The organism is Enterobacter genomosp. S (assembly GCF_001631805.1).
Classification (GTDB): domain Bacteria; phylum Pseudomonadota; class Gammaproteobacteria; order Enterobacterales; family Enterobacteriaceae; genus Enterobacter; species Enterobacter quasihormaechei.
This window is the reverse complement of record NZ_LVVA01000005.1, coordinates 57,672-107,190: the sequence shown is the minus strand read 5'-3', so window position 1 is coordinate 107,190 and position 49,519 is coordinate 57,672. Positions and strand designations below refer to the sequence as shown.

The following is a 49,519-nucleotide window of genomic DNA, read 5'->3' as shown; positions in this document are numbered from 1 at the left end:
CTGGTCAAAACGGCGTCAACGCCCAGGACGGGCATAATTTCCCCACTCGTCATTGCGATTCAGTACAGCACGCCAGTAAGTAAAAGCGTACAGCGACAGCCTCTGTTTAAATACCTTATATCAGGCGTCAATACCAATACCGTTTCGTGTCTGGTACAGGATAGCAATTTAAATATTGATATGGGGTTTGCCGTTGCCTCTAAATTCAATGGCGTTGGGAGGACACGAAACTTTGAAAATTTCAATTCGTGCTAAAAAGAGGAGGGAGGGTGAGTGTTTATTGCATTTGCTCTCTATGGAGATAGAGTTTTACGTAATTAAAAAACGGCTTTTCCTATGATTGCGTTGGTAATATAAGGTGTGACTTATATTTCTGAGGATTGAAATGACAGCTAGAATACTTGCGTTTTTTATACTTTCATTGATTTGTACTTTCCAGTCGAAAGCTAAATGTACCATTCAAAATGGTGCGCTAATTGATTCTTTTATTACTCTAAATTTCCCTGATTTAGTGATACAAAAGGATATTCCTGTCGGTACTGTGCTTGCAAAGGTCGATGCCAACATAGCAATGCATGCTAGCACAATTGGGGTGCCAGCCACCTCTGACTTTATATCTTGTTCTCCTGGAACTTTAAGATTTGCGGAGTCATCTTATAATAAATCTACTTATAACGGCTCGCAGGTGCTAGAGTCAGGAATTCCGGGAATAGCAATTAAAGTGTCAAGTTATGGAGGTACTGGAAAATTGCCTTGGTCTTTTCCTCCTGGTGTGACATTAAATTTTACAGGTAGCCTAAGCCCTCATGATTACGGAGGCGTTACTTTTGAGTTAATAAAAATAAGTTCGACGACAGGCTCAGGAACTATTCCATCAGGGAATTTGCTGCGTTTTTCATCTTTTAATCAATATTATCTCTTTAACTACAGACTTACATCTTCCAGGATAACGACTGTCTCTTGCTCTGTGTTAACACCAACAATTGAAGTCGGGTTTGGTGACGTTGAGAAACGAGCATTTAGCGGAATTGGCACTACCGTTTCTGAACGTACTTTTGAGATAATAACAAACTGTGATAGCGGTGCTATTGTGAATATTTCGATGAACGGTACAGTTAATCCAGATTTAAACGATGATGCAATATTATCGCTGCAAAATTACGGTGACTCTTCAGTTGCTGATGGTGTGGGAATTCAGATTTTACAGGGAGCCAATCCAGTGAAGTTAAATAGCTCAATTTTATTAAAGCAGTCAACAGGGGGGGTGGAAAAATTCCCATTCAAAGCTAGATATTATCAAACTAAGGATAACATAGGGCCAGGAAAAGCGAATGCTGTGCTGACATTTAGCGTAACATACAATTAGTTCGGCGAGTATCAGGAATTGCACCATGCAAAGATGGCTAATGAATGTTTGTTAGAACGTTGTGACTGCTCCCCGACCTTTGGGATGTACGTGCCGGGGACATGGTAAACAGTTTTTCGGGAACATTGTGAACACCTTTTAGCCTTTTTTACTCATGGTGTTCGACATTTTCTTTAGGTTAATTATCCCACCTTAAGACTAAAGGGTGCTCCCACCGAAGAAGGTGGGAGGGGAATTTCGATGACGCGCCAGCGTCAGAGACTCGTCAGCCTCGCTAGTGCTGAATGTACTTTTTCACGATTTCAGGAGGCGATCCAGCGCACGAGCCGACAGAATAGCTGCGTGACCATAACACGGGTTTAGTGTACACCGCCCGCAAGTTCAGAAACTCATCCCTAGCCGACGACTGGTGACGGCTTTCAGGCTGTTGACAAGCTTAGATAACTGCACAGTTGGGGGGACTCGATCAGCATATGAACATGATCCGCTTCACCGTCGCATTCTTTAAGTTCCGCCCCGAAATCACCGCATACATCTGATACATACTGATTCACATTTTCGAGATGAAATTCCTCTAAAACCTTTCTGCGATACTTTGTCACAAAAACGATGTGCACATGCAACAAATAGGCGCTATGCCTGCTTCTTTTAATTTCCTGCATCGCTTGATTACAGGCAATTTTCGTAGTTAATTTACATACCTTACTTCAATATATGCTGAAATCAGATGCTTATCTTGAAGGCCTATAAATATAGACTGGAATCGACGAACGTACAGGCACAACGGCTGCGACAGATGTGCGGCTGCGCTCGTTTCGTCTGGAATTATGGCCTGGCAGAAACGCAACGCATTCTTGATACTGGTCAGAAACTGCCGTAATACGCTGAGTTATGCAAAATGCTTACAGCGCTGAAGGGGTTGCCGAAAACAGCCTTTCTTTCAGAAGGCTACACCGACAACCTGCAGCAGAAACTGAAAGATCTGCACGGGGCGTGTAAACGTTGCTTTGATAAGTGGCTGGCGGCTGAAAAGCCGATATTCAAGCGTAAGAGCAAAGGCAATGATTCGATCAGATTCGTCAACTTTGACAAATACTGACAGCCCGACCGCAAGCGCGTTAAATTGCCGTCGGGGCTGGGATGGGTAAAGCCCCGCGAGTCCCGCGCTGTTATTGGAAAAATCAAAAACGCAACGGTCAGCCAGCACGCCGGCAGCTGGTATATCTCATTTCAGGTAGAAATTGATGTCGCCCAGCCAGTACACCCGTCAACATCTGCTATCGGGCTGGACGCGGGTATCAGTAAGCTGGCAATGCTGTCAGACGATACTATCTTTGAGCCGGTAAACAGCTTTAAAAAGAATCAGGTGAAGCTGGCGCGGCTACAGCGCCAGCCATCCCGCATGGTGAAATTCAGCGCGAACTGGAAGAAACAGTAAGCGAAAATTTCCCGCTTACACTCGCATATCGCCAACATCAGTCGCGATTATCTTCACAAAATCATAACAACATTGAGCAAAAAACACGCGATGATCGTTATTGAGGACTTGAAGGTTTCCAGGATGTCAAAATCGGCAGCGGGTACGGTAGACGAGCCGGGGCGCAACGTCGCGGCAAAATCTGATCTTAACCGAGCGATACTTGGTCAGGGTTGGTACGAAATGCGCCGCCAGCTCTAATATATGCAGCTCTGGCGCGGCGTAGAAGTGCAGGTCGTAACCCCTGCATATACAAAAGTGCGCGTGTTGCGGCCATACAGCGGAGGAAAATCATCAATCGCAGGCAGTATTTGTCTGCGTGGCGTGTGGTTACGAAGTGAATGCCGACATAAACGGCGCTCATAATATTTTCGCGGCAGGACATGCCGTATTGTCCGGGATGATTCCTGGATGCGCCCGTAGGTGGCATAAGCCGTTAAGCGTGTAACCGGGCAATGCGGCAACGTGTTGTTACCTGAAAAGGAATCCCCCCTCCTGATTCGCGAAGTGAGAAGGTGGGGGAGGATGTCAATGGGATGAACATCCAGCACCCAGCAGAGCAGGCGAACAGGCCAGCAACGGGCGTTGTCACGGATAAAGGCGTACCTCTGTCGCACAGTTTTGCGAAGTACGCCGCGGCTTTTTTAATGTTTCCCGTTCGTCAGTAACCCGCTTTAGTTATTTCTGGAGCAGGCGGATCTCGCCCTAAGCATCTGACAGTTCTTTATTAGAGGAAGAATCCGGACCATACTTTTTTATCCATGCATAAAGGCTGTGGGTGGTGATATCCAGACGTGTTGCAACGCAGGAAACAGAATGGCCACGATCAACAACCTGTTGACTGCTTCGATTATAAACTCTTCTTGATGACACTTACCGCTCATGGGCACCTCTCTTTAAGTCATCTTAAATGACTCCGAGGGGTCTGTTAAACCCGTAGCGATTCAATTCTTTTTAGAGGCTCAATATATCCTAAAAGAGCTGAGCATAACTCAATGAACTAAGATGAATAGATTAATAAAAAAAACAATGTAATAAACGCCCTGCATAGTTTCTTGGTGTGATTAAATTATATATTTTTGAGATAAAATTTTAATTGTTAAAGAACACCTCACTGGAAAATGAAACAAATATTTTACAAAAGTGTTTGATACTTAATCGTGTGTTCATTGATTGATCGGTATGTTGTTTTTTTTGAACAGTCGAGGGGAAGGTCTATATTCGTTATTTGAATTTGATATCGCATTTAATATGTTTTTTTGTTATGAAAAAAGGAATTTTAATACACTCTTGAAGTGTTTTTTTTGCAATTTAGTAGCGTATGTTACTGGTGCGTTAAGTTACTTGTGATTCTTATATGATTAAAATTCTTTTTAATCAGGAGTTTACATGCTTTTGTGGAGGGGTGGGGTGGGTGTTTATGTTGTATTTTTGTGATTGGTGTTTTTTATTTGTTACAAGTTATTGTGTGGCTTTTTAGTTGAATCGTTTTTTATAACGTTGAATAATTCAACCGCTCAAATGCAAGGGGCTGAATATTTATATCTAAATATATGGAAGCTGCAAAAAATGCAGCACTAAACTTCAATGCCTAATTTGAGCATGTTAAATATTAGATAGTTTTGAAAACTAATAAGGAAATCGGAAATGAATTTTAAAAAAGCAGCAATCTCCATTGCAATGTTGGCTGGTCTTGGTATCTCTGCTTCAAGTTTTGCAGCAGACGGAACCATTACTTTTAAAGGAACTATTACTAGCGCTGCTTGTACTGTTACTGACCCGTCTTCCACTGGCACGGGTGGTGTAGTAGATTTCGGTACTGTTTCAAGCGACGCTCTTAAAGGTGCAGGTACTAAAGCAATGCCTGTTGGGTTTAATATCTCGCTAACCAATTGCCCTTCAACTGTAAGCAAAGCTTCAGTAGTTTTTGACGGTGTAGCTGATTCTGTCAATTCTAAACTATTGGCTCTGGACAAATCCTCAACAGCGAAAGGTTTTGGTATTGCTCTTTATGATCAGAATGACGCACAAATTGGTGTTAAAGAGAAATCAAACGCATACACCATTAAAACCGGTAGTAACAACCTTGCATTCAATGCTCGTCTGATGTCTACCAGTACTGCTGTAACAGCGGGTAACTTTACCTCCAGTGCTGATTTTACTGTTAACTATCAGTAATAAATAGATATTGATTAATTAGGGGTAGAGTTAGATCTATCCCTATTATTGATAATATTAAAAGGGATTAGGTATGAAAACTCTTGCTACATTTATGCTCTTTATGATTGCCTGCGCAGCGCAGGCAGAAGGTGGCATTACTTTAGGCGCCACACGTGTTATTTACAATGAAGGCAGAAAGCAAGAAACAATTAAAATAACTAATAAAAACGAACAAGCTCAATACCTTGTCCAAAGTTGGGTTAGCGATACTAATAATAGCAACGAAGCTAACAAGGTTTTTATTACTACTCCTCCAGTATTTGCATTAAAAAGCAACAGTTCAGGAACGATAAGAATGGTTGCATTGAGAACTGATGGGTTACCAAATGACAGGGAATCGGTTTTTTTTCTCAATGTGAAAACTATCCCGGCAGTAAAGAAAAACAGCAAAAATGATGAAGATGTAAGTGGTCGTCTAATCATTACAACTAAAAGTGTATTGAAGCTATTTTACAGACCTAAATCGATCGCAAATCCAGATCAAAAAAGCATGTATGATAAAGTCAGTGGTGTTATAAAAGATAATAAATCGATTTTGAAAAACGACACTCCTTACTTTATTACAGCGACAAAGTTTGTTGTGGATGGTAAAGAGCAAGAAAAAAGCTTTTTTATAAAACCGTTCTCTGAAGAAAAAATATCAGATGGCATTGTCAAAAACGCTAAGTTTAGTATTGTAAATGATTTTGGTGGCATAACAAATAAAACCATTGAGTTCTGAAGGTAAATGTTGTGTTTAAATTAAAAAATTTATCTTTGCTGATAAGTGCGACACTGTCTGTATCAGCGTATGCCGTTTCATCTTCAGAAGACAGCGGCTTCTACTTTCCAGTGTCGGCACTAACAAACTATGGTGATGCTTCATCTGATTTATCAGTTTTCTTTAATGAAACAGGTCTAGCTCCAGGAACTCATGATGTAAGTGTTGTTTTAAATAGCCGAACAGTTAGTTCTGGGATAAAACTAAAGTTTATTCTTTGTGGTAAAGAATTGTGCCCGCAAATGTCATTTCGACAGCTTGAAGAATGGGGGGTAAAGGTTGATGATATATATAAAAATGACAATACAACTTTTGCCCCTATACAAGACTTTATCCCATTCGCGTCGACTAAACTTGATGCGGAAACAATGCGCCTGTATATTACGGTGCCAATGACTTATTTGGGTGAGCAGAAAAATGACTCATCCACATGGGATGATGGGATCAATATGGCATTTACTAACTATAATGCCAGTTATAGTAATTCACAATATAAAAACTCTAAGGATTATCAAACGCAATATCTGAGTCTTTACTCAGGGGCAAATTTAGGTCCATGGAGGTTTAGGAATTCTAATTATTACAATAAGTATGGTAGTAATAAATCAAAATGGACTACTAATGAGACATATCTTGAAAGAAATATTCGAAGTCTGGGCGCAAATCTCACCATGGGTGAGTTTGCATCACCGGGATTAATTTTAGATGGTTACGTATTTAAGGGAATCAGTCTCAGTTCTGATGATGAAATGTTGACTGACAATCAACAAGGTTTTGCACCCGTAGTAAGAGGACAGGCGCTAACAAATGCCAGAGTAGTAATCAAGCAAAATAACAACATAATATATGATAAAACGATTACTCCCGGCCCTTTTGAAATAACTGATTTGTATCCAACGAGTAACAGTGGTGATCTGGATGTGGAAGTTATAGAAGAAAATGGTACTGTACAAAAATTTACACAACCATTCTCAGCTGCGCCGATTATGGTCCGTGAAGGTAGTCTAAAATTTAATATTGCTGCAGGTAAATACGATGAGTCAAGCTCAGACGCGAAAAAGGAAAATTTTAGCTCCGCTGAGTTGATGTATGGTTTACTTTCAGAAACTACAATTTATGGTGGGTTGATTCATTCGGAAAGCTATGATGGTGGCAAAATAGGGATTGGTCAAGGGCTTGGTATGTTGGGTGCTGTCTCACTGGATTATTCGTTATCCAGAAGTCAGCAACTGGAAAGAAAGAAAAGCGGACGAGCTTTGGAGGCCAAATATAGTAAAAGCATGATAAAAACAGGAACAACTTTTACTTTGGCCGGTTATAAATACTCATCTTCGGGATATCAAACTTTTTCTGAAGCGATGAGTCAATATTATGATTCCTATAAATCATCATATGTCCCTAAGCAGGTGTTTCAGTTATCAATTAACCAAAGCCTAAATGAATACGGTAGTTTTAACATCAGTGCTTACGAGCAAACATACTGGAACAGAAGTTCGAAAACCAGAACCGTTACCGGAGGATATAGCACATCAATTGATAGCATTTCTTTAAATGCAAATGTAACAAACAATAAGTACCAAGGGAAAACAGACAGGGTATATAGTCTTTCTGTGAGCATGCCTCTTGATACACTTTTTGGTGGTAAATTATCTAACCACCGCATTTTATATAGTTACTCTAATGGCGGTAAAAATAATACATATAGCAGAGCTTCTGTAACAGGCTCTTTGCTAAAAGAAAATAATCTTTACTATAATTTATCACAAACAATGTCTGACACTAAAAGTGGGGATTCCTCATCTGTAAGTGCTACATATACTGGTACGCGTGGAACTATTAATGCAGGATATTCTCAAAGTGGTAATGAAAATAAAAGAACAAATTTAGGCGTAACTGGTAGTGTTGGTTTCTTCAGGGATGGTGTATTTATGGGCCAAACTCTTTCGCAGAATGGTGCAAATGCCATTGTCGTTGCACCAGGCGCTAGTAATGTGAAAATTTTGAATAAAACGTCTGTTTATACAGATAATTCAGGGATTGCTGTTGTCTCGAACCTGGGGAATTACAGGGGGAACAGTATTTCTATTGATACTACAAATCTCCCCAACAATATTGACATTAGTGAAAGTGTAAGAAGAGTTGTTCCGACAAGGGGTGCCCTTGTCAGAGTTGATTACCCTGTCAAAATGGGAAGCAAAATTTATGCTAACTTTGTTAAAAATGGTACTCCTTTGCCTCTAGGTACTGTTATTGACGAAGGTATGGATACAGAATCAATTGTTGGCCAGAATGGCGAAGCGTTCATCTCCGCCTATAAGAAAGGCCATGTATTTAAGGTGAACTCAGGACAGGAATCACTGGTATGCTCGATTTCTGATAAAGACTTATCGCCTTTGGAAAGTGGGATAATAATGGCTAAGGCGAATTGCAGGTGATTTCATGAAGCGTTTAATTTATATATTGGTTATGTATTTGTCATTTTCGCATTTTGTTTACGCAAAATGTCAGTTTCTTAATGGCTATACAACTCAGACCATGACGTTCGATTTTACAAGCCTGGCCGACAGAGAAGAGTTTTTTAATAGTTCTAATATTTCTGCCGGAACATTGATGATTAGAGGAAACGGAAATTTCGTTGGGAAGCCTTCTGTTCCTTTTTTTAAATGTACGGCAAATGAAACCATATCATGGCAATTACTGTGGCCTGTTAAGGCTGGAGGTAACTATGGTTATACTGTAGATACGGGAGATACAACCGGAGCCATCAGTGTGGTCTTAAGAGCAGGTCTAAACTCAGCGCTTATAAAAAATTATTTTACACAATCAAATTACTTTCCTCTTTATAATGGAACTAAAAGATTAACTTATAAAACATCTCCAAAAACCAGTTATACTATGAGTGACGTAGTTGATCAGTTTCCGTGGGTCGGGGTTTTAAAAAATGGTAATATTAAAGATAATCTGAAAATTCCTTCAGGTCTGTTTTACCAGATAGTAACAAGCGATGGCCTTGAACTGGTCAGGCTTATTAGCCAAGGTGTTACTATAAAAAGTGGCACGTGTGAAATAATGAATCCTTTGAATCAGGTTTATGAGTTTAGTCAAGTTCATAGATGGAATAACACTACTGCCCCTGAAATTTTAGGCTATCAAAATGGTGAAGGTTCAAGCAATATATCAATTCCAATTGAGGTTAACTGTAGGAATAGTACGCTTAAACCAGCGATAAAGCTTAGTTCCGAAACAGGATTTATCACCAGTTCTCTTGGAGGTAAGGATTTTGTTAAACCGGCAGGTAGTGCCTCAGGAATTGGAATGATAGTTGCTATACAGACAGGGGCTAATGAAAGTTGCAATTCCAGTATGTCGATGAGCCAATGCTATCAGAAAAACTTTACTTTTAATGGCAATAAAAGCTCATCAGGGAACTATCTCATGACTGTTTCTGGTAACTTATATAGCATTGAGAAGTGGCGTGATGAATACGTCGGGGATTATGAGTTCGTGGTTGGTTATACGCTTATTTACCCATAGCTTCTTAATATTTATAATTATTCCTAGTTAGATAATTTTAAAAAGGTAATGAAATGATTTCTTGCAAAGGTATATTGCTTTTCAGTTTGATTTTGTCAGTGGCAGTACCAAATGTTCATGCTGCTAATGGTACTTTTAATTTCAAGGGGGAAGTAACTAATGCTGGATGTACTATTGAGGAACCGAATCTAGTTTATGAAGGATTCAAAAATATAGCGCGCTGGACAGTAGCTGAGTCTAGCGCATTTTTTCAAGGACCCAATATTAGTCGTATTGATGTAGATTGTGGTCAAATTACTAATGTGCCGAAGCTTAGATTTAGCGCTGAAACTGGTAAGGTTGTTGGTAAAAAACGCACATATTTAAAAACTACAGGCACAGCATCTAATATAGGGTTTTTTATAGGTTATGCTAATACGACGTTGTCTTATGATGATGAACTTTTCAATCTAAAAACCACAGATGCCACAAGCGGAAAATATTATTATTATTTAAATCAATATCTGGTTGGTTTGTCGCCTTATGATGAATCCAATAACGGTGATTTTGAAGCGGTTTTAGGGTATGAATTAGTATATAATTAAAATTCTAACTTTAAGGTCAGGTGCTTTAAATTTACTTGACCTTAAAAGTTAATCCAGTCATAAGAAACCCCAACTAATAAATATAACAAAGTTGTGGTTATTGTTTGCCTTGGTTGTAATTTCGAGAGTATTTATGCGCTTAATTAAAACACATATAAAACAATTTCGTTATAAAATTTCTCCATCTGAAATTCTTCCTTTTTTTAGGTTAATAATAGGCGCTGGCTTATTTAATTTGGGTGGGTTGATTATCTCTCAGCAGGTAATGGCGGGGACAACTGGCAGTTTAAGTGGAGCAAACATTCAGGTCAGCGATGGCGATACCATTGTGGCAGACAGAGGCGCTAGCACTGGCATGCTACATGGGATATTGAACCCTACTGACCAGCCCGGCACTATCGATCTTGGAAGTAATGTTACCGTCAGCGCAGATGATCCCACCGCCTCAGTAAAGGGCATTGGTATCGAAGGCAACGGCAGTATTTTTACAGCTGATGCTCTCACCGTAAAGGTGAGCGGGAATAGCGCCACTGGTATCAATTTATCTGGTAAAAATGTCAGCGCCGATCTTGGTACGGATAGTCACGTCTTCGTTCAGGGCGAACCTAACGAACGTGCCAGCGGCATTCTGATAAGTAACGCTTCCTCCCTGACTGCAGACCGCCTTTCCGTTTTTACTACCGGTGACTACGGCACCGGTATCAGCGTCAGCAACTATGGCAGTAGCGCCAACCTTGGCACAGGCACATCGGTCAGTACAAACGGACGTCTCAGCTATGGTCTTTATATTGACGGACTGAACGGAACGGCGGCAAACGGTCCGGCAAGACTCACCGCAGATGGTCTTCACATCAGCACCCAGGGGTACGGTGCTGACGGGCTTAATATCCAGAATAACGCCGCCGTCGACTTGGGTACCGGCAGCTCCATCAGCACGACAGGCGACAACGCTCACGGTATCTGGAACTTTGGCGAATTCTATGCATCTGGCCTGAGCGTAAATACCGCAGGGAGTGGAGCTAATGCAGTCGAGGTTCGAGGCGGAAGAGCCGTCATCGGTAATGATAGCCACGTCAGTTCGGCCTCTGGCGGCGGGCTGGTTACAAACGGCACCGGCACATCTATTAATTTTACCGGTTATGATAATGCGCGTAATACAGTCAGCGCGGGCGGCTCATACGCGGCCTCTGCCCAGACACCCGGCGCACAGATTAACCTCAGCTATACCGACCTTAGTATCGACCGCGGTGGTGCGCTTGCGCTTGGGCTCTGGGCCCTGAACGGGGGCACAATATCTGGGGACAACCTCAGCATCAGTGGTGCAGAGGGAACACGCGGTTTGTATGCAATGACCGACAGTCAGATTAACCTGACCGGCGACCTCGATATTAACATGGCATCCCCGGCCCAGATGGCCATCGCCACCCAGCACAATGACGGCTATTCGGCCAGCCGGATTAGCGCGGCAGGCCGGATGCGCATAAACGGCAGTGTTTATGCCCGTGGTGGCGTAATTGACCTTGCTATGGACTCCGGATCGGACTGGACGGGCTCTGCCTTCACAGACAATGTTAACGGTGGTCATCTGGACGTCAGTCTGAACGATGGCACCTGGCGCGTCACCGGCGATTCCGGAGTGGATAGGCTGAGTCTCAACAACGCCACAGTTGACCTTGCCAGTATGGCCCCAGCCTCCGGTGCTTACAGCACAATGAATATGGCGGACCTTGACGGAAGCGGAACGTTCATCATGCGGACTGACGTTCAGGGGCGCGCGGGCGACCTCATTCGGGTTACCGGTACCAGCGCCGGAAGTCATATATTGACCGTCAGAAACCAGGGAAGCATGGCGACCGATGGCAGCGAGGTATTAACGGTTGTAGAGACTGCCGATGGCGGCGCGTCATTCTCCTCCTCATCTCAGGTTGAGCTGGGCGGCTACCTCTATGACGTCCGCCGGAACGGTACAAACTGGGAGCTTTATGCCGCAGGAAACGTGCCTGCTCCGGCACCAGTGCCAGACCCGACGCCAGACCCGACGCCAGACCCGACGCCTGAGCCGACGCCTGAGCCGACGCCTGAGCCGACGCCAGACCCGACGCCTGAGCCGACGCCTGAGCCGACGCCAGACCCGACGCCTGAGCCGACGCCTGAGCCGACACCTGAGCCGACACCTGAGCCGGATCAGAAACCGCAGCCGACCACCACGGCCGATGCGGGTGGAAACTATCTGAATGTGGGATATCTGATGAGCTACGCAGAAAACCAGACGCTGATGCAGCGCATGGGGGACATGCGTCGTAACGGGAACCACGGAAACATGTGGCTTAACGGCTACGGTGGGAGCTTCAGCTCTTTTTCAGGTAGCAGACTAAGCGGTTTTAACATGGACTACAGCGGCCTGCAGATAGGAGCAGATAAGCGTCTGGCTGAAGATATTCCGGTCTGGGTAGGGGGCTTTATCGGTTCAACGCATGCCTCTCCGGACTATCGTGGTGGTACTGGTACAACCCGCTCGGATTACATGGGATTGTATGCAAGCTATGCGTCAACAAATGGCTACTATACCGACACCGTGCTAAAGGTTGGTAGGCAGAAAAACAGCTTTAACGTACGCGACAGCCAGAGTAACCGGGTCAGTGCATCGGGCAGCGCAAGCGGATTTAGCGCATCGCTTGAGGCTGGTAAAAGGTTCGGCCTGCCCATGCGGTCTGGCGGATATTACGCCGAGCCACAGCTACAGTTTACCTGGAGTCACCAGAATGCAACCGACATGAGGGCTACGAACGGGCTTAATATTGGACTGGGTAGCTATGAGTCTCTGCTGGGACGGGCCGGGATTCTGCTCGGATACGAAAATGATGCGGGCAGCAGCAGCGTAAATACGTATTTCAAAACAGCAGCCATTCGGGAGTTTGGGGGCGACACGAATTTCAGTCTGAACGGCACACACGAAAAGCATAGCTTCAGGGGGGATGGCTGGAGTAACGGCATTGGTATAAGTGCTCAACTAAGTAATGAACACACTTTGCATGCCGAGGCTGATTATACTATTGGTAATAAATTTGATTACACCCGTTTAAGTATAGGTTATAGATTTAAATTTTAACTTATATGTAAAGATGATAAATTTTGATGTTGCAAAAACTTAAGTGAAAGCATGACTAACTGAACTATTTAGTGCATTTCAAGTATTTAATATTATTAAGTAGTGGGGTAACCAATGTCAATGGAAGTACCCTAGGCTTTGCTTAAAAGAGTTTGAACTGTTGGTAAGTTACGCAATAAGTTTGCTGGAGGTTGCGACTTTTAAATTGTTATAATCTTATTTATGCATGAAAGTTGGTTCGAGTTATAGGTTAGTTGTTGGGGAGTGTTAAATATGGTTATTGATTTAAGATGGGAGTTAACGTGAATTTTTGTTCGAAAAGTGGATTACTTGCCCTGGCTTTTATTATGGGGTTACCTGTAGTTCAGGCCGCTGATGGTACTTTTAATTTTAAAGGTAAAGTAACTACTGCGGGATGCGTTATTGAGAATCCAGATATGCTTGTCGAAGGTTTTAAGAATGCATATCGTTGGCCTGTCGCGGAGCAGCGAGTTTATTTTACCGGGCCTATTGCCAGTATTATTAATTTAGATTGTGGTGATATTACTAGCATCCCAAAAATAAGATTCATTCCAGAGACCGGCACTGTAAATGGTAAAAATGCGACTTACCTTAAAATTACCGGGACTGCATCTAATGTGGCCTTCCGTTTAGGTGCGTCAACCCAAAATGAGTACTTGGATTTAAATGGTAAGTTGTACGACTTGAGTGCTGTTGATGTGGCAAACGGAAAGTATAGGTTCGTTTTAAACCACTATGTAGTGGGATTATCGCCTTATGATGAATCAAATAATGGTGATTTTGAAGCAGTTTTAGGGTATGACTTGATATATAACTAATAAACGCCGCTTAATCTTTATTGTTTTTATTTGAGGGGTGAATGTCCTTTTGATTTATGTGCAGGCTCTTTTTTTCATAGGACTTCCTCTCGCAATCTTATTGAGCAATGAGATAGGATGTATTTATCGTAGTATTCTGATTTCAAGAATGGTTATCTTGCGGGCTAATCGAGATGTTATTAACCTACATTGATAATCTGTGAGGACATTATCTGTCTATTGTGATCAATTTGCATACTTCTAAATTTTACTTGTTTAGTAGATGTCAGTGTAATAACTAACTAATGCGCTGGCTGGCTGGCTGGCTGGCTGGCTGGCGCAGGCAATAACTAAGGTTTTTTTTCTGCGGGCACTCATAATAAAGGCTTGCTGCATCATTAACTTAAGCATTTTAGTCAATGATGCCGAAATTATTACGAACAATGGTAATATTAATATTGGTTTTAAATTGTGTAATCAAATACTATTAATTTTGCAAAGGTAATTGATGAATGCGTCAATTTCATGTTTCCAGATATTCATAATGCAGGAGGAGGGGTGAAAAGAATATATGTATTATCAGATAACCAATACTTTTCATTAGGTATCTCTTATTTATATGGTAATAAAAGCATTTACATGCTATCGCCTAAAGATATTATCAAGAAAAAGATGGCTCTCAAGGGCGAGGTTTGTTATATCTATATTGAAAATGATATAAGTTACAGTAGGGTTTGCCAATCATTACGATTGGAAGATTGTCAACTTGTGTTTTTCTTTAAGGTTGATCCTGCGCATAACAAGAAAAATACATTCCCCATGCATATATATTCTTCTAAAATGGCTGTGGATGATTTTGCGCGTAATTTCGTTTCTTCTGGGGAATATCTAAATAATGGAACAAAAACATTGTCCAAGATCCGAATGAAGCACATTATCTCTGCATCAAATGGATTAGACAACTATGAAAGATGGGTGTTAAGACGAAGCCGAAGCCTTAATCCACAAGTAATAAGAAACCATTATAGAACATTAATGGCCTCAGTTGGATTGAATAGAATTAGCGCCTATAATCGCGTGTTTGCTGAGAAGCTATCACAAGCTTATGCCATTATTAATGGTACTGTTTCGAATTGATGGTTACAACTAATGGTAGTTAATTAAATGTGAGTGTAAGGGAGTTGATTCCCTGTCAATTGACATTGTTTATTGAATTCTGTCTGCCGTCATGAGTCTCATTTTTTAAATATAGTGATTACTGTAGTAATGACTGTGATACGGATATGTCTCTTTGATCATGGACGTAAATCATAGCTAAATTCGGCAAATAGGTTTATTTTATAAAGTCATCCATAAAAACGCAACTGCACAAAAAGTGTTATTCATATATTCATTCGCTGTAACTTTATCGCTCATGCGAATTTACAAGTCAGGGGAAGTAAAACTTCCTCGAGGTAGGAAGTATAAATACCCTCGCGGTATACATTCTTCAAAAATATAAAATTATGTAAATTCTATTGCGACATTTTTATGTATATTATAATTTACGTGTTGCAAGCGTTATTCTTTTGAAATCCGAAGCATTTACCGGGGTTTATCTCCGGTTTTTTTCTGTAAATTAGTGGAAAGTTACACTTTCACCAGGACAAGACTTGAAGCGTGAACGGCACATTACGATTTGAGCGCGACGTGAGAAACCGACAATGTTAGTTTACTTCTAGAGCCATTTGTATTGCGACGTTGTTCTTTTCATCTGTTCAACCTGCTGGACACTCAATATATGCGCATGAAACTATGTGTTCTTGTAAGTGCTATACTGCTTGCAGCCTGTAATGATACCTCTACCGACCCTCACAGCATAGTAATTAAAGGAGCAGTTGCTCAAGAGGATTGTGGTTTGTGCAATTCTGATAAGATTCATCGGCTAATAATGAGAAATTTTATAGAAAATACTTTTCGCAATCTTGCACAGCGACCGCTGGAATTATCAAGACTTAATGGCAACGCAAGTACTGCCCCTGTTTACTATTTTGCGAATGATTTTCGTGAGGATATTTTTATTCCTGGCGCGCTAGAGATAACGAGTTTATCCAGTATACCTTCAGCATATCAGCACTGTACCTGCTCTGCGAAGATTCAGTTCTCCAGTGATGCCTTTGCAGAGTCTGTTGGAACGGTAAACTACCGATACTGTGTAACGGAAAAGACTGAAAGTGAAGTATATAAACTTCCAAGCGTATCTTTATATGATATGTACATTAACGATATCCCTCTCGTCCGCATGGCAGTAAATGGCCAGAGTTAGGTATAAGCTCAAGTTAACACCTTTTATATCTGTAATGCAATGCCCAGTTTTACGAGCCTTACGGATACTAAGTCGCAGATTAAATTAAATGTTTATTATAAAGATATTTTCACGCATGCAATAACTCATATTTATTGTGTTTTGCACGCCAGATATAGATATTTATCTGTGACTTTGCATCCATTGCAGTTAACGAGAGGTACAGCATCATGAAACTATAAAAGTTTTTAATTCTCAAACTTATAAGACATCTAAAAATAACCCCGCAATTAAGCGTGTTTTATATTTTACCGTTTTGGTTGTGTTGTTTAACAACACTATAAAATAATGTCGAAAATCAATATGTGAAAATTTCAGCATAGCCTCTGCGCCGAAAAATTAATATTTAAACATTCAGGGAAAAATCATGAAAAAGCTGGCTTTTACCAACACTGTTATGGTCTCTGTTGTCCTCATGGCGTTTAATAGCACGGCCGCTACGTCCTATATGGAAGCCCGCAATGATGCTATGGGCGGTACCGGAGTGGTATCTTCTCACTACGTAACTGCGGCGCTGTCCAACCCTGCTCTTCTGACCCGTTTTGATACTAAGGATGATTTCAGCCTGGTCTTGCCTTCTGTTGGTGTCCAGTTCTCCGATCCGGATAAGGCCCTGGATGCTGCTTATGATATTCAGAATCTGTGGAACAAGTTTGGCAGCGCGCTGCACAGCCAATCCGATATCAGGCAAAGCGCGGCAGCCTTAAGGAGAAAACTGGATAGCTTACAGGATATACGGGCCAGCGGTCAGCTAGGTGCTTCCGTTGTGGCCACGATTCCAAATCACGTTCTTCCTTACGCCGTAGTGATGAAATCCTGGGGAACAGTCTCGCTAAACGGGAATGTAACCGCCCAGGATCTGAAATATCTGGATCAAATTGCTGATGGTATCATACCTCCTGATGCAGTAGATAAAAGCGAGCTGACTTCGCGGGCACATGGACGGGCGGCAGTAATCACCGATGTGGGGGTAGCTATGGCTCGTGAATTTGAAACGGCAGGCTACATCTGGTCATTGGGAATGACACCAAAATATCAGCGCGTGGATCTGTTTAATTACAATGTTTCTGTCAGCGAATTCGATAGTCACGATTTTGATAAAGATAAGTACCGAAACACAAAAACCGGGTTTAACGCAGATGTCGGGCTGGCAACTGAGCTAAACAAACACTGGAGCTTGGGACTCTCTGTGCAGAACGTGCTTTCACGCTCCATTGAAACCAAAGTAGTAAATGACGAAAAAGAGACCCTCAAAATTATGCCACAGGCAACCATTGGCACTTCATGGCATAACAGCGTGGTAACCGCTGCTATCGACGTTGACCTCACCGAAGCCAGCCACTTTGCACAGGATGAAAAACGACAGTTTGTAAGTCTCGGTGGTGAGGTGAATGTTTGGAACTGGATGCAGGTACGTGCAGGATATCGCCATAATATAGCTGCTGATGAGGGGAGTGCGTTTACTGCCGGCATGGGAGTTTCTCCGTTCGGCGTGACTCATCTCGACATTACAGCCATTGCTGGAGCGGATCGGACATATGGCGCAATGGCACAGTTACAGGTCACTTTCTGATATCGAAAGACATAACCTGCGCAGTCATCAATAGCTATCGTTCTGCTGGCAAATCATCAGGACTGATAGCTTGTCAGCAGACGCCTTTTGCTCGTAAACGATGGGAGGCGTCACAATATTGGTGATGAATGAAATTTAAGATTTCAAGCCTTTACATCGTTGATGAATATTATGCATAAGAAATTTTGCTATTTCATTCTGGGATAGGGATAACCAAAGTTTGAAATTTAACTATAAACAGGTTGCTCTTATAGGCATCATTTGTGTCTCTATTTCACTATACGGAATTGCTTTACTTGTCCGTAATTTGATTGTCTGATCGTTTTAAGCTGACGCCAATGGCGGCCTATGGGGCATTACGGAAGCTGATGACCAGACGGTTCCACCGTTTTATCAGGCATATCGCCAGCGTGAGATCAAACAGCTTTGTTACAGTGAACAACGGTACATTCCGGGATGAGAGGCGCGCCTGACAGCCGGCCCGGCGATGAGGGTGACATGTTTGGCCCATGCATGAGAGGCCTATTTTGTTGCTGAAAAAAGCTGACCGGGATGAACCCAGACAGAAGAACTTGAATCATCACGTGTAGAAACTAATAAGCTTCGTGGTATACCTGACTGTTACAAGATTAAACATCGGTTTTTTGGCTATTTCTGGGACTACAGCTTCAGACAATTCAGAGTTGTTCAGGCGGATGCGTATATCGGCCGTATAGCAGCAGTGTTTGATGTGCTTGCGATGCATGACATCGGCACGCATCGCGCAGAGCTGGGAGATGATATCTGTTCGCTGCCGGTGGAATAGCATATGATCTATTTTGTGTCATCGCATTCGGTGGTTACGATCATTCGTATTCTAAGCCAGTCTCAGGATACTGCGCTGCATGAACCTTGGAGATGACCGGCACGCACGTTAGTCACATAAACAAGAAAATACTTATATTTCAATACATTGGTTCGTGTAATCTATCTTATGTTAAATTCGATAGATTAATTCTTATAAATCACTGAGTTAAAATTTATTGAGCTCCTCCTCCTCTTATAATTTTTGGTGGCAGTTTATGGGACAGAGTTCGCACACATGGATTGTTTAACCTTAAAACCATGATGAAGATTAAAACTTAACTTTCTTCAATCAGTGCATAAGCCTTGATCATACGGGCGACTATTCTTTCTGTGATAAAACAACTGCACAATTTTACATCGCGCAGTAAATCAGCACCAAGCTGACTTCAGTCAACTTAATCTGAATAAACTATATTTTAAGATTAAATTTAGAAAGCGCGTGATAGTTACTACAAAAACAATCGCTTATGGTGATGTACCATTCCACAATGGACGTGTTGTTATCGTGTAGCATGCTTCACAAAATTTATTTAGTTTTCGATTTACACGCTCTTACACACTTAAACAGCACGGGTTGAATAGTACTTCTATACTATTATTTCCCGTTCTGGGATTAATAATCAAAGTCTTCAGGAGTTGTAATATGATTGACTTTAACAAAGAAGATCTGTCTGGTTTCACCGGCAAACACCTTGTCTACACATACGACAACGGCTGGAACTACGAGCTTTACATCAAAAACGAAAACACCGTAGATTACCGAATCCATAGCGGTATGGTTGGCGGTCGCTGGGTTAAAGACCAACACGTCTACATTGTCCGCGTCGGTAAGGATATTTATAAGGTTTCCTGGACAGAGCCGACCGGTACAGACGTCAGTCTGGTTGCCAATCTGGGAGACAAGCTTTTCCACGGAACAATCTTCTTCCCGCGCTGGGTTATGAACAACCCCGAGAAAACGGTGTGCTTCCAGAACGACCATATCGACAAAATGGAAGAATATCGGGCTGCAGGGCCTGCCTACCCGACTGAGGTCATTGATGAGTTTGCAACTATTACTTTCGTTAACGACAGTGGCGTTAACAATGAATCAGTAATTGATTGCCCACCTGACCAGCTGCCTGCTGACTTTCCGGCAAACCTGAAAAAGTAAGTCTTCGTACCCTCATTAAAAAAGGCTGCGTCTCTGCAGCCTTTGTCTCTTTAATTTTTGCCTTTCAGGGTCGTCTCTTTGGCAAAAATGTTACAGATTTCATCTGCAGCAGCCAGAACAACATTCACAAAATCAGGGCTTAGCCGGATCTCAGGATGTTGTCTCACAATTTCAGAAAGTACTGCACCTGCAATGTAATCTTTTTCGAGTTTCCTTGTCATGACCACTTTCCACAAAAAAGGGGGAATGTGATCTATAGCACATGCCCCTCCCCCTCTCACGCAATAGCCACATACTGAAACCGTTTAACGCAGCTAAAAACAAAGTGTTGTCCTTCTGATTTTTATACGATGGCTTTAGCATTAAGTAATGGATAGGTAAAAAACAGTAAATGCACGCAATTAAAGCCAAAATGAAGTACAAGAGATAGCAGCTAAGTTTTGATGGATGGGTATGTCCGCTTCTGGCACAAAGCGGATATTTGTTACCTTTTTACAGCATGTTTATTAAACCCAGTCTTCCAGCGTCAGGCCCGGCACCCGCTCAAACTCCCGCGTATTATTCGTCACCAGCACGGCGCCGGCGGCGATGGCGTGTCCGGCAATGGCCGCGTCGTTCGGGCCGATCGGCGTGCCGGCGAGGCGCAGCGCCACCTTAATATCCGTGGTCGCATCCACCGCGGCGCGATCCCAGGGCAGGACGGCATCGAGCCGCTCACAGAATGCGTCAACCAGCTGAACGTGGCGCGGTGAGGCCTTCGGGCCGGTTGCGCCGAAGCGCATCTCGGAGTAGGTGATGGCCGAGACCACGATACGGTGACCGCGCAGCACCGCCTGCTCCAGGCGCTTCAGTACGGCTTCCGGCTGCTCGCGCATGATGAACGAGCAGATATTCGTGTCGAGCATATACATTTTGTTCACAGATTAAATCGTCCTTCGTCGCTGACAACGTCCTCGCGCTCCGCCATGAAGTCCGGATCAGCTTTTTCGAGCTGCGCGAACGAGCCCCAGGTCGGCCGGACGGGACGCAGAATGATGCTGTCTCCTTCCCGGACGATCTCCAGCTCGCTGACGCCCTCAAAATCCAGATCGCGGGGCAGACGGATGGCGCGGTTGTTGCCGTTTTTAAAAATGGATACGGTTCTCATGATTTTTCTCCCGGGTAAGTATGGATATGTAATGCATATCCGGAATGAGGTTCATTGCACCGGGTGTGTGCATATGCTCAGTATAGGTCGATGTTCAACATATGTATAGATATAGCATATGCAGATGTTTAATATATGCGTATGCCATACATATGCAGATTCCAGGCATATGGATATGCTAGGCATATCTATTCTTCTCCCTTTTTCCGCTGGGATCCGAAAAAAGGTAGTTCCGGATCTTCCTTAACCCCTCCGGCGCGTGGCGGTCGCCGCAGCCCATATATTGTGGTAACAGTCGCTTTCCAGTCGTTGTGAAACCCCATATTTTGTGTTTTATCATGTCCCGGATAACCGAGTGCTGCACACCGGAAAACGCCGCTTTGCTTATTTACCTGCCATGGTACACTTCCGGAAAGTTGAGATATGCCGGAAAGTCGGATCTGACCGGAACGGCCATCCGGTAATTTAACATTGTGTTTATATGGCTGATTATTATCAGCATGCATATTATTACGAAACGGTAAAATTATCTGGGTGACAGACGCTGGGTTGCGCAAAGCTGATCGTGCTGCGCGTCATCATTACTCTGAGTGACTATTTGCCAGCAAACCAGAAAGGGAACGGAATGGGACGAGCAGTGAAAGTGAATATCGGCGAAAGACAATTCGCTTCGAAAAAAGCCGCCGTAAGTTATTTCATAGAGCAGCGTGAGGCTGTTAAAGAAACAGGGCCGTTAAAGGAGGGCAATTTTTTTGAAGAGTTGAAGGCGCTCTATCTGAAATATTGCGACTGCTGTGAAAGCTGAGAACTTAACGGACGAACCATTACATTCTTTACTGTTGACTTTGAACCCCGTCAGAACGGCCAGACCTGGGCATCACATCTCTGCTACTGGGTGCACTTTTCAAAAAAGCAGGCCCGGCCTTTTTCGGTGAGGGAAGCGGTGGATGAGATCGCAAAAGCTGCTGCTGAACAACTGTAGCTGAGGGCGGGATTTCTCAGTAAAGGATGGATTATGTATGATTTATGCAGGGCGGACGGGAATTACTTCCATACGCCGGAATGTGTGTATGACCAGCTGGTCAGTGAGTACCACGTGATGTGGCTGCGGGACTCGACCCGGATCGGGGCCTGCTACACCCTGCGTGAACTTCTGTCACCGGAAGGGATGGTGCTGGCCATACAGAATGCGCCTCCCGTGACGGGATGGCGGCTGCGTATGTGGTATAACGAGGCCACGGACGAAGAGATCGACCCTCAGCGCGGGGACTGTATCGAGCTGCCCTCCAGAACGGCTGCCCTGCTTGCCTTCCGGTCGCTGCCGGAAGGCACCGCGTGGGTCCAGACGACCGAACCCTTAAGCCAGTTAACAGGAAACCAGATGAACCGGACCGATGATAAAGCGCAGACAGAAACGGACGTGATGGCCACCGCTTTTAGCTCCATGCGCAAGTACGGCATGAATATCCTCACCGCCACCCAGCATATGGATATTAATGCTTACGTGAAATCCGATCCGCGGATGCCGCGAACGCGGCTGCGCCGCTACCTGGGCCAGTACGGCCTGCGCGGTGAGGCGCTGAGCAGGGAGGTCAGGCGTATCGTTGCCGGACCAGAACGACGCGACAGCACGCTGCAGGAAGGGATTTACCATACGTGGCCCTATGGCTGGGAGCCTGCGGATTTCACGCCAATGATGCGGCGTATTTTCAAGGGAAAGCGCACCCGTCATGTGATGTTGTTTGATGAACTGCCTCAGCTGTTTGGCAAATTAGGATAAGCTGGAATGAACCATGACCTGGTGGCTGCCCGTGCGGCAGAAGAGATCATTGAACTGCTGACGCTGTGCCAGCAGTTGCAGTCAGAAAAGGATGGCCGGGAACGGCCGGCGCCCGGAACATATTCCCGCGATGAGGATGAATTTGCCGATCGCATCCGTTACGCATGCGGGCACGCCCTGCAGCTGCGCCGGCTGCTGCCGGTAGCGACGACCCTCAGCGCCATCGGCGCCGAGATGGAACGCCGGGGTGAAATCAGTGTGCTCCCGGGCGAGGATTACGCGCAGAAAGTAATGGCACGACTTACAGAGCAATACCTGTGCGGCAGGGACAACAAGCAATGATGCCGGCAATACCAGGCCAGGGTGTTTCATTTTCTGCCGCACAGCTGCCGGTGGCCATCGACTACCCTGCCGCACTGGCCCTGCGCCAGATGGCGCTCGTTCAGGACGAACTGCCGAAATATCTGCTGGCGCCGGAAGTGAGTGCCCTGCTCCACTATGTACCCGATCTCCACCGCAAGATGTTGCTGGCCACTCTCTGGAACACCGGCGCTCGCATTAACGAGGCGCTGGCGCTGACCCGGAGTGATTTTTCCCTGGCGCCTCCCTACCCGTTCGTGCAGCTGGCCACACTCAAACAAAGGGCTGAAAAAGCCGCCAGAACGGCCGGCCGCTCGCCAGCCGGCAGCCAAGCTCACCGGCTGGTACCGCTTTCCGATCAGAGTTATGTCAGCCAGCTGGAGATGATGGTGGCCACGCTGAAAATTCCACTGGAGCGCCGAAATAAACGTACCGGAAGATCAGAGAAGGCACGAATCTGGGAGATCACAGACCGGACCGTTCGCACCTGGCTTAGTGAAGCGGTGGAGACCGCAGCGGCCGACGGGGTGACGTTCTCCGTGCCGGTGACACCGCACACATTCCGGCATTCCTACGCGATGCATATGCTGTATGCCGGTATTCCGCTGAAGGTGCTGCAGAGTCTCATGGGGCACAAGAGCATCAGCTCGACGGAGGTGTATACGAAGGTATTTGCGCTCGATGTAGCTGCGCGACACAGGGTGCAGTTCCAGATGCCAGCGGCAGAGGCTGTCGCAATGCTGAAGGGCTTAATGCCTGAGTGACACCCCCGTCAGGCTTGTTCACCCCCAGGTGAGGTCAAATCTGGGGGGTTATGTATGGAGCCAGGTACTGCCCAACCTGCTGGCGTTCGGCAAGAGGATTAATTCTTACATACAAGAACAATACCGCTGACGTGTTTAGGGGTTTTTCTCGCCATTTTATAGCAGCTTTAATATCTTCGAAATTTTGGCTATCTCATACGCTCACTTGCCAGATTGTAAACCTCCCTACGTTCACGTTTACCCACAGCAACTACAGCGATAATTAATTGTTCATCAATCACCTCATAGACCAGACGAAAACCGGATGCACGTAGTTTTATTTTGTAGCAGTCTTTTATCCCGTGCAATTTTGCAGAAGGAATATGAGGATTATCACAGCATTTCTTTAATTTTTTTGCAAATTGCTGTTGAATAGCTTTATCCAGTTTATGCCATTCTTTTAGCGCATCATCCCTGAATTTGACCGTATAAGTCATAGATAACTATCCAGGTCTACATCATGCAACTGCTGGTTGCTGCGTTCGGCTACCAGTTTCACCAGTTCCTGATCGTCCAGCGCATCGAGCATCTTTTCGTACAGTTCTGCCGGAATACAGTAAAAAGCGGGCTGATTGCGATTCAGGATGGCGACCGGATAGCCATCACCGGCGCTGACTGTCGCCATTGGGTTTTTCTTGAGTTCACTGACACTGGCACTTGTGTCGCTGAGAATGATATTTGGCATAGGTCACCTTTTAAGGCTGTTTAATCAGTCTTAAAAATAAAGCAGAAAAGACCTGTTAACAAGTCTTTTCTGTTTTTGGTTCATATGGGAAGAGTATTTTTTATGTCCAGAAGGCAAGCGAGGTACGCACAAGCGAAAGTGATGCCATTGACAATGTAATCTACCTCGTTGTGACGGGCCGAAGCTCTTCCAGGGGGCCGTCTGGTAACATAAGCTATGTCAGGCAGATGTAGAGATGGACGATCACCACACATCTCCGCCAGCACGAACCGCAGTGGGTTGTCACCGATTGAACCATGCATAACTGGCTGAAACAGGCTGTTTAGCGAGTCCAGGCTGACGGAATACATTCCTCAATTCTGGTGACTCTCCATATCTTCCGGAACAGCTATATCATGTACATACACTACCCCCGCCAGCCAAGATGGTCATTCAGGCCTTTGCTGGCCACAAGAATCCACGTTCGATGGAAGTTTATTCCCAGTGTTTGCATCGGATATGGGGGCAACGCTGGCTGTACCGTTCACCGTAGACGGGCTTGATGCAGTGCAATTCCTCCGGTCACTTACCCCACTAAAGTGACAAGGCTACTCACCATAGTTTATATAAGCTGTGGTGAGTAATACTTACTGTAATAAAATGCAGTGAGTAACATAAGCTATAGTGAGAGGTTGGCAAATTACGGGAGTCAGTTAAGACTGGAGAGAAGAGCTACGGTAGCAGAAACCTGTTCTCAAGGAGCAGTTCATCAGAGAAGAACACGTTTTTCATCATGGGTCGTTCTCACTACTGACTATATAAGCTGTAGCGAGCAAATCACTCGTCAGATACATAAATATAAGCTGTAGTAAGTTAACTGTGGTGCGTTTCTTACTACAGCTTATATTCAGCGAGTTTTGAAGAGTTTTTCCAAGTCCTCGAGAGTGATGCCCAGCTTCTCGAGTAGGGCCAGTTTCTCAGCCATCTCCGGACTGACATCACCAGGTGTGGCAGGCCGCTTCGGGTTCTCTGCGCTTGCATCATGAGGTGGCTGTAATTTAGGCCGGCGATAGTGAATGCAGAAGAGTTTTGTACGTCCCCGCTGAATCTCAGTGTAGTCCAGATAGCCAATCTCCCGGAGCTGCTCCATGGCACGCCTTACCGTCTGGTTCTGCGAGAATACAGGGGACTTCAGGTTCAGGCGTGCCCGAAGACGTGCAAGAGATATCGGCGCAGGATCCCGTGGCAGGCTCTCTATAAAAGTATATAAAGCCTGCGCGGACTCCCTGCGCTTCAGCGCATTGATGGCTTTCAGCTGCAAAAGTACTTTACGGTCGAACTGATACAGCTCAAACAGGCGTGGGTCAGCCTGCAACTGGACGATATCTTTCTCAGTATCGTAGTAAGCAGACTGCACCAGATGTGTGATGTACTCTTTGGTGTGCTTTTCATTAGTGCGTGAAAACGAGATAACGGTACCCGCAATTCGTTTAAGCGAAGGGCTGATACGCTCCCGGAGCCTGCGTGAAGACTGACTTGAAGGGATCCCGCATAGTTTTGCGAACTCGACAAACGGCAGTTCAACTTTATCACCGATAACTTTATGACGGGCAAAGGAATGAATCACCCCTACCCAAGTCTTAAAGTCATTATCCATGTCCAGGCGGGGACCAGTGATCTCCACCTTATCAAATCCTTCAGCTCTGGCGAGAGACAAGCGCGTTAGTTCTTCCGTAGCATCAGTACGGGAAAGCGTGTTTTTTTTGCTGTTTTTCAGCGATTTAAGCGTAGGAACAAACACTCCAAGCCTCATCAGTGCCACAGGTTGCACTGTATTATTGGCATTAGGCGTTAGGGTTACGACTTCACCGGAGGATTTATCCACCTCTTCAAACAGTTTTTTTACATCCAGATTATCCTTTTCCAGAGGACCTCCGATCGGTGGATAAATAAAGGATAAAAGCAGCCCTTATCACATAGTTACAGCCATAAGGGGCGACACGACTAGCTTCAGTTTATACACAACTTTGATGCTATTTCAGAGAGTACACTTACTATAGTTTATTCTACTGGCTCGTCACAGCATATCCTCTGCATAATACAGCTTATTGTGCACCAGTTACAGCTTATGATTTACAAGCTACAGCTTATGTGATCATGCTCCTGATTCAGTACTGACGGGGCCTTCAGAGGTTCCGGGATCTTCTTTGGATCTAACAGGGATCGTTTTGAGGATCTTGTTGCTGGATCGAATGACTGTATATGTGGATAAACTGCTAAAAATAAACGTAATTCATACTGTTAACCAACGATCATCTTTCATAGTGATACCAAAGCGTAGCTGCTCCCTCCAGCTTCTGTGATATTGCGCTTCCTCGCCTGCTCGCTCGCGTTGCTCGGTCACATGGCTGCGGCGAGCACTGCTAATCTCGTTATCGCTTTTAATCACAATGTCTCATAGAAAAATGCACTACCACTACCAGCGGATGTGTCGGCGGTGCTGATGTGTTCGATCGCTCTAAATAGCAGGCAGAGCCTGCATATGATGCCCCCTGCTCCATCAGTTCACACTGATGGCCAGACAGGAAATGTCAGGAAAGGATGGTTCGTGCAATTTTAGGATTGCTTCTCGATACCCTTCTCTTCAAGTGTTATGCCATGGTCATAAGTGAGTCTCCGTGTTGCGACACTCGCTGTGTCAGTTCGCGTACAAAGGCTTAGGCGCCAGATGTTTAGCCTTGGTCATGCCTTCTTCTTGAAGACATGTTTGTAGTTTTTACTTGCATAGCTGCAATTATATTCATCCAGCCTGTCGACGACCTATCGTTTATAGATACACTATTTTCTTTGCCTTTTTTCATACAGGATCATCGCTATGGGAAGGCTTTCGTCCATACCTATAAAGTTTGCATACTTACAATGTCGACCAGTTTAATTTGAGTAAGGAACACTAATGTATTTACCCGATTTGCGCGTAAAGCCTCGCCCAATGCGGGCGGGGATATAAGCGTTACACCTAACCATTTTTTGACCTCCGTCAGTGCGCCTTACAATTTTCAGCGTATTTTGTAAGACCATGAAGCGCGCATATAAATACAGATTCTATCCAACACCCGATCAGATTGAGCTTCTGGCTCAAACGTTCGGCTGTGTGCGTTTTGTCTACAATTCATCCTGCGCTGGCGAACTGACGCCTACTACGAACGACAGGAGAAAATTGGCTATCCTCAAGCCGATAAGCGACTGACCGCCCTTAAAGCCATGCCGGAATATGCTTTCCTGCGCGATGTTTCAGCCGTGCCACTCCAGCAAGCTATACGCCACCAACAGGATGCGTTTAAAAATTTCTTCGCCGGACGTGCCGCATATCCAGCATTCAGAAGTAAGCGTCATAAACAGGCTGCTACCTTCATGAATACGGCGTTTAAATACCGTGACGGCAAGTTGTATATGGCAAAGAGCAAAGCGCCTTTAGACGTGCGCTGGAGTCGCCCGCTGCCGTCTTCGCCATCCTCGATCACCATTACCAAAGACACAGCCGGACGATATTTTGTCTCCTGCCTCTGCGAGTTTGAGCCTGTATCACTGCCGATCACCGCTTCCACGGTCGGCATTGATGTTGGTTTAAAAGATTTGTTCGTCACCGATACCGGATTTAAGTCCGGCAATCCCCGCCATACCGCTAAATACGCGGCACGCCTGGCGCTATTCCAGCGCCGATTAAGCAAAAAGGTCAAAGGCTCAAAGAACCGCGCCAAAGCCCGCTTAAAGGTGGCCCGACTCCACGCAAAAATTGCCGATTGCCGACTGGATGCCCTGCACAAGGCAACCCGCAAACTGATTAACGAAAACCAGGTTGTTTGCGTCGAATCCCTTAAGGTGAAGAACATGATCCGCAACCCGTCGCTGTTTAAAGCGATAGCAGACGCGAGCTGGAGCGAGTTTACGCGCCAGCTACAATACAAAGGCGAATGGGCAGGGCGTTCCGTGGTCGCAATCGACCAGTTTTTCCCGTCCTCAAAACGCTGTAGTTGTTGCGGCTTCACCATGCAAAAAATGCCTGTTGATGTGCGTAAATGGCACTGCCCTGAATGCGGCACAGACCATGATCGTGACATTAATGCGGCTATCAATATAAAAGCTGCCGGGCTGGCAGTGTTAGCCCACGGAGAGCCTGTAAATCCTGAATCGCATAAAGCGGCTAAGGTTCGGCTCCGTGAAGTGGGAATCCTCGTCCTTTAGGGCGGGGAGCAGTCAAATTGAAACATACATGCTAAAACCTTACCGTTTGAGCTACTTTGCAAAAAATCCATCGATTTGCATATTTGGTATTGCTTTGCTTGTTTTTCCAAGATTTAATATAACTATGCAAAGTTGAGAACAAGGAATATACAATGGGATTAATGGATACACTTGATCAGTGCATATCTGCCGGTCATGAAATGACGAAGGCTATCGCCATTGCTCAGTTTAACGATGACAGCCCTGAGGCAAGAAAAATTACACGTCGCTGGCGTGTGGGTGAAGCAGCCGATTTGATTGGGGTGTCTTCACAGGCAATCCGCGATGCTGAAAAAGCAGGACGTCTTCCCCATCCGGATATGGAGAAACGTGGTCGTGTAGAGCAACGAGTGGGCTACACCATTGAACAGATCAACCACATGCGTGATGTATTCGGCACCCGTCTGCGCCGCCCTGATGATAGCTTTCCGCCAGTTATCGGGGTGGCTGCACATAAAGGGGGAGTCTATAAAACGTCTGTATCAGTACATCTTGCACAGGATCTGGCGCTGAAAGGACTTCGCGTTCTACTTGTAGAAGGTAATGATCCTCAAGGTACAGCATCTATGTACCATGGTTGGGTTCCAGATTTACACATTCACGCCGAAGATACTTTGCTTCCCTTCTACCTGGGTGAGCGTGATGATGCTTCATATGCTATCAAGCCAACATGTTGGCCTGGCCTGGATATTATCCCTTCTTGTTTGGCATTGCATAGAATCGAAACAGAACTAATGGGGCGTTACGATGAGGGTAAGTTGCCAACAGAACCGCATATGATGCTTCGTCTGGCAATAGAGACGGTTGCTCATGATTACGATGTGATTGTGATTGATAGCGCGCCTAACCTCGGGATCGGTACTATAAATGTCGTTTGTGCTGCGGATGTATTGATCGTTCCAACTCCAGCTGAGCTTTTTGATTATACGTCTGCTTTGCAGTTTTTCGATATGCTGCGAGATTTATTGAAAAACGTTGACCTGCAAGGTTTTGAGCCAGACGTCAGAATTCTGCTGACGAAATATAGCAATAACAATGGTTCTCAGTCTCCCTGGATGGAAGAACAGATACGCGATGCCTGGGGAAGCATGGTTCTTAAGAATGTGGTGCGTGAGACTGACGAGGTGGGTAAAGGTCAGATACGTATGCGTACGGTATTTGAACAAGCAATCGATCAGCGCTCTTCGACCGGAGCTTGGCGAAATGCTCTGGCCATTTGGGAGCCTGTTTGTAATGAAGTTTTCGACCGCTTGATTAAACCTCGCTGGGAGATCAGATAATGAAACGTGCGCCTGTCCTTCCCAAAAACACTATAAAAGAAGTCCGTTCCGATACTGAGCAGTCAGTGGCACCTGCTGCACCGATGGTAGATTCATTAATTGCTCGGGTGGGGGCTATGGCTCGTGGAAATTCTATTCTGCTGCCGGTTTGTGGACGAGAAGTTAAATTTATTCTGGAAGCCATACCGGGTAAGAATGTTGAAACCGCATCGAGTGTCTGGTCCGGAAATGAACGTGATCAGGAACTACTGACCGAAGATGCTCTGGATGATCTCATCCCCTCTTTTCTTCTAAGTGGACAGCAGACCCCTGCATTCGGACGGCGGGTGGAGGGCATCATTGAGATTGCTGATGGTAGCCGCCGACGTAAAGCCGCTATCCTTACATCATCGGATTATCGTGTTCTCGTGGGGGATTTAGATGACGAACAGATGATGGCTTTATCCCGGCTGGGTAATGATTATCGCCCTGTAAGTGCTTATGAACGTGGCAAACGTTATGCACAGAGGCTGGAAACTGTTTTCAACGGCAATGTCTCTGCGCTGGCTGAAGCGGAGAATATTTCCCGTAAAATCATCACGCGTTGCATCAACACGGCCCAGTTACCAAAATCTGTGGTTTCCCTTTTTACTCACCCAGGCGAACTATCCGCTCGCTCCGGTGAGGCGCTGTACAAGGCATTTTCGGGAAAAGAAAATTTATTGTTGCAACAGGCACAGCAGCTTCATGAGCAAAAGACAGCTGGTGTTATCTTTGAACCCGAGGAAGTAATCAGCTTACTGACAGCTGTACTGAAAGAGCCATTAGGTAAAAAAGTTAATCTGAGTACTCGTCATCAGTTTGTTCCTGGTGCTACTGCCCTTTACAAAGGCGATAAGGTGATTTTTAATCTCGATAAATCTCGCTTGCCTGAAGAATGTATCAAGCAGATCGAAAGCATACTGCGCGACTTACAAAAGGTTTAGTCTGTTTGGTGCAACTAGCAAGCTTTGTTACTAACTCCCAACATCCTTAATATTTTACATGCTGCTTCGGTATATAGATCCCGAAGCAGCCATTCTCTGTGCCATAGCACCTGTGTAATTGTAAAGAGCTTTTATATTTTTCTATCTCATGGTTAACGCAATCTAAAGATCTAGTTACTGTTACTTTTTCCAGCCAAGAGCCATCATTCCATCTCCTTTCTGCGTGGCGGAACTGCTACGGTAATCTGGCCCGGACTGCCGGCACCGCATCCGAAATTGAACTGGGACCACGGTCCCACCTCCTGTCAGTGAGGCAGAACCGCTCCGGTAACCGGCCCGGACTGCCGGCACCGCACCCGAAATTGAACTGGGACCGCGGTCCCACCTCCCGTCTGCGAGGCAGAACTGCTCCGGTAATCCGGCCCGGACTGCCGGCACCGCATCCGAAATTGAACTGGGACCACGGTCCCACCTCCTGTCTGCGAGACGGAACTGCTCCGGTAACAGTCCCGGACTGCCGGCACCGCACCCGAAATTGAACTGGGACCACGGTCCCACCTCCTGTCTGTGAGGCAGAACCGCTCCGGTAATCCGGCCCGCACTGCCGGCACCGCACCCGGAATTTAACTGGGATCACGGTCCCACTCTATTCCGCAATTTCTATCACGATCTAAATTCTGAGTATGTCATCTTTATTCATATTTATAGTGCGTCAGGATATTATGTTCTTTTTGATCCCCGGTCGTTCCTCGCTCACATATGGACTTAACCCTGCCGTTCGGCTGCGGCGAGCACTACTCGTTTTCTCAAAAATTATAATTATCATAATGCTTTCAAAAATCTTGACCATCAGGGTGGGGTTCTTCAACTGATCCTCGCTATGGGAATATCTTCCCAGCGTGTGGTATAGGCCGGAGAAAGCATCTCGCGTTTCATCTGCCATTCAGGAGATATGCCTCGCCCGGCAAACCAGACTTTGCCCTTACCTGAATGATTTATCCCGTCCAGAACTTTCATCAAAGCGTCGCTATGCTTCCGGGACTGCACCTCTTCGAACAAATTGAGCTGAGATATATCGCTCGGTGTAAAGTCGTTCAGCATCACTCCGGCTTTTGCATAGCGATGACCATCGAGCCAGATACGGTCCAAAGCTTTCAATGCGGCGCTTATGATGTCACGAGTATCTTGGTAAGTGATGTCGCTGGAGGTTTAGAGTACACGCCCGTAAGCGGCCCTGACGGCCCGCTAACGCGGAGATACGCCCCGACTACGGCTACGCCTTGTCGTGACCACTCCGACGGCGCAAAAATTCTTCTACATCGCGATTAGCGGGTTAAGGCTTTACAGGTAAGGGGGGGGATAGCGAGCCTCTATAGATCAACCGGCTGCGCCGGGCTACGGCGCCACTAACCATCAAAGCCATATTCAGCTACTTCTGGTGCCTTTATGCGCCTGCGGCGCATGTCCACTGATGGCCTGAGAAGGTGTTAATATTGACCTCTCTAAGATTCAATAAGGTACCCACTCAATGATATCGACAGCCTTAAAACGCTCAAAGGATGAAACTAATCTAGCTAAAAAGCTTATAAGATTGAGCAAAACGCCCGGCGTGAGCTGGTTCTTTGAAGCGCATCCGGAATTCGAATGGCTCGATTTTAGTGCACTAGAAGCATGGGAATGCTGGCTTAGAAAAGAATTATCAAAAGAAGACTTTGAGCTTTATGAAGAACTTTATAGCGCTAAATGTTCCGATATGAAATCACTCATAGAAGCAATATTGATAGATGCTAACCGCATTCCACAGCTAGGTAACGTTGATGGTTATTAATAGTGTAGGAACTTTTAGTATTTAGGTGAGTAAGAGTTAGCGAGACGATGAACAGAAAGCAATTTATATAGAGTCAGGGCGCCACATGTAAGAACTGGAACTGGAGCTGGTCTTTCATCAACCACGACCGTCAGATAGTTATTTTTGGTGCCTGGGACACCGAGCGCGAGCAGGGACGCGCGGTTATCCTCCGCGAAGAATGGGAATTCAGCGCTAAAAAAAAGAGGCTCCCTGGGTATACACAGGCTATCGAGCATCTCGGCTACCTGAACGAAGGATACGAGCTGTACACCTTCAACATGATTCACTCGCCAAAGCTTGATAATCCTGACGTGGCGGCGATCAAAGGCTTTGAACATCGAATTGAAAAACGTTATCTCCGGAAGGAAGGGCGCGTCTGGTATGCCGATACTGTCGGTCATACTTATCCGGACGAACTCACAGTTCCGGAACAGTACACTGAAGGTGCCCGAAAGGTCATTACCGTCAATGCCTACGAAAGAAGTGCTGAAGCCAGGAAAGCCTGTATCAGGCATCATGGAACAGTCTGTAAGGGCTGCGGATTCGATTTCGAAAAAACCTACGGGGACCTGGGCAAGGGCTTCATCCACGTCCACCATATCACGCCCCTGAAAACTATTGCCGAGAGCTATAAAATAGATCCGGTCACGGATCTGGTTCCTCTGTGTCCTAACTGTCACGCAATGGTGCACAGATCGAATGAATCCAGACCATTGTCGGTTGAGGCGCTGCGCCGCATAATCGACGAAGCCAGAAAACGGGTCGGTGCTACCGGCTAGTTAGCGTTTAACGTTTGTCAGGATGATTAAGAATTGAGAAACAGGGATAAGACCGGCCATCTGGCATGGTGCGCACTTGTCGCATTGCAGTTGGCCCATCAGGACGGGCTGATTAGCTCTGAATCGCAGGAAAATCTTTTCATAACGCGCTGGTTTGCACTGGCCAAAAAGCAGCGTCGTTTCTCGCGTGATCTGGCCACCGACATCGACTGGATACTGAACCAGGGGCGGACGCTGGGTATACATGCCCGCCTCAGGCAAAAGCTGGACTATATCTGGCGCAGCTGCAACGGTGAACTGCTGGAGCAAAATGATATGTTCCGGCTGACCTATGCCATGGAACTCCTGATGGAGCATGCCTGGGTCTATCAGGCCCTTAGCGACAGAGACTGGACTGGCCGGCACCGAATCCAGACCTCGGGATCAGTAAACAGCATCTGTCTTGTGAAAAGCGCTCTGGATATCGCCTTCAATGAAGAAGGGAAACAGATATTACCGGTGCCAGCCAGAATTAGCGGGCAGGTTGAAGCGCTCAATGAGTTGCTGAAAAGCTGTGGCTGGGTAGCCGTTCCTGAAGGAGATGAATCCCTGCCCCACCAGTTTACGCTGATGGCCAGACAACGATAAAGAAAACTGAAAACAGGAAGTCCTGGCGCGCAGCTGCACTGTTTGAGTGCTGGCAGGCTAATGAAATAAAAGCAGTCCCCCCCTGTCATCAGCGTGACGGTCAACGGCTGTTGCTGTAAATCACAACCGGCGGTGGAGTGATGTTAAAATTAAAAATGGACTAATACTCATTTGCTTTACAAGGAAAATTTGTTGTTAATGACGCTACCTTTAGCCCTTTGACGTTCTATGGCATAGGCACATTTCTGGCTTATTCCGGTCATGACCAATACCGGAATCGTGCGGGATGTATTGGTGTCCCTGATAATGGTCCAATTCCTGACGGCCGTTATCACGTAGTTAATCGCCCTTCCGGAGGATGGAAAGGGGTTATTCGTACTGATCTCCATGATTTTTATTCATGGCCGACTTCAAGGCCGGTGATCAAGTATGAGTGGTTTGCTCTGTATCGCGATGACGGGAAAATTGACGATCACACATGGGTTAATGGTGTTGAACGGGGGAATTTCCGTTTGTATCCCCCTGGTCCTCTTGGGATATCCCTGGGATGCATTACGTTGCAACGTCGCACTGACTTCATTGCGATTCGACAGGCATTAATGTCAACGCCGCAGATCAGGCTGCCTAATGGTCTGATGTCTTATGGAACGATTGAGGTGATCTTGAATGGCCGCGAGACGCGTCCCGACGGGATTTAGAATTCTGATTTGTGTCGCTGTATTTGCACTGACATTTCTTTTAGTTCGGCCGTCAGATCCTGCGACGCAAAGCCAGATTGAATTCTGGAAGATGTTAGCCGGACTCTTTGGTGAGCGGGATGTTGAAGGGTTCGTCGGTATCTCTCTGCTTGTCATTTGCTCAGTTGTTATGGTTATAGCATATCAACTTATCGTCCGCTTTATTGAAAAACGTCTGAACAAATGAACTGAATTGAAAAGGATCTCCTAGAGATCCTTTTGCGAGGCTGGCCGCTACCTGATCCGCTGAGGTTGGATTATCATCCTCGTCTCACTCGGACAACCGGGTGACTTCCCCCTGAGTAAAGGGCTGACACCGGGAAGATGCCTTTCTTAGTTCAGCAGCTTTTTCTTTATCATAATTCCGATCCCATGGAACGAAGCGGAGCATATTTTTGTAGGGTTACCTTATGGACTCGGGACACAGCAATTTCACGTTGCTGAGTGAGTAAACCATAATGCCCTTTACGCTGAACCTTTTTTCGTCGCCGGTCCGGACTCTCTGCCATTCTTCATTAGCGAAGTGAGAGAAAGGAATTTTAGTTTCATCAATCTGAAAACGTCTGCTTTTCCAGTCTGAAATACCTGCGAGCGACATTGTTTTATCAACCAGCACCGGATAAAAGGATGGGACGTACATGCAGGTCAAAAGGGACCAGAGTAAAATGGTTATGACTCCAAACCTTATGAACCAGATACTGTTTCGGACGGTAGGTTCGGTAACAACATACACCGCGCCCGGAAATAACAGGAGCATTCCCAGCAAAGCAACCAACACGGACACTTTCAGTATCGTTGTAATGTCGTCTCCGGCAGCTTTTTGGTCTATCCAGCCCATGACAGTATGAAAACCGAAGGAAAAATACAGGGCAATAACCACAAGAAGAAGAGCCGGGCTAGCGGCGTAAAGCGTCAGGGCCGTCTTGATGCGAAGTTTTGAAGACTGATATTGCTGGGCAATGCTTACGGACTTTCTCAGAAATAAATAATTAATCAGAAATACTGACATCAATCCTCCCAGCAGGCATGTCCAGTCAGTGAGCGTTTCATGAGTGGGATAGCTGACTGAGGCATAGGCCCAGCCAAAGAACCAGAAAACTGTAACGGGGATCGAAAGAATTGCAGAGAGCGTTACTTTTCTTTTTATGTCATTGTAGTTATGAAGTTTTGGAGCACTTTCAGGCACGGAAATGCTAAGAATTATCGAGGGTAGGAAGAAAATAACTGCAAATGCGGCCAGGGTCAGCATCAGAAAAATGAAGACGAAATTAAAAATGGCTGAACCCGAGATATTTTCAGTAAACAGAGAGGCATTATCAAAGGAGCCGAGATAGGTTCTGATAATAACAATAGACATAAATGGCGGCATCAGGCTGATGAGCCAGGCAGATTTTTTCATTGTTGCTCCTTAGGTAAATAGTTCGTCATGGATAATTAATCCAGTCCGAAAAATAGTAAAGCTGTGGCTGGATAGCCCTTCCTGATGGAGATGCCTCTCTGCCCCACCAGTTTACGCTGATGGCCAGACAGGGAGTGCCAGAAAAGAGGGATTAGTGTCGGATCTGAGCCAGTTAGGGAGCTGGTACCTCTGTGCCCGAATTACCACGCGATGGTGCACAGAGGGAACGCAGCAAAACCGTTAACTGTAGAAGAGCTTCGCTTAATCATTAAAGATGCCGCTATGTGCGAGCTTTCCGCAGCGGCCAGTTGAGGTTGGCTTCAGCGATGGAAGTAGTCCTCACCAATAACTGCAATCATCTTTTTCCTGTCCATGAGCCTGTATGTTTTGTTCTTTTTTAAACCTCTGATTAATTTGGTCATCTGCCGGTTCTGACCTATTGTAAGCACACCTGTTTTAGTTAGGGTGTGTCAAAGTGGGAAGCATAGTGTGTCGAAGTGGGTATTAGAGGCTAACCTTGCCGAGGGTGTGTCGAAGCGGGCATGTTAGCGTTTGTAGCGCATCTTACTTAATCAGTGAATGATTTATGACGCCGCCTCTGGTCTGTAAAATCAACTATTCTTCCCTCTTTGACCCACCGTAATTATTTTCCCGTTTCAGCCCACCCAGGGTTAAAGGTCCCACTTCGACACACCTGGACCTACTTCAACATGTATGAAAGTCATACCACTTCGTATTCAGCGCCGATCTTTTTTTTCGGCGATTAGATACGTGAGGCCATAAAAAACGAGGCCGACAATCAGGACGAACAATGGCCAGATAACACGCATAATCCCTTCATTGAGGGTGGCAGTCAGGAAAATACCCATCACCATTGCCATTAAAACAAGTCCCCCCGACACTTCGGCGATGAGTTTACGGAGCAGCCTAATAATTTTCGATGGCATTGATAAATTCTCTTGATGCGGAAGGATTTTTACGAAGCATTTCTCCCATTTCAATGAAATTCTGAAGGGGTTCTTCAAACATGAAATAGAGCATGTCGTAATCGTTTATCCGTAGTTTTCGCCACAGTTCAGGATTTTGCATCTGAAGACGCCTGGAGGCTTCACAGGCCCGGGAGATGACACCCTGCGCGATGACTCCGCCAGTAAGGCCGCCAGTAAGGCCGCGCAGCGCTATGCGAGACATGAACGACAGCATTACTCCGCCAACAACCTTTGAGCCCAGATAAGATGAAAGTGACAGCTGCGTGGTTGTGCGGCTGGTCATTGAGGTCGCGCTTCCAATCAATTTGTCATGAACCTTTCGAAGCACGGGATCGGGAAGGTATTGCAGAGAATCGTTGATGATGATTTTTACGATTTTTGTTATTTCGTTTCTGTCTTTGAAAGCCCGATAGACAGCACGACCCACCCGAATGTCATCCTGCATGTTTCGCGACTGAATTCGTCTGCTTCCATCCGAGAAGTTCAAATCCTGAAAAGTGCGCTCCAGTCCCAGATAGAAATCCATCGGTACCGAAACCACACCTGATACGATTGAGTTAGCCAGCATTGTAACGTTCAATCCTTTACCCCGTATGCTGTGTCGTCTGATGGTAAACAGTAGAATATTGTAACTATCAGGGCAAGACGCATGTGGCAGACCGACTTCAGTGTCCATGAACGCCGTGCCGCTACTGTAGCCGGGCCGCTTCGTATGCAAGCAACTGTCTTATGCGTGGGCTGGGCGGGGGCCGTTATGAGCGAGCAGCGGACATTGCTAATAGCGTTCTGTGTCTTCGATGGGGAGCAGATAACTTCACCCGTTATCCTGGAAAAAAGCGTAGGGAGGGGGGGTTGTGTTTGCTGAGGGCCCTCACAACAGCCATCTGCAGCCATAGTTGTGCAGGTTGCCGCAATTATAATCCTCAGCGACAACCAGCACATGTGAGTGTTTTAAGAATTGAAAGAATGCATGTTGCTTATCAGACTAATACCGCTTTATAGCGTTCAGCCTGTGCAGCAATTTCTCCGTCGGTGATCGTCGCACTTCCGCCAGTAATAAAAGGCTTGAGATAATGCATACCCAGATACCCGGAGATTGTTTCAAAGGACAGCAGATATTCGTTTACCGTATGACCGGCTGCGCCATCAGGCTGATACGCAGACTCAGCACCACCGAGCGAAACTGCCAGCATGAGTTGCTTGCCGCGCAGTGCCTGTGTTTCGCCACCATGTGACCAGCCGTAGGTCAGTACATCATCAAGCCACTGCTTTAGAAGTGGCGGCGTGCTGTACCACTGCATCGGGAACTGCAGCACAATACGATCGGTATTTTCCAGCGCAGCCTGTTCAGCGGCCACGTCGATTTTACCATCCGGATACATGTCATACAGATAACGCACATTAATATCGGGCAGTGATGCTGCACTTTTTGCCAGCGCCGAGTTAACACGGGACAGATGAATGTTGGGATGGGTAACAAATACGGTTGTTTTCATTTCGATCTCTTATTTTTAAAAGAATGTTTCGTCAATTTGAATCTTGGATAAAGCTTCATTGATGTCATTTAATTCAGCGTCACTGAGCTGAACATTTGCAGCATGAAAATTCTCTTCCAGCCGGTGTAATTTCGTTGTTCCCGGGATCGGCACGATATAAGGCTTCTGAGCCAGTTCCCATGCGAGGACAACCTGTGCCGAAGTTGCGTTGTTTCTAAAGGCAATGTAAGCGATTAGCTTAAGAAGCGACTGGTTATTTTTCATAACTTCAGGTTTGAAGCGCCCCATCATGCTCCGGTAATCGCCTTCCCCGTAGGTTGTATTAACTGTCACCTGACCACTCAGGAATCCATTACCCAGCGGGCTGTATGCCATAAAGCCAATATCAAGTTCATCGCAGACTTTAAACAGATCCTGCTCAGGCTTACGCCACATCATCGAATACTGATCTTCAACTGCGGTAACCGGGCAGACTGCATGGGCACGCCTTATGTAAGATGCTGGCGCATTGGATAGGCCCCAGTACTTTATTTTGCCTTCCGCGATCAGCTCTTTCATTAAACCCGCCACGACTTCCGGCTCAACTTTTGGATCAACACGATGCTGATAAAACAGGTCGATATGGTCGGTTTGAAGGCGATTGAGTGAACCGTCCAGTTGCTTTCTGACAGACGCTGGACTGCTGTCTAACACTGGCACCAGTTGACCATCAATAGTTTCCATCCCGGTTACACCGAACTTGGTCGCGATGACGACGCTGTCCCTGTGTTTTTTGAGCGCAATGCCCAGAAGTTCTTCATTTTCAAAACCGTAAATAGGGGCAGTGTCGAAAAGGTTGCAACCCAGCTCCACGGCCTTATCTATCAGCTTTGTTCGTTCACGGATTTCAACTGAATAGCCATAGCCATGATCCATGCCCATGCACCCCAGTCCCATTTCCGATACGAGAAGCCCCTGGCTCCCCAACCTTCTCATTTTCATAGTGAATCCTGACTTTTCTTAACGCAGCGATGATTTTGAGCGGTTAAGTATATGGCTGGATTTGTTGCTTAAAAATTGTTAATTTTGAAAGTAAGAATTGCTAAAATAACAACAATCATGAATAAACTAGATGCGCTGAAATTTTTTGTTGCCGCTGCAGAAACGATGAATTTTCGTGAAGCAGCGGTCAGACTGGCCATTTCTCCTTCAGTGGTGACGCGCACTATTGCTGAACTGGAAAATCAGCTCGGCGAGCCACTTTTTAAGCGGAATACCCGATCTATTGTGCTGACCAGCTTTGGTGAGCTCTTCCTGCCTGGAGCCATGCGTTTGCTTGAGGATTCAGAGGCCCTGTTTCAGACGGCCAGAGATGACAATGAGATGAAGGGGATTGTGAGGATCACCCTGTTTCGCTTTCCCGGGCACGAACAGGTACTCTATGAGCTATTGACTGCGCTTCGTCCTTATCCTGAGCTGTTTATAGACTGGCGGCTGGACATGATGAAGCTGGATACTGTTCAGCACCGCCTTGACATGGGGATCCGTATTGAGCGGGAGCCAAATCCGAACTTTATTATCAGGCCCATTACGCTTGTTCATCACGCGCTGATGGCATCACCCGGGCTCATTGAGAGGCTGGGGGCGCCGGAAAATTTCGACGATCTGCGCCAGCGCTATCCTTTCAGTGGCCTGTTGAACCCTGAAACCGGCAAAGTATTCGAATATATGCTCGATGGCGTCGATACTTTTGTACCACGACATCTTGAATTTATTACTACCGACTCCCAGTCTGAGATTCAGGCTGCATTAGCCGGTAAAACAGTGATCCAGTCGAGTAATCTGGCCTGCAGGGACTATCTCGAAGACGGCAGGCTGGTGAATGTTTTACCGGAACTAAAACTGGAAACCTGGCAGCTTTATCTTTACCGGCCCTATCAGACCCTTGTACCGCAACGCATCAGGACCGTCTTTCACATCCTTGAGGATATTTTACTCAGACATTTCAGTTAAAAGAGATCCCGGATGCGGTTGGCGTTCTTAGCCGGAGGCGTTCCTTTTAAACCGGAGAATTGAATTTTTTGGGTACAGCTCTTTATCTGTGAAGCGGCCGTTCCGGAATGGACGCATCCGCGAAGCAAAGCCTGCAGTCCTGCCAGGTTCCCTGAATACTGCTGACTTTTAATGTGCTACGGGTGGATGTAACAGACATATCAACTTAAGATTTCATCTATCCAGTCTGCAAATGCGCGTACTGCGGGTGAAAGAAAACGCTGATGGGGATAAAGTAATGTGACAGGAACAGACGACGGTTGCCAGTCGGCCAGGACTTCAACCAGCGTTCCTTGCTGCAGGTGTTCTGCTACAACGTTTTCAGCAAGCTGCGCCAGTCCGAACCCTTCGAGGCACATTTTTATATAGAGTCCCGTCTCGTTGACGGCTGCCTGCCCGCTGACGGATACGGACAGCGTTTCTGTTCCCTGCACAAAACGCAATTCGTCTGTACGTCGGCTTTGCCCAGAAAAATAATGTATAGCCCTGTGATGAGATAAATCTTGAGGTGACTGTGGAATACCATACTTTCTGAGATAATCGGGAGAGGCACAGGTGATCCAGCGGAACTGCCCAAGCGGACGGGCAACAAGTGTTGAGCTAAGCAACTCTCCGGTTCTGATCACGCAATCCACACCTTCCTGAACCAGATCGACCTGCCGGTCGCTGACGCCGATCATCAGGTAAATATCAGGATACCGGCGGTAGAATTCTTTCAGATTTGGCATAACGATGAAATGGGCGATACCCCCGGGCATATCAACGCGTAAGCGGCCCCGGGGGCGCCTGTTCGAATCAGTCAGACTGGCTTCAGTATGTTCAATTAAGGCAAGAATTTCCCTGCATTGCGCCAGGTATTGCAGACCTTCAGACGTAAGGCTGACCCGCCTTGTGGTCCGGTTGAGCAGACGCACCTGCAGATATTTCTCCAGGTTTTTGATTGTGCTGGTGACAGTAGAGGAAGGCAGGGACAGTGTTTCCGCTGCCCGGACAAAGCTTCCAGCCTCAGCCACCCTTAAAAAAACCTGCATAGCCTGAATGCGATCCACCTGACTGCTCTCCTGAATATTGTGTAACGTTGTTAATCATTATTATTCGTTAATTTTGAATTATAAAAACGCGTTAGTCATCTTTTTCATCTTAATCGGGAGGCGTATCGTTTTCCTTCTTAATCTGAAAGAGACGATTACAATGACCAATTACAACAGAAATATTGTTAAGAAACAGACGGAAAACCCGCCGGTAACGCTGATTCGCGGCGCAACCATACTGAGTATGGACGATAGCGTCGGTAACATTGAGCGCGGTGACATTCTCATCAACGGCTCAATCATTACCGCCGTTGGTCAGAACCTTGACGCGCCAGGTGCTCGTGTCATTGATGCCAAAAATATGATTGCCATGCCTGGGATGGTTGATTCTCATCGTCACGCCTGGGAAGGTCAGCTACGCCGCATCAACCCCAACGCCACCTGTCTGGACGACTACAGCAACGCCACGCACTTTTCGTTCGCTAAATATTACCGTCCTGAAGATATCTATGTCGGCAACCTGCTGACGGCGCTGGGCGCGATTGACGCGGGTATCACTACGATGATCGATAACTCGCATAACAGCCGTACCGCAGCGCATTCCGACGCTGCAGTCGAGGCTCTGCTTGATAGCGGCATTCGCGCCATTCATGCTTCCGGTGCACCGGTTGCGGGTGAATGGGATCGTGCACACTGGCCAGGTAACTGGCAGCGTCTGCAGGAAAAGTATTTCAGGGATAACCCAGAGGGTCTTGTGACTTTGGGGGTTATGGCTCAGCTGGAGCCAGAATTATGGGCTGAAGCGCGCAGGCTGGGGTTGCCGATCGTGACCGAATTCTTTGGTGCTGAGATGGCCTCCGAGCTTGAATCTCTGCATCGGCAGGGTCTGCTTGGCCCGGACAATATTTTCAATCACTGCACGGCACTGCCTGATGAAGGCTGGGAAATCCTGCGAGAAGCCGGTGTCCGGGTGAACGTCTGCCCGCGCTCAGATTCCCACTATGGTATCGAAAGCGGGATGTTTGCAATAGAGGCCGCTCGGCGTCATGGCATCACCCCGGGCCTGAGCGTGGACAACGAAACGTCCTACAGCACCGATATGTTCATGGAAATGCGCGTCGCGTTCTATCTGCAACGAGTAATGGGTATGCATAAGCAGCACTGCTGTGATTCAGCTTATTCGCTGACCACACTTCCCGCTGTGCAGTTGCTTAAATCGGCAACCGTTGATGGTGCGGTTTGTGCCGGACTGCAGAACAAAACAGGAAGCCTGACGCCAGGCAAACAGGCTGACCTGATCCTGATTAACGTGGCTGACCTCAACCTCTATCCAAACGGGAATGCGTTTGGCACGGTGGTGCATGCTGCTGAACGCAGCAATATCGATACCGTGATGATTGGCGGGCGCATCGTCAAGCAGAACGGCAAAGTGCTGGGGGTGGACAGCGAGCGCCTTCGCGCAGCCATTGATGAATCACGCGAACACCTTTTTGCGGCGGCAGGGTATGAGCCAGACATCTTTGCGGAAAAATTCCTGCCGATTATTCAGTCAAACTGACAGAGACGAACAGCATGAGCGCGATTTATTACGTAATAGCTTTTGCAGCAGGTCTGGGTATTACCCTGCAGACGACACTGAACAGTCAGCTTGCAAAAGGGCTGGGCGGGGATCCGGTCGCCGCCGCGTTGTTTTCCTTTACGGCGGGGGCGTTCAGCCTCGGAATTTACTCATTGCTGCGAGGAGGGTTATTCACCTCACTTGCCGCCATTCCTTCTCAGCCTGTATGGAGCCTGGCGGGCGGACTGATTGGTGCCTGTGCATTATTTAGTTATGTTGTACTGGCACCGAAAATCGGTTTTTCAGCCCTGCTCGGGCTGGCGATTGTCGGACAGCTACTCTCATCTCAAGTAATCGACCATTTTGGCCTATTGGGCGCGGTAAGGCGGCCAGTCTCGCTGCTAAGACTGGGAGGTATGCTGGTCATGCTGGCCAGTCTCGCCATTATGCTATTTGGCGATCGACTTTCTGAACGTTTCATGAATTAAAAGAATAAATTGACTTGCTCTTTGAGGACGTCAGCCCTGTTGCAGACGTCCTCATGTATTTTTCTTAACGCAACACGTACTGTTTCCACACTGGAGAAAAAATGTTTTCAATTGCAGCTAATGTCAGGAATTCGCTAGGTGAGTGCCCCCTCTGGTGTGAAAGAACACGCAGAGTTTATTGAACCGACATCGAAGGCAGTGAACTTCTCGCCTTAGAGGAGGGATCAGGTATTGTGATGCGATGGTCTCTACCTGAACGACTAGGATCCTTTGCTTTTACCGAAAAAGATGATGTGCTATTGATGGGGCTTGCATCCCGGCTTGGCTTCTATGAGCTCAGTACAGGTAGTTTCACTAAAGTTGCAGACTCTCCAGGGGATTCGGGCACTCGTATAGGTGATGGTCGGTGCGACCGTTTTGGTAATTTTATATTTGGAACCATGGATGATAGTTATCCTGTTAAAGCCGTCGATCAATTTCACAGACTCAATTCGGTAAAAATGAGTATCGAGACACTTTCCCTACCAAGGGTGGCTATCCCCAACAGCATTTGTTTCAGCCCTGACGGTGACACAATGTATTACAGCGACTCTATGCAGGGCCGTATATTCTGTTGCGACTACCCCTCTCTAAACAACCAGCGAGTGTTTACAGAAACAGTGGGCAAAGGGGCGCCTGACGGGGCATGTGTGGATGCAATGGGCTATTTATGGAATGCCGAATGGGGAGGAAATCGTCTTGTCCGTTACAAGCCCAATGGAACGACTGACACTATACTGCCTTCCCCCGGAATCCTGTGCACCTGTCCCACCCTGGCAGGTGAAGAATTCACAACGCTTTATTGCACCAGCGCAAGCGTGGACCTTCCTGAACCATCAAAACATGATGGCGCGTTGTTAAAGGCTAACTCTGCAGTATTTTCCGTTTTACCTGAGAGTCGGTTTTCAACATATGAAATGTAACAGTCTTGTCCTTCATCCGTAAACGTGCCTTAACCACAAGTACTGTCGTTAGCGTTGCATCGACCCGTTGAACTCACAGCACTTAGCGGACTTTACTCATCTATTATTCGATACAAAACTCGTCAGGTTCACTGACAATGATCCTGATGTCATATACTCGACTCAGTGGATTATTTTTTATCTGAACGAAGCATCCCACTTTTCTCCCTTCCTGACCATGGTGTTTAAAATGGTGATCAGTTTGCGCATGCAGGCTACCAGTGCGAGTTTTTTGGGGTTACCGACGGTAAGCAGCCGTTGATAGAACATTTTAATGGCGGGATTAAACTGCGTGGCAACAAGAGCCGCCATGTAAAGCGTTGCCCGGACACCGGCCCTTCCGCCAAAAGTGGTTCGTCTACCCCGCATTTTTCCTGAATCCCGGTTCAGGGGAGCTACGCCAGTCAGTGCGCTTATCTCCCGCCGATTAAGTTTTCCCAACTCCGGCAGCTCAGCAATCAGAGATGCGACAGTGACTTCACCAACACCTTTAACGCTCCCAATCAACTCGGCCTGTTCCATGAAAAAAACTTTTACGTGCTGCTTCATCTCTTGACTGATGTGGTCGAGCTCGCTTTCTAGCGCATTAATAATGTTATCGATGCTCTTACGACTTTGCGGATGAGAGGGATAGCGTCTATTACGCTCGGCGACGAGCATGTTATTCAGCTGGCGACGACGGACGACCATGGCGGTAAGTACGGCGCGCGCTTCGTCCGGCAGGACACGGATATACCGGCTGCGGTCAGGATGACGATCGATGATCTGAGCGAGCTGTGCCAGCATGGCGGCATCAAGCTTATCTGTTTTGGCCAAATATCCCATTGAGCGGGCAAAGTCTCTGGCCTGACGGGGATTGATAACAACAACCTCATATCCGGCGGCCTGTAAGCAACAGGCTACCGAAGCTTCCAGTCCCCCGGTCGCTTCCATGAGTATCAGCGAGATCTTCGATTCTTTCAGCACTTTGAGAATCGCCATGAACCCGTCCTCATCGTTACTGGCAGAAAAAGGAGAGAATTCTGTCGTACCAGCAATATCCAGCGACATTTTAGCAACATCGATACCGATGCAGTGTTGATTTGGCTGACTCATGGTGCCCCTCCTTACGATACGAAATTGTTTTCATTCAACTGTACGGGCTAGTGATGAGTGACTCAGCTCATGCGCGGGACGCTTGCATGCGGGTTGAATGCCCTCGGGTTCGCACGTGCTGCATGAGCTTTGCCAGACCTACAAATGCAGTTTATACCATCTTCAAGATATAAGGGTTCGCTCTGCCGGTGTCCTCACCCGGTCGCAGTTTCCTTCAAAGGCATTATCCGCTGTCTTCCCGTCGTTTTCCGTCTCAATTTTCGCCGTCAAACCGTCCAGCCAGCGCCTGCTTTTTTACTGCGCTGCGGCTTGCGGCACCGCCCCTGCATTCTCCGCTTTTCGCCCGGCTGTCGTATCGGCACGGCGTAACTGGCGCCGCATTTGAGAAAGGAGAAACAGTATGTCCCGATACGTCCTCGGCAATTGTGTTGAAGTTATGTCCGGTTTCCCGGACAAGGCCGTCGATCTGATCCTTACCGACCCACCTAAAAACGAAAGGGTGCTCCCACCGAAGGAGGTGGGAGCACCCTTTCGTTTTTAGGTGGCCGTGGACCTGGTGGCGTCAGGCGTGGCGTACAAAGAGCGCCTGAACCTGCCGGTCGTCGCTGAGGTCGTGGCCAGAGAGCAGCCGGAGCATCTCCGGGAGTATTTCATGGAGCGGATGCGGCACTACCGCATGCTCAGTGCGCAGCTGCCGAACGCAAACGATCCGAGGTATACAGAAATGGCCGAAGCCAGTAATAAGCCTAAGTAAGAAAATCAGATTTTTAACAGTAATTAGCCCTTAGCCGCTGTGTGGGCTCAGTGTAAAATACAGATGCTATCCCCGAGAGCGCAGTTGTAGAGCCTTATCTATAGCCATGTATATAAAAAGATGTTGAAAATGGTTGCATGTTTGCCGGGCTTGCCCGGTTTTTTTTTACGCGGCGTCCGGGCGGGCTGTCATGCTCCGCACAGAGCCAGCCAAGCTGTCTCTGCCCTCCGGGCTTCCATCCCATGACGCAACACCCCGCTTGCAGCAGCCGTTCCGGCTGCGCCGCTCAGTCGCGCCGTCTCCTGCGCTTCCGGCATGGCATCGATTAAAACCAACGGCATCGATGCCATGTAAGGCGCAACGCCGTTTCGCCGCGCGCGGCTTCCCGTCATTGCGGCGTGTCCCTGCTCATCCTCAGGGGGGCCTCTCGCCCGCCTGAGTTCCTCCTCCGGGTGCTGATAACACCACAGTCCTCCTTGCTGTCCAGGGGCGGCAGCGCCTTTCGCAATAAATTTTTCCCGGCCATTCCGCAGAGCTTCATTAGACCGAAAAAAATTTCCCGCTCACCCCGGACATCTGCCTCGGCCGGTGGCGTTTACGCACCTGCGGCGAAGGTTCTCAAACGGGTGAGGTGTTTTATCCCCGGGATGGTTCAGCAGGTCCCCGCAAAACGTCAAAACCGCGGCTCCCGAAACTCAACGGGTGACGGGTTTAAGGGCAAAAAAATACTGAAAGGGAGGTTTTAAATGAGCGAGGCGCTGGCGGTGTTACCCGACGACACCTTTACCCGCGAACAGGCTGAGGCCGTTGCGTCGCAGTACGACAACGTCGCGATCGAGGACGATCAGGGGACGCATTTTCGTCTGGTTGTCCGCAAGGACGGGGAAATGGTGTGGCGCACGTGGAACTTCGGGCCGGGCGGCACGTACTGGCTCAACCGCTATATCGCGGAATACGGCATCCGGAAGCCGCAGTAAGAACGTAAGAAGGTGCCCTGCCGGAGCGGGCAACTCCGCAGGGCCGGACAATTATCAACACGGAGAGGTATCAACAATGTCTGTAGCGAATGTTAAAGCAAAAGCACCCAAAAAAGCGAGCAACAAAAAAATCACGAAGGCGCAGGAGGCTGCCCTGAAGGCCGCCCTTGAGGCCGCCGAGGTCGAGTACGTTCCGCTGTCCGATCTCGTTAAATCCCCGCTTAACGTGCGCACTATCCCGTACTCTGTGGACAGCGTTCGCGGTCTGGCCGACTCCATTGAGACGCTCGGGCTGCTCCAGAACCTGATTGTGCACACCCTCGCAGACGGTAAATCCGGCGTGGCCGCAGGTGGCCGCCGTCTGACGGCCCTGAATCTGCTGGCGCAGGAGGGGCGTCTGCGTGATGGCCACACCGTCATGGTCAGGCGCGTCTCTGAAGATATTGCAGCGCTTGCCTCGGTTGCCGAAAACGAACAACGTGCCGCCATGCACCCCGCCGAGCAGATCGCAGGTTTCCGTACGCTGGCAGAGCAGGGCAAAACCCCCGCGCAGATTGGCGACGCCCTCGGATTCAGCGCCCGCCACGTCCAGCGCATGCTGAAGCTGGCAAACCTCGCCCCGTCCCTGATGGACAGGCTCGCGCAGGATGAACTGACGGTCGAGCAATGTCAGGCGCTCTGTCTTGAGGACGATCATGCCCGTCAGGTCGAAGTGTTCGAAAGCGTGAAGGCCAGCTGGTCAGGCGCACCCGCACACCTGATTAAGCGCGCCATTACCGAAACTGAAATCAGCACCGACAGCGCTAAGTTCCGGTTCATCGGACGTGATGCCTACGAGGCGGCGGGTGGCTGTGTTCGCGAAGATCTGTTCAGTCAGGAAGAAGGCGACGGCACGGCTGACAGCGTACTGGTTGATCGTCTGGTGCAGGAAAAGCTGGAGCGCATCGCGCAGGACATTCAGCAGCGGGAAGGCTGGGCATGGAGTCGCGGACGCGCAGCCCGCATCTGGTACTACGGCGAGGACGGCAACGAGTTCGTTCAGCCCGACGAACCCGATCCGGTCTACACCCCTGAACAGCAGCAGCGCCTTGACGAACTGCATGAGCAGTGGAGCAGCTACGACTCCCGCTGTGACGAAACTGACACGCTGGAAGCCGAAATCGATGCGATCGAACAGGCCGCCGCTGTCAGTGCGTGGACTGACGAAATGAAGGCCGGAGCGGGGGTGATGGTCAGCCTGTACGAAGGGCAGGTGTACGTGCAGCGCGGGGTGCGCCTGAAAGCTGACGAGCCGGAAGAAACCGAAGAAAGCAGCAGCGGTGCCACGGTACCGTTCACCTCGCGCCAGCCCGATGCAGCAGAGGGGATCAGCCTCCCGCTGCTCACGAAAATGTCCTCCGAGCGTACGCTGGCGGTACAGGCCGCGCTGATGCAGCAGCCTAAAAAAGCGGTGGCGCTGATGGTCTGGCGCCTGTGTACCAGCGTATTCGCCGGATGTGGAACTGCAACGCACCCGTTCCGTATCAGCCTGACGGTATCTCACAGCAGCCTCACTGAGAATGCCCCGTCCGGAAAGAGCGGCGCAGCGTTTGAGATGCTCATGACCGAAAAAGCTCGCCTGAAAGCCCTGCTGCCGGAAGGCTG

Annotated in this window: 43 protein-coding genes and 11 pseudogenes (1 of these 54 running past the window's edge); 36 read left to right on the top strand and 18 right to left on the bottom strand. The window is 47.1% G+C overall.

Features of this window, described 5'->3' with window-relative positions:
• The first annotated feature begins 385 nt into the window (after positions 1 to 385).
• Positions 386 to 1,366, top strand: a complete 981-nt coding sequence (locus tag A3466_RS22795) for a fimbrial protein (RefSeq protein ID WP_082830914.1) — start codon at positions 386 to 388, stop codon at positions 1,364 to 1,366.
• Positions 1,367 to 1,640: 274 nt separating this feature from the next.
• Here A3466_RS22795 and tnpA read toward each other — a convergent pair.
• Positions 1,641 to 2,028, bottom strand: a pseudogene (tnpA, locus tag A3466_RS22140) (IS200/IS605 family transposase).
• Positions 2,029 to 2,093: 65 nt separating this feature from the next.
• Here tnpA and A3466_RS22790 point away from each other — a divergent pair.
• Positions 2,094 to 3,291, top strand: a pseudogene (locus A3466_RS22790) (RNA-guided endonuclease InsQ/TnpB family protein).
• Positions 3,292 to 3,376: 85 nt separating this feature from the next.
• Here the strand turns inward: A3466_RS22790 and A3466_RS23070 are convergent.
• A pseudogene (locus A3466_RS23070) lies at positions 3,377 to 3,727 on the bottom strand (transposase); the annotation flags it as partial.
• A 763-nt stretch (positions 3,728 to 4,490) separates the two neighbouring features.
• Between A3466_RS23070 and A3466_RS05960 the strand changes: the two are divergent.
• From A3466_RS05960 to A3466_RS05920, 12 genes and pseudogenes are all read left to right on the top strand, one after another.
• Positions 4,491 to 5,021 carry a fimbrial protein gene (locus tag A3466_RS05960; RefSeq protein WP_063449812.1) on the top strand — a complete coding sequence of 177 codons (531 nt, stop codon included), beginning with the start codon at positions 4,491 to 4,493 and terminating at the stop codon, positions 5,019 to 5,021.
• Between the two features lie 73 nt (positions 5,022 to 5,094).
• Complete coding sequence (locus tag A3466_RS05955) at positions 5,095 to 5,784, top strand: fimbrial biogenesis chaperone (protein WP_063449811.1); 690 nt, start codon at positions 5,095 to 5,097, stop codon at positions 5,782 to 5,784.
• A gap of 11 nt (positions 5,785 to 5,795) precedes the next feature.
• Positions 5,796 to 8,258, top strand: a complete 2,463-nt coding sequence (locus A3466_RS22125; RefSeq protein WP_074160946.1) for a fimbria/pilus outer membrane usher protein — start codon at positions 5,796 to 5,798, stop codon at positions 8,256 to 8,258.
• A 4-nt stretch (positions 8,259 to 8,262) separates the two neighbouring features.
• The gene (locus A3466_RS23335) at positions 8,263 to 9,357 is read left to right on the top strand and encodes a hypothetical protein (protein ID WP_131797710.1); all 1,095 of its coding nucleotides are present in this window, start codon (positions 8,263 to 8,265) and stop codon (positions 9,355 to 9,357) included.
• Positions 9,358 to 9,410: 53 nt separating this feature from the next.
• Positions 9,411 to 9,941: a hypothetical protein gene (locus A3466_RS23330; RefSeq protein WP_131797709.1), complete on the top strand. Its 531-nt coding sequence runs from the start codon at positions 9,411 to 9,413 to the stop codon at positions 9,939 to 9,941.
• A 133-nt stretch (positions 9,942 to 10,074) separates the two neighbouring features.
• Positions 10,075 to 13,050, top strand: coding sequence for an autotransporter outer membrane beta-barrel domain-containing protein (locus A3466_RS05940; protein WP_245167736.1), 2,976 nt, complete (start codon positions 10,075 to 10,077; stop codon positions 13,048 to 13,050).
• Between the two features lie 290 nt (positions 13,051 to 13,340).
• A complete protein-coding gene (locus A3466_RS05935; protein WP_131797708.1) occupies positions 13,341 to 13,889 on the top strand; it encodes a fimbrial protein in 549 nt (182 codons plus the stop codon).
• A gap of 504 nt (positions 13,890 to 14,393) precedes the next feature.
• Positions 14,394 to 15,005: a hypothetical protein gene (locus A3466_RS23325; protein ID WP_131797707.1), complete on the top strand. Its 612-nt coding sequence runs from the start codon at positions 14,394 to 14,396 to the stop codon at positions 15,003 to 15,005.
• 643 nt (positions 15,006 to 15,648) lie between these two features.
• A complete protein-coding gene (locus A3466_RS23320; protein WP_131797706.1) occupies positions 15,649 to 16,173 on the top strand; it encodes a hypothetical protein in 525 nt (174 codons plus the stop codon).
• Positions 16,174 to 16,579: 406 nt separating this feature from the next.
• Positions 16,580 to 17,785 (top strand): conjugal transfer protein TraF, encoded by a 1,206-nt coding sequence (locus A3466_RS05930; RefSeq protein ID WP_074160945.1) that lies wholly within the window; start codon positions 16,580 to 16,582, stop codon positions 17,783 to 17,785.
• 721 nt (positions 17,786 to 18,506) lie between these two features.
• Positions 18,507 to 18,686, top strand: a pseudogene (locus tag A3466_RS22785) (type II toxin-antitoxin system RelE/ParE family toxin).
• 588 nt (positions 18,687 to 19,274) lie between these two features.
• Positions 19,275 to 19,784 carry a phenolic acid decarboxylase gene (locus A3466_RS05920; protein WP_063449805.1) on the top strand — a complete coding sequence of 170 codons (510 nt, stop codon included), beginning with the start codon at positions 19,275 to 19,277 and terminating at the stop codon, positions 19,782 to 19,784.
• A 50-nt stretch (positions 19,785 to 19,834) separates the two neighbouring features.
• Here the strand turns inward: A3466_RS05920 and A3466_RS23420 are convergent, their stop codons facing one another.
• From A3466_RS23420 to vapB, 3 genes are all read right to left on the bottom strand, one after another.
• Complete coding sequence (locus A3466_RS23420) at positions 19,835 to 20,005, bottom strand: hypothetical protein (protein WP_165602745.1); 171 nt, start codon at positions 20,003 to 20,005, stop codon at positions 19,835 to 19,837.
• Between the two features lie 285 nt (positions 20,006 to 20,290).
• A complete protein-coding gene (locus A3466_RS05915) occupies positions 20,291 to 20,704 on the bottom strand; it encodes a type II toxin-antitoxin system VapC family toxin (RefSeq protein WP_063449804.1) in 414 nt (137 codons plus the stop codon).
• Positions 20,701 to 20,931 carry a type II toxin-antitoxin system VapB family antitoxin gene (vapB, locus tag A3466_RS05910; protein ID WP_021312767.1) on the bottom strand — a complete coding sequence of 77 codons (231 nt, stop codon included), beginning with the start codon at positions 20,929 to 20,931 and terminating at the stop codon, positions 20,701 to 20,703. The genes A3466_RS05915 and vapB overlap by 4 nt, the downstream gene beginning before the upstream one ends.
• 625 nt (positions 20,932 to 21,556) lie before the next feature.
• On the opposite strand from vapB, the gene A3466_RS23660 reads away from it, so the two are divergent.
• The 5 genes and pseudogenes from A3466_RS23660 to A3466_RS05885 all read left to right on the top strand — a co-directional run bounded on the left by A3466_RS23660 (position 21,557) and on the right by A3466_RS05885 (position 23,835).
• Positions 21,557 to 21,736: a hypothetical protein gene (locus A3466_RS23660; RefSeq protein ID WP_245167735.1), complete on the top strand. Its 180-nt coding sequence runs from the start codon at positions 21,557 to 21,559 to the stop codon at positions 21,734 to 21,736.
• Between the two features lie 210 nt (positions 21,737 to 21,946).
• Positions 21,947 to 22,267, top strand: a pseudogene (locus A3466_RS22775) (hypothetical protein); the annotation flags it as partial.
• A 45-nt stretch (positions 22,268 to 22,312) separates the two neighbouring features.
• The gene (locus A3466_RS05895) at positions 22,313 to 22,711 is read left to right on the top strand and encodes a hypothetical protein (RefSeq protein ID WP_165602746.1); all 399 of its coding nucleotides are present in this window, start codon (positions 22,313 to 22,315) and stop codon (positions 22,709 to 22,711) included.
• 6 nt (positions 22,712 to 22,717) lie between these two features.
• Positions 22,718 to 23,053 (top strand): hypothetical protein, encoded by a 336-nt coding sequence (locus tag A3466_RS05890; RefSeq protein ID WP_063449803.1) that lies wholly within the window; start codon positions 22,718 to 22,720, stop codon positions 23,051 to 23,053.
• The gene (locus tag A3466_RS05885; protein ID WP_063449802.1) at positions 23,050 to 23,835 is read left to right on the top strand and encodes a site-specific integrase; all 786 of its coding nucleotides are present in this window, start codon (positions 23,050 to 23,052) and stop codon (positions 23,833 to 23,835) included. The genes A3466_RS05890 and A3466_RS05885 overlap by 4 nt, the downstream gene beginning before the upstream one ends.
• A 188-nt stretch (positions 23,836 to 24,023) precedes the next feature.
• On the opposite strand, the gene A3466_RS05880 is transcribed toward A3466_RS05885, so the two are convergent.
• Together A3466_RS05880 and A3466_RS05875 are read right to left on the bottom strand one after the other, a co-directional pair.
• Complete coding sequence (locus tag A3466_RS05880; RefSeq protein WP_063449801.1) at positions 24,024 to 24,311, bottom strand: type II toxin-antitoxin system RelE family toxin; 288 nt, start codon at positions 24,309 to 24,311, stop codon at positions 24,024 to 24,026.
• On the bottom strand, positions 24,308 to 24,559 hold the full coding sequence (locus A3466_RS05875; RefSeq protein ID WP_063449800.1) for a type II toxin-antitoxin system Phd/YefM family antitoxin: 252 nt from the start codon (positions 24,557 to 24,559) through the stop codon (positions 24,308 to 24,310). Before A3466_RS05875 ends, A3466_RS05880 begins: the two co-directional genes overlap by 4 nt.
• 212 nt (positions 24,560 to 24,771) lie before the next feature.
• On the opposite strand from A3466_RS05875, the pseudogene A3466_RS23655 reads away from it, so the two are divergent.
• A pseudogene (locus tag A3466_RS23655) lies at positions 24,772 to 25,141 on the top strand (tyrosine-type recombinase/integrase); the annotation flags it as partial.
• A gap of 304 nt (positions 25,142 to 25,445) precedes the next feature.
• Here A3466_RS23655 and A3466_RS05870 read toward each other — a convergent pair.
• Positions 25,446 to 26,435: a RepB family plasmid replication initiator protein gene (locus A3466_RS05870; protein ID WP_131797705.1), complete on the bottom strand. Its 990-nt coding sequence runs from the start codon at positions 26,433 to 26,435 to the stop codon at positions 25,446 to 25,448.
• Between the two features lie 1,179 nt (positions 26,436 to 27,614).
• On the opposite strand from A3466_RS05870, the pseudogene A3466_RS05865 reads away from it, so the two are divergent.
• The 3 genes and pseudogenes from A3466_RS05865 to A3466_RS05855 all read left to right on the top strand — a co-directional run bounded on the left by A3466_RS05865 (position 27,615) and on the right by A3466_RS05855 (position 31,064).
• Positions 27,615 to 28,780, top strand: a pseudogene (locus A3466_RS05865) (RNA-guided endonuclease InsQ/TnpB family protein).
• Positions 28,781 to 28,932: 152 nt separating this feature from the next.
• Entirely contained in the window at positions 28,933 to 30,099 is a 1,167-nt protein-coding gene (sopA, locus tag A3466_RS05860) for a plasmid-partitioning protein SopA (RefSeq protein WP_046620222.1), read from the top strand.
• Positions 30,099 to 31,064 carry a ParB/RepB/Spo0J family plasmid partition protein gene (locus A3466_RS05855; protein ID WP_063449798.1) on the top strand — a complete coding sequence of 322 codons (966 nt, stop codon included), beginning with the start codon at positions 30,099 to 30,101 and terminating at the stop codon, positions 31,062 to 31,064. Before sopA ends, A3466_RS05855 begins: the two co-directional genes overlap by 1 nt.
• Before the next feature lie 864 nt (positions 31,065 to 31,928).
• On the opposite strand, the pseudogene A3466_RS05850 reads toward A3466_RS05855, so the two are convergent.
• A pseudogene (locus A3466_RS05850) lies at positions 31,929 to 32,261 on the bottom strand (DUF4113 domain-containing protein); the annotation flags it as partial.
• Positions 32,262 to 32,592: 331 nt separating this feature from the next.
• Here A3466_RS05850 and A3466_RS05845 point away from each other — a divergent pair.
• Positions 32,593 to 32,892: a hypothetical protein gene (locus A3466_RS05845; protein WP_063449796.1), complete on the top strand. Its 300-nt coding sequence runs from the start codon at positions 32,593 to 32,595 to the stop codon at positions 32,890 to 32,892.
• A 14-nt stretch (positions 32,893 to 32,906) separates the two neighbouring features.
• On the opposite strand, the gene A3466_RS23645 is transcribed toward A3466_RS05845, so the two are convergent.
• Positions 32,907 to 33,512, bottom strand: a complete 606-nt coding sequence (locus A3466_RS23645) for a hypothetical protein (RefSeq protein ID WP_063449795.1) — start codon at positions 33,510 to 33,512, stop codon at positions 32,907 to 32,909.
• On the opposite strand from A3466_RS23645, the gene A3466_RS23640 reads away from it, so the two are divergent.
• From A3466_RS23640 to A3466_RS22100, 3 genes are all read left to right on the top strand, one after another.
• Positions 33,420 to 33,692 carry an HNH endonuclease gene (locus A3466_RS23640; protein WP_245167738.1) on the top strand — a complete coding sequence of 91 codons (273 nt, stop codon included), beginning with the start codon at positions 33,420 to 33,422 and terminating at the stop codon, positions 33,690 to 33,692. The two genes, A3466_RS23645 and A3466_RS23640, sit on opposite strands and share 93 nt — an antisense overlap.
• A 33-nt stretch (positions 33,693 to 33,725) precedes the next feature.
• Complete coding sequence (locus A3466_RS05835; RefSeq protein ID WP_063449794.1) at positions 33,726 to 34,319, top strand: DUF2913 family protein; 594 nt, start codon at positions 33,726 to 33,728, stop codon at positions 34,317 to 34,319.
• Between the two features lie 218 nt (positions 34,320 to 34,537).
• Positions 34,538 to 35,017: a DUF2778 domain-containing protein gene (locus A3466_RS22100; protein WP_074160943.1), complete on the top strand. Its 480-nt coding sequence runs from the start codon at positions 34,538 to 34,540 to the stop codon at positions 35,015 to 35,017.
• Positions 35,018 to 35,459: 442 nt separating this feature from the next.
• Here the strand turns inward: A3466_RS22100 and A3466_RS23635 are convergent, their stop codons facing one another.
• Positions 35,460 to 36,455: a hypothetical protein gene (locus A3466_RS23635; protein WP_245167734.1), complete on the bottom strand. Its 996-nt coding sequence runs from the start codon at positions 36,453 to 36,455 to the stop codon at positions 35,460 to 35,462.
• A gap of 62 nt (positions 36,456 to 36,517) precedes the next feature.
• Here A3466_RS23635 and A3466_RS23860 point away from each other — a divergent pair.
• Positions 36,518 to 36,610, top strand: a pseudogene (locus tag A3466_RS23860) (DUF2913 family protein); the annotation flags it as partial.
• Positions 36,611 to 37,192: 582 nt separating this feature from the next.
• Here A3466_RS23860 and A3466_RS05820 read toward each other — a convergent pair.
• From A3466_RS05820 to A3466_RS05805, 4 genes are all read right to left on the bottom strand, one after another.
• Positions 37,193 to 37,402 (bottom strand): hypothetical protein, encoded by a 210-nt coding sequence (locus tag A3466_RS05820; RefSeq protein WP_063449792.1) that lies wholly within the window; start codon positions 37,400 to 37,402, stop codon positions 37,193 to 37,195.
• Positions 37,383 to 38,012, bottom strand: a complete 630-nt coding sequence (locus A3466_RS05815; RefSeq protein ID WP_063449791.1) for a hypothetical protein — start codon at positions 38,010 to 38,012, stop codon at positions 37,383 to 37,385. Before A3466_RS05815 ends, A3466_RS05820 begins: the two co-directional genes overlap by 20 nt.
• 412 nt (positions 38,013 to 38,424) lie before the next feature.
• The gene (locus A3466_RS05810) at positions 38,425 to 38,940 is read right to left on the bottom strand and encodes an NAD(P)H-dependent oxidoreductase (protein ID WP_063449790.1); all 516 of its coding nucleotides are present in this window, start codon (positions 38,938 to 38,940) and stop codon (positions 38,425 to 38,427) included.
• A gap of 15 nt (positions 38,941 to 38,955) precedes the next feature.
• Positions 38,956 to 39,921, bottom strand: a complete 966-nt coding sequence (locus A3466_RS05805) for an aldo/keto reductase (RefSeq protein ID WP_063449789.1) — start codon at positions 39,919 to 39,921, stop codon at positions 38,956 to 38,958.
• A 117-nt stretch (positions 39,922 to 40,038) separates the two neighbouring features.
• On the opposite strand from A3466_RS05805, the gene A3466_RS05800 reads away from it, so the two are divergent.
• Positions 40,039 to 40,932, top strand: a complete 894-nt coding sequence (locus tag A3466_RS05800) for a LysR family transcriptional regulator (RefSeq protein WP_063449788.1) — start codon at positions 40,039 to 40,041, stop codon at positions 40,930 to 40,932.
• A gap of 200 nt (positions 40,933 to 41,132) precedes the next feature.
• Here the strand turns inward: A3466_RS05800 and A3466_RS05795 are convergent, their stop codons facing one another.
• Positions 41,133 to 42,020, bottom strand: coding sequence for a LysR family transcriptional regulator (locus A3466_RS05795; RefSeq protein WP_063449787.1), 888 nt, complete (start codon positions 42,018 to 42,020; stop codon positions 41,133 to 41,135).
• Positions 42,021 to 42,162: 142 nt separating this feature from the next.
• On the opposite strand from A3466_RS05795, the gene A3466_RS05790 reads away from it, so the two are divergent.
• From A3466_RS05790 to A3466_RS22095, 3 genes and pseudogenes are all read left to right on the top strand, one after another.
• Positions 42,163 to 43,560 carry an amidohydrolase family protein gene (locus tag A3466_RS05790; protein ID WP_063449786.1) on the top strand — a complete coding sequence of 466 codons (1,398 nt, stop codon included), beginning with the start codon at positions 42,163 to 42,165 and terminating at the stop codon, positions 43,558 to 43,560.
• Positions 43,561 to 43,574: 14 nt separating this feature from the next.
• On the top strand, positions 43,575 to 44,048 hold the full coding sequence (locus A3466_RS05785; protein ID WP_063449785.1) for a DMT family transporter: 474 nt from the start codon (positions 43,575 to 43,577) through the stop codon (positions 44,046 to 44,048).
• A gap of 101 nt (positions 44,049 to 44,149) precedes the next feature.
• A pseudogene (locus A3466_RS22095) lies at positions 44,150 to 45,010 on the top strand (SMP-30/gluconolactonase/LRE family protein).
• Between the two features lie 177 nt (positions 45,011 to 45,187).
• Here the strand turns inward: A3466_RS22095 and A3466_RS05780 are convergent.
• Positions 45,188 to 46,144, bottom strand: a complete 957-nt coding sequence (locus A3466_RS05780) for an IS110 family transposase (protein ID WP_063449784.1) — start codon at positions 46,142 to 46,144, stop codon at positions 45,188 to 45,190.
• Positions 46,145 to 46,544: 400 nt separating this feature from the next.
• Here A3466_RS05780 and A3466_RS22090 point away from each other — a divergent pair.
• Both A3466_RS22090 and A3466_RS05770 read left to right on the top strand, forming a co-directional pair.
• Positions 46,545 to 46,631: pseudogene (locus A3466_RS22090) on the top strand (DNA methylase); the annotation flags it as partial.
• 54 nt (positions 46,632 to 46,685) lie between these two features.
• Entirely contained in the window at positions 46,686 to 46,898 is a 213-nt protein-coding gene (locus tag A3466_RS05770) for a DNA polymerase III subunit theta (protein WP_063449782.1), read from the top strand.
• 188 nt (positions 46,899 to 47,086) lie between these two features.
• On the opposite strand, the gene A3466_RS23315 is transcribed toward A3466_RS05770, so the two are convergent.
• Entirely contained in the window at positions 47,087 to 47,290 is a 204-nt protein-coding gene (locus A3466_RS23315; protein WP_063449781.1) for a hypothetical protein, read from the bottom strand.
• A 354-nt stretch (positions 47,291 to 47,644) separates the two neighbouring features.
• On the opposite strand from A3466_RS23315, the gene A3466_RS05760 reads away from it, so the two are divergent.
• Positions 47,645 to 47,875 carry a DUF905 domain-containing protein gene (locus tag A3466_RS05760; RefSeq protein WP_063449780.1) on the top strand — a complete coding sequence of 77 codons (231 nt, stop codon included), beginning with the start codon at positions 47,645 to 47,647 and terminating at the stop codon, positions 47,873 to 47,875.
• A 76-nt stretch (positions 47,876 to 47,951) separates the two neighbouring features.
• Positions 47,952 to 49,519, top strand: the 5' portion of a protein-coding gene (locus tag A3466_RS05755) for a ParB/RepB/Spo0J family partition protein (RefSeq protein WP_063449779.1). Its footprint extends 433 nt past the window's final position; only the first 1,568 of its 2,001 coding nucleotides appear in the window; it begins with the start codon at positions 47,952 to 47,954; the stop codon falls past the right edge of the window.

Bases quoted from the DNA above. Each gene is read 5' to 3' on its own strand.
- A3466_RS05920 (WP_063449805.1), top strand. From the start codon at position 19,275: ATGATTGACTTTAACAAAGAAGATCTGTCTGGTTTCACCGGCAAACAC.
- A3466_RS05790 (WP_063449786.1), top strand. From the start codon at position 42,163: ATGACCAATTACAACAGAAATATTGTTAAGAAACAGACGGAAAACCCG.
- A3466_RS23660 (WP_245167735.1), top strand. From the start codon at position 21,557: ATGGGACGAGCAGTGAAAGTGAATATCGGCGAAAGACAATTCGCTTCG.
- A3466_RS23420 (WP_165602745.1), bottom strand. From the start codon at position 20,005: ATGACAAGGAAACTCGAAAAAGATTACATTGCAGGTGCAGTACTTTCT.
- A3466_RS05890 (WP_063449803.1), top strand. From the start codon at position 22,718: ATGAACCATGACCTGGTGGCTGCCCGTGCGGCAGAAGAGATCATTGAA.
- A3466_RS05875 (WP_063449800.1), bottom strand. From the start codon at position 24,559: ATGCCAAATATCATTCTCAGCGACACAAGTGCCAGTGTCAGTGAACTC.
- A3466_RS23320 (WP_131797706.1), top strand. From the start codon at position 15,649: ATGCGCATGAAACTATGTGTTCTTGTAAGTGCTATACTGCTTGCAGCC.
- A3466_RS05930 (WP_074160945.1), top strand. From the start codon at position 16,580: ATGAAAAAGCTGGCTTTTACCAACACTGTTATGGTCTCTGTTGTCCTC.
- A3466_RS23315 (WP_063449781.1), bottom strand. From the start codon at position 47,290: ATGACGGGAAGCCGCGCGCGGCGAAACGGCGTTGCGCCTTACATGGCA.
- A3466_RS05955 (WP_063449811.1), top strand. From the start codon at position 5,095: ATGAAAACTCTTGCTACATTTATGCTCTTTATGATTGCCTGCGCAGCG.
- A3466_RS23335 (WP_131797710.1), top strand. From the start codon at position 8,263: ATGAAGCGTTTAATTTATATATTGGTTATGTATTTGTCATTTTCGCAT.
- sopA (WP_046620222.1), top strand. From the start codon at position 28,933: ATGGGATTAATGGATACACTTGATCAGTGCATATCTGCCGGTCATGAA.
- A3466_RS05805 (WP_063449789.1), bottom strand. From the start codon at position 39,921: ATGAAAATGAGAAGGTTGGGGAGCCAGGGGCTTCTCGTATCGGAAATG.
- A3466_RS05935 (WP_131797708.1), top strand. From the start codon at position 13,341: ATGGGAGTTAACGTGAATTTTTGTTCGAAAAGTGGATTACTTGCCCTG.
- A3466_RS05810 (WP_063449790.1), bottom strand. From the start codon at position 38,940: ATGAAAACAACCGTATTTGTTACCCATCCCAACATTCATCTGTCCCGT.
- A3466_RS05940 (WP_245167736.1), top strand. From the start codon at position 10,075: ATGCGCTTAATTAAAACACATATAAAACAATTTCGTTATAAAATTTCT.
- A3466_RS22795 (WP_082830914.1), top strand. From the start codon at position 386: ATGACAGCTAGAATACTTGCGTTTTTTATACTTTCATTGATTTGTACT.
- A3466_RS05855 (WP_063449798.1), top strand. From the start codon at position 30,099: ATGAAACGTGCGCCTGTCCTTCCCAAAAACACTATAAAAGAAGTCCGT.
- A3466_RS23325 (WP_131797707.1), top strand. From the start codon at position 14,394: ATGTTTCCAGATATTCATAATGCAGGAGGAGGGGTGAAAAGAATATAT.
- A3466_RS05880 (WP_063449801.1), bottom strand. From the start codon at position 24,311: ATGACTTATACGGTCAAATTCAGGGATGATGCGCTAAAAGAATGGCAT.
- A3466_RS05815 (WP_063449791.1), bottom strand. From the start codon at position 38,012: ATGCTGGCTAACTCAATCGTATCAGGTGTGGTTTCGGTACCGATGGAT.
- A3466_RS05780 (WP_063449784.1), bottom strand. From the start codon at position 46,144: ATGAGTCAGCCAAATCAACACTGCATCGGTATCGATGTTGCTAAAATG.
- A3466_RS23330 (WP_131797709.1), top strand. From the start codon at position 9,411: ATGATTTCTTGCAAAGGTATATTGCTTTTCAGTTTGATTTTGTCAGTG.
- A3466_RS05800 (WP_063449788.1), top strand. From the start codon at position 40,039: ATGAATAAACTAGATGCGCTGAAATTTTTTGTTGCCGCTGCAGAAACG.
- A3466_RS05885 (WP_063449802.1), top strand. From the start codon at position 23,050: ATGATGCCGGCAATACCAGGCCAGGGTGTTTCATTTTCTGCCGCACAG.
- A3466_RS05820 (WP_063449792.1), bottom strand. From the start codon at position 37,402: ATGCCATCGAAAATTATTAGGCTGCTCCGTAAACTCATCGCCGAAGTG.
- A3466_RS05845 (WP_063449796.1), top strand. From the start codon at position 32,593: ATGATATCGACAGCCTTAAAACGCTCAAAGGATGAAACTAATCTAGCT.
- A3466_RS05960 (WP_063449812.1), top strand. From the start codon at position 4,491: ATGAATTTTAAAAAAGCAGCAATCTCCATTGCAATGTTGGCTGGTCTT.
- A3466_RS05760 (WP_063449780.1), top strand. From the start codon at position 47,645: ATGAGCGAGGCGCTGGCGGTGTTACCCGACGACACCTTTACCCGCGAA.
- A3466_RS23635 (WP_245167734.1), bottom strand. From the start codon at position 36,455: ATGAAAAAATCTGCCTGGCTCATCAGCCTGATGCCGCCATTTATGTCT.
- A3466_RS23645 (WP_063449795.1), bottom strand. From the start codon at position 33,512: ATGGTGGACGTGGATGAAGCCCTTGCCCAGGTCCCCGTAGGTTTTTTC.
- vapB (WP_021312767.1), bottom strand. From the start codon at position 20,931: ATGAGAACCGTATCCATTTTTAAAAACGGCAACAACCGCGCCATCCGT.
- A3466_RS05785 (WP_063449785.1), top strand. From the start codon at position 43,575: ATGAGCGCGATTTATTACGTAATAGCTTTTGCAGCAGGTCTGGGTATT.
- A3466_RS05895 (WP_165602746.1), top strand. From the start codon at position 22,313: ATGAACCGGACCGATGATAAAGCGCAGACAGAAACGGACGTGATGGCC.